This window comes from Bradyrhizobium sp. USDA 4503 (genome assembly GCF_054055815.1).
This window is the reverse complement of the sequence record NZ_JBSRXS010000001.1, coordinates 6,393,588-6,450,502: the sequence shown is the minus strand read 5'-3', so window position 1 is coordinate 6,450,502 and position 56,915 is coordinate 6,393,588. Positions and strand designations below refer to the sequence as shown.

Here is a 56,915-nt window from a genome sequence, read left to right as displayed (position 1 = left end):
CGGCCGCCGACGTCGCGAACACCACATCGTCGGAGGTGTACTTGTAGGGCGCGCCCGCGATCATCCGGTATTGCAGCACGGCAACCGTCGGCTGGCCGCCGCGCAACTGCGGCTCCTCGCCGCGCTGCGCCGGGCAGTCCTCCGCGACGCGGATCAGGGTGTTGAAGCAGTTGGTGCTGTGCAGGACTTTCGCCATCGGCCCGATCCGTATCACACCCCGGCGGCCGCGGCATGCTGCGCCGCCATCTCGTCGTCGGCCTTCGATATCCGCTGGAAGGCCGGGCGCGCGGCGATGCGCTCGGCATGGCGGACGAACACGTCCCTTTTCGGCACGATGCCGAACATCATGGTCCAAGAGAGCGCGATGCCCCAGAGGATGTCGGCCGCCGTGATCTCTTCGCCGAGCAGATAGGGCCCCTTTGCCAGCTGCGATTCCAACGCGCCCAGCATGGTGTCGTAATCGGCATAGGGCGACTGCGTGATCGGCGCGGGCTCGCGCTTCATGAAATGGTCGATCACGGCCGGCTCGAACGATGCGCCGTAATAGGCGATCCAGCGCAGATACGGGCCGCGGCGCGGATCGTTCAGCGCCGGCGTCAGGCCGGCCTGCGGAAACAGATCGGCGAGATAGATGAAGATCGCGACCTGCTCGGTGACCAGCGCGTCACCATGGCGGATCGCCGGCACCTTGCCGAGCGGATTGATGGCGAGATAGGCGTCCTTGCGCTGCTCGCCGGCCTTCATGTTCAGGACGTGCAGGTTATACGGCGCGCCGAGTTCCTCCAGCAGCACGCGGGTGCCGGTGGCGCGGCTTTGCGGCGAATAATACAGCGTGACGCGGTCGGTGGTGGTGGTCATGGCGGGTCTCCTTGCGCCGTCGGGGGCATGGCCTCCTTATGTCCGCCTATACCTGACATCTTGTGTCAGGTATGATCCAGCCATGCGCGCGAGCCGGCTGTTTTCCATCCTCACCACCCTGCAGGCGCGGGGGCAGGTCACCGCGCCCGAGCTTGCGGAGGCCTGCGAGGTTTCGGTGCGCACGATCTACCGCGACATCGACGCGCTCGCCGCCGCCGGCGTTCCCGTCTATGCCGACCGCGGTGCCGAGGGCGGCTATCGCCTGCTCGACGGCTATCGCGTCCGGCTCAACGGCCTGTCGCAGGGCGAGGCCGAGGCGCTGTTCATGGCCGGTCTCCCGGGGCCCGCCGCCGCGCTCGGCCTCGATGCCGCGATGGTGGCGGCGCAGACCAAGCTGATGGCGGCGCTGCCGGAGAACCTGCGGCCCAACGCGCGAGGGATGCAGCAGCGCTTCCATCTCGACGCGCCCGGCTGGTTCGGCGAGACCGAGGAGCCGGAGCATCTGCGCGCCATCGCCGGCGCCGTGCTGCGCGAGACCATGCTCGAGATCCGCTACCAGAGCTGGAAAGCCGAGAAGCGGCGGCGCGTGGCGCCGCTCGGCCTCGTGCTAAAGGGCGGCAGCTGGTATCTCGCCGGCCTCGTCGACGGCAATGTGCGCACCTACCGCGTCGCGCGCGTGCTGGATTGCACCGTGCTGGAGACGCCGTTCGCGCGGCCGGCGGAGTTCGACCTCGCCGCCTATTGGGGCGCCTCGATCGAGCGGCTGGAGGCCGAGCTGCATCCGAACGAGGCCACGGTGCGGCTGTCGCCGCTCGGGCTGAAACTGTTCGATGCGCTTGCGCATCCTTACGTGAAGGCGCGGATGCGGCTCACTGATGGCACCGACGCCGACGGCTGGCGGCTCGCCACCATGCCGGTCGGCAAGACGGTGTGGCATGCGGCGACCGAATTGCTGCGGCTCGGCGCCGAGGCCGAAGTGGTCGCGCCGTTAGAGTTGCGCGAGAAGATGGCCGAGCTGACGAGCGCGATGGCCGCGCGCTATGCCGACGCGCCAGCCCGCCGCGCGGTGGCGGGACGCTGAAGCGTAATGAGATTGGGTTGAATGGAGCCGCAGGAGCAGTGCGCTCCCTCGCCCCGTTCTTACGGGGTGAGGGGGCTGTCTCCGCGCATACGGTGATAGCTGCGCTTGCTGAGACTCCCCTCACCCGGAACGCATCTAACGATGCGTTCCGACCTCTCCCCGCGCGCGCAGGGGTGTCCGGGGAAATTCAGGCATAGCGGAGCTCCATCTGGTCAGGTGAGATGGTTGATTTCCGACGGCTGGGGTTGATGGGCGGAGGTTTGTCGATGGCAGCGAGGGATCGACGCGTGAGCAGGAGCTGGCCGACGAGTTCGGCGAACCTGAGCGGGAGCATTTTGATGCAGTTGGTGTGAGCGGCGATGCGCAGCAGCAGGTAGGCAATCATCGCAGCGAGCACCTGAAGGCGGATCGCGTTGTCGTTGGCGCCGAGGAACTTGCGAATATCGAGATGCTGCTTGATCCAGCGGAACAGCAGCTCGATTTGCCATCGGCTCTTGTAGAGGGCGGCGATCTCGACGGCGCTACGGGCAAGGTCGTTGGTCAGGAGTGTGATCTTGCCGCCTTTCTCGCGTCTGATCTTGATGCGGCGGAGCGGGATTGGAAGGCGCGAATCGCCCTTGCTGGTGAGCTTCACCTCGTCATCGGCAAGGATTTCGAAGCCATCCCCGTTACGCTTGCGGATGGCGCGATGCCTGAGCGAGCGAAGACGGATGCTCGTCTTCGCCCGGGTAACGAAGAAAGCCTTGCTATCATTGATCTTCTGCCACCAGTCGAAACGGCAATAGCCCTTGTCAAACACATAGGTGGTGGCGGGCTGGATTGGGGTCTGTCGGCCGATCTCGATGTCATTGACGTTCGCGGCCGTCATCTCGACGCAGGTCGGGACATCGCTCCTTGGGTCGTAGACGACATGCAGCTTCATGCCGCGGATGCGGCCGTTCCACGTCGCCCAACTGCAGACCTTGCCGAGCGGGATCGGACTGGCGTCGATCAGACGCACCATCTCCATGCCTTCACTCCGCAGCTGGCGACGCGCCATCGCCGACAGCGCCGCAAAGGTTTGCGCGAAAATGCCGATCGGACGGCGGGCATTGGCATCGGACAACGTCGAGCGCGACAGCTTGCCGGTTCCCAAGTGATAGTGATGCTGCGAATTGGCGTTGAAGCCAGTCACCACCCCGCGCAGACTGCTGTGGCCGCTAAGCTGGGCATAGATCAGCGCCACCAGATGATCCCAGCTCCTGAACGACTTGTCGTAGGCATCCCCGTCCAGACGATCCACAACCGTCTGAAACTGCCGTCGATTGATCGGTTCAAGCAGCCTTCCAAAAATGCTACCGCGATATCGCATGCTCGGCCCTCTGTGTCTCGACAACCAGAAAAGACCGATTTGCCTCGGTCCTGCCGAGCATGCACCGCGACACAGTGAATCATTCCCCGGACACCCCTGCCGCGCGCGGGGCGAGGTGGAGCAGAGTCTGCGGTTCGCTGCTTGCTAGTAGCGGCTGTCGGAGCTGATCACGAAGCGGTCGAAAAAATTGACCGGCAGGATCTCGAACCGCTCCAGCGTCAGCGTAATCCCGGTCACGAAGTCGACGCCCTTGATCGTGCCCTCAAGATCGATCCGCCGGCCGCGACGCAGGCCGCGGGTTTCCGGATGTTGCTCGATGTCGATATAGGCATAGATCGGATTGTCGAGCCGCGAATGGCGATGCCAGCCGCGTTGCAGGAAGCTGAATTGCAGCACCGAGCCCGCGCCCCAGTCGATCGCGTCGAAGAAGCGGGTCTTCCAGGCAACGCCCTGTCCCAGGTAATGCGCGGCGATGAACGCGTCGCGCTCGAGTGCAGGCAGACGGTGCAGCTGCCAGCTGATCTCAGCCGGCGTCAGGGAGGCGTTATTCGCCATTTTTGTTCTTGTCGTTTCTTTGTAGCTTTTCTTGTCCTCGGCGGGGAGTGAACCGACCTTCCCGCCTTGAGGAAATTATACATCGACGAATGTGACAGTGTCTTCCACGGTCGCGCGCGACGTGCGGTAGCTATTCACCTTTTGCGCGTGATCCGCATAGCCGAACGAGATACCGCAGACAACCCGGCGATCGTCGGCCAGGTTGAAATGACGACGGATCAGCCCGGAATGGCGCGCGATCGCCGCCTGCGGGATGGTGCCGAGCCCGAGCGCCTGCGCCGCCAGCATGAAGTTCGAGACATAGCCGCCGCAGTCGATCGCACCATAGATGCCGAGCGGCTCATTGGTGTGGATCACGGCAATGTGCGGCGCGCCGAAGAAATTGTAGTTCTCCAGCGCCTGTTTTGCATAGGCCGCCTTGTCGCCGCGCGCGATGCCGAGCGTGTTGTAGAGCTGGAAACCGCTTTCGCGGCGGCGCTCCAGATAGACCCCGACATATTCGCGCGGCGGCGTGAAGTCGTAATCCTCGCCGAGGCCGCGCGACGCCTCGGCATAGATCGCCTTGCGAAACCGCTCCTTGGCCTCGCCGGAGACGATCAGCACCTGCCAAGGCTGGCTGTTGCACCAGGATGCGGTGCGCTGCGCGGTCGACACAATGTGCTCGATGACCTCGCGCGGCACCTCGCGCGGCTGGAACGCGCGCACCGAGTAGCGCTCGTTGAGCAATTCCTCGAGCGCGCCGATACGGTCCTCGGTCGCGTAGCGCGGGTTCGGTGTCTTCGCGTCCATGATATATCCTCTTTTTTCGTCATTCCGGGGCACGCGAAGCGTGAATCCGGAATCTCGAGATTCCGGGTTCGATGCTTCGCATCGCCCCGGAATGACGACTAACCACCCCGCCCCTTGGTCGGGATCTTGTTGTAGGGCACATCCTTGTCGACGCGAATGTCGCCGGGCAGGCCCAGCACGCGCTCGGCGATGATGTTGCGCAGGATCTCGTCGGTGCCGCCGGCGATGCGCATCGAGGGCGACGACAGCAGCATCTGCTGGAACTGGCCGTTGGCCTGCTCCTCATCGGTGCCGGTGAGGCTGCCCGCCGCGCCTTCAAGGTCCATCGCATAGGTCGCGATATCCTGCAGCATCAGGCCGGAGACGAGCTTGCCGATGGAGTTTTCCGGGCCCGGTCGCTCGCCCTTCGACAGCGCCGAGATGGCGCGGTAGCTGGTGTATTTCAGCCCGCTCGCCTTCACCGCCCAGCTCGCAAGTCGGGAGCGCACCGCCGGATCGTCGATCGCAAGACCGTCCTCCAGCATCAAATTGGAGCAGAACTCGAACATCTCGGGCACGCCGGTGGCGAGCCGCGCGCCGATCGACATGCGCTCGTTCATCAGCGTGGTCAGCGACACGCTCCAGCCCTCGCCGACCGCCCCTAACCGCTGGCTGTCCGGGATTACGACGTCGGTGAAATAGACCTCGTTGAACTCCTGCATGCCGTTGGCCTGCTTGATCGGCCGCACCTCGACGCCGGGGCTCTTCATGTCGAGGAAGAACATCGTGAGGCCCTTGTGCTTCGGGACATTCGGATCGGTGCGCGCGATCAGGAGGCCGTAGTCGGAGTAATGCGCGCCTGACGTCCAGATCTTCTGGCCGTTGACGACCCAATTGTCGCCTTTCTTCTCGGCGCGGGTGCGCAGCCCCGCGACGTCGGAGCCGGCCGACGGCTCGGAGAACAGCTGGCACCAGATCTCCTCGCCGGAGGCGAGCTTCGGCAGATAGCGGCGCTTGGCATCCTCGCTGCCCCAGGCCATCACGGTCGGGCCGCACATGCCCTCGCCGATCTGGAACGGCTGGGTCAATTTGCCGTAGACGCCCTCTTCCTGCTGCCAGATCACGCGCTCGATCGGGGTGGCGCCGCGGCCGCCATATTCCTTCGGCCAGTGCAAGCAGGCCCAGCCGCCCTCGGCCTTCTTCTTCTGCCAAGCCTTGCCGACCTCGACCATGTCGTGCCTGGCGAGCCTGATACGGCCGAGCGACGACTTCGAGAGCTCCTCTTCGAACTCCTTCGGCGCATTGGCCGCGATCCAGTTGCGGGCGATGGCGCGGAACTCGGCTTCCTGCGGCGTGTCATCGAAATTCATGGCGGCTCCTTTTCTTTGTCATTCCGGGGCGCGCGCAGCGCGAACCTCAGATGCGCGGTTGCGCATCGGGGAATCTAGAAGTTATGTCGCTCGAGTTCCGGGTTCGCCGCTTCGCGCCGCCCCGGAACGACGGTTAAGCTCTTCCCTTGGTCGGGATCTTGTTGAAGGGGACGTCCTTGTCGACCCTGATGTCGCCGGGCAGGCCCAGCACGCGTTCGGCGATGATGTTGCGCATGATCTCGTCGGTGCCACCCTCGACGCGGGTGCCCGGCGCGCGCAGCAGCATCGCCTGGAATTTGCCGGCGACCTCGGCATCCTCAATCCCGTTCAGCGCGCCGGCCGCGCCCTGCAGATCGAGCGCATAGGTCGCGACGTCCTGGATCATCGAGCCGGCGACCAGCTTGCCGATCGAATTCTCCGGTCCCGGACGCTCGCCCTTCGACAGCGCCGAGATCGCGCGCATGCTGGTGTATTTCAGCCCGCTCGCCTTCACGGCCCAGTTGGCGAGCTTGGAGCGCACCGCGCGGTTCTCGATCGCGGGGCCGTCCTCCAGCATCAGGCTGTTGCAGAAGTCGAACAGCTCGGGAAAGCCGGTGGCGACACCGGCGCCGATCGACATCCGCTCGTTCATCAGCGTGGTCAGCGACACGTTCCAGCCGTCATTGACATTGCCGAGCCGCTGCGAGTCCGGAATGCGCACGTCGGTGAAATAGACCTCGTTGAAGTCGGAGGCGCCGCTCGCCTGCTTGATCGGCCTGACCTCGACGCCCGGGCTCTTCATGTCCAGGAAGAACATGGTGAGGCCCTTGTGCTTGGGCACGGTCGGGTCGGTGCGGGTGAGCAAGATGCCGTAGTCGGAATAATGCGCGCCCGAGGTCCAGATCTTCTGGCCGTTGATCACCCACTCGTCGCCATGCTTCTCGGCGCGGGTGCGCAGGCCGGCGACGTCGGAGCCGCCGGCCGGCTCGGAGAACAGCTGGCACCAGATCTTCTCGCCGGAGGCAAGCGGCGGCAGATGTTTGCGCTTCTGCTCCTCGCCGGCGAACGCCATCATGGTCGGGCCGCACATGCCGTGGCCGATGATGAACATCGAGCTAAGGCGGCCGAACGGGCCCTCCTCCTGCTGCCAGATCACGCGCTCGATCGGCGACGAGCCGCGGCCGCCATACTCCTTCGGCCAGTGCAGGCAGGCCCAGCCGGCATCGGCCTTCTTCTTCTGCCAGGCCTTCGCGACCTCGAGAATGTTGGCGCCCTTGAGCGCAACACGGCCGAGCGAGGCCTTGCGCAGCTCGTCCTCATGTTGCTTCGGTGCATTGGCCGCGATCCAGGCTTTCGCCTCGGCGCGGAATGCGGCCTCCTGTGGGGTATCATCGAAATTCATGGTGGCTTTCTTTCCGTCATTCCGGGGCGATGCGCAGCATCGAACCCGGAATCTCGATTCCCAACCTCCGGATTCCGGGTTCGCGCAACGCGCGCCCCGGAATGACGAATCGTATCGTTACGCCGCGTTCTTCTTGCGCATGCGGTCGATCAGCGCGTCTTCCCAATAGGACAGGCTGCCGAGACCGAGCGCCACCGCGTTGGCGCGGCGGTAGTACATGTGGCAGTCGAACTCCCAGGTGAAGCCCATGCCGCCATGCACCTGGATGTTGTTCTTGGCGCAATGCTGGAATGCCTGCGTCGCGCTGATGCGCGCAGCGGCGGCGGCTTCCGGCAATTCGCCGGCATTGGTCGAGAGCGCCCAGGCGCCGTAGTAGCAATTTGAGCGCGCCAGCGTCGCCGACACATACATGTCGGCCAGCATGTGCTTGACCGCCTGGAACGAGCCGATCGGCCGGCCAAAGGCAATACGATCAAGCGCATAGTCGCGGCCCATCTCCAGCGCGCGGTCGGCGCCGCCGACCTGCTCGAATGCCGTCAACACGGCCGCGCGATCCAGCACCTGGGAGATGACGCTCCAGCCCTCGCCGGTAGCGCCGAGCGGCTCGGCCTTCGCATCCTTGAAGGTGAATTCGGCCTGGCCGCGGGTCAGGTCGATGTTGGTGAGCGACTTGACCTCGACGCCGCCGGCCTTGAGATCGACGATGAACAGGGAAATATCGGACTCGCGTCCGCTCGAGCCGGTGCGCGCGGCGACAACGGCGAAATCGGCGATCGCGCCATCCGGCACCGGCTTCTTGACGCCGTTGAGCACGCCGCCATTGGCCGTGAGCTTGATCGCTTTCGGCGACGGGTTGCCCTTGCCTTCGAACAGCGCCAGCGTGCCGATGGCTTCGCCCGCGGCGATCTTCGGCAGCCACTTCTGCTTCTGCGCGTCGCTGCCTGCGATCAGGATCGCTTCGGCGGCGAGATAGACGGTGGAGGAAAACGGCACCGGCGCCAGCGCGCGGCCCATTTCCTCCGCGATCACGCAGAGCTCGAGATGGCCGGCGCCCGCACCGCCGAACTGTTCCGGGATCGCAACGCCAAGGAAGCCCATCTCGGCGAGGCCCTTCCACAGCGCCTTGTCGTAAGGCGCCTTGCCGTCGAGCACCTCGCGCACGGCTTTCGGCGGGCACTGTTCGCTGAGGAATTTCCGCGCCTCGTCGCGCATCTGCTTCTGTTCGTCGGAGAAATCGAAATTCATGGCGCTTACCTTTTCTTGCTGTCATTCCGGGGCGATGCGCAGCATCGAACCCGGAATCTCGACGTAAGGAACCTCTGGATTCCGGGTTCACGCTTCGCGCGCCCCGAAATGACGCGTTTGCTTTCGTAGGATCAGTTCAAGATGATCACGTCGTCGCCGGGCTTGCCGGCATACAGCTTCTCGACCAGTGCGGCGCGGCGTTCGAGGCCGGCGCGCTGGTTGATGTAGCCCTTGTCGGTGAGCTCGTTGCCGTCGATCGACGGCGGCTCGACCATCAGCATCGCACGCGCGATACGCATGCTGCTGCCGGTGGTGGACGCATTGTGCGCCTGCAAACCCTTCTTCAGGCAGGCAAGCACTTCGGGATGCCGGATCACGTCCTCGTAGCTGGCATCGGCATTGCCGACGAGCTGGCGGCAGGCGTGCAGGTTCGGCCAGCACAGCAGGCCGATGAACTCACGGTCCTGCCCCGCAACCAGCGCGTCATGCACGACCGGCGTCGCGGCTGATATCGCATCGGTGCGCAACGAGCCGACATGCACGAACGTGCCGGTGGTCAGCTTGAAATCCTCGACCACCCGGCCGGCAAAGATGATGCCTTGCAGCGGATCTTCGGGATCGACGAACACGCCGGCATCGCCGATGCAGTAGAAGCCTTCCTCGTCGAACATCTTGGCCGTGAGGTCCGCCTGGCCGAAATAGCCTGGCGTGACGTTGACGCCGCGCAGCCGCAATTCATATTTCGAGCCGCACGGCACCATCTTCAGCTCGACGCCAGGGAACGGCAGGCCGATCAGGCCGACGCGCTCGGTGTCCCAATAGGTGCCGGTCGAGGTCGGCGCGGTCTCGGTCGAGCCCCAACCGGTGTAGAACACGATGCGCTCGCCCGTGGTCTTCACCGCCAGCGCCTGCATGCGGTCATAGAGATCGTCGGGCAGCCGGGCGCCGCCATAGGCCATGATCGAGAGGTTCTTGAAGAAGCTCGCGCACAGCGCCTCGTCCTTCTCCATCGCGGCGGCGAGCGCCGCATAGCCGGCCGGCACGTTGGCGTAATAGGTCGGCGACACCTCGCGCAGGTTCCTGATGGTCTCCTCGAGCTGGCCCGGCATCGGCCGGCCGTCGTCGATATAGAGCGTGCCGCCATCGACCAGCACCGGATTGAACGCGGCGTTGCCGCCCATGGTGTGATTCCACGGCATCCAGTCGAGCACCGTCGCGATCGGTCCCTCCGTTTCACGCGGGCGCACCTGCATCATCATCGCCGCGTTGGCACACATCATCTCCTGGGTGTTGATGACGGCCTTGGGCATGCCGGTCGAGCCCGAGGTGAACAGCAGCTTGCCGACGGTCCTGGGCGCGATCTTCGCGATGGACTCACCGACCGCAGCCGTCACCGGCGTTGCCGCAAGGTCGGCAAAGGCCGCGCTCTTGATCCCCTCGCAGGGACGCAAGACGTGGACTACCGTGATGCCGGTGAGATCGATCGCCTTCAGCGCCTTCTCGAAGGTCGGGCCGTCCTGCACCATCACGACGGCCGGCTTGATCAGGTTGAACAGGTATTTAAGCTTGAGATGATCCTGGCTCATCAGCGAATAGGCCGGCGACACCGGCGCGGCCGGCAGCCGCGCCTGCATCGCGGCCTGCGTCATCAGCGCGTGCTCGATCGAATTGCCTGACAGGATCGCGACGGGCCGGCCGTCGCCGACGCCGAGATCGAGCAGGCCTTGCGTCAGCGCATCGACGGTGCGCTTGGCTTCGCCATAGGAGACCTTGCGCCATTGCCGGTCGGGACCACCGCGTTGCGCGAGCCAGATCCGCTCCGGCGCCTGCGCCGCCCATTTGGCGAGATAGGCCGGAATATGCGTCTCGTAGGCCTGGAGCGGAATCCGCGACTTCAGGACGACGGTGCCGTCACCGCGCCGCTCGACCGCGATGTCACGTGCGAGCCAATCTACCTTGCGAAAGGCAGGTTTCGTCAGCATCGCCGCGTCTCCATCCATTTTGCGTCTCCCGGAATTCTTGTCCTTTTGAGGATCTGTTCTCAGCGCCTGATATAGACAGGCTTTCGTTTCTCGAGAAAGGCCCTGATGCCTTCCTGGAAATCTTCCGAGCGGCTGCACAGCACCTGATTGCGATCTTCCATCGCGATCACGGCCTCGATCGAGCCGGCATCGACGCTCATGTTGATGCATTCCTTCGAGAGGCGGAGACCGACCGGCGAGGCCGTCATCATTGCCTCGACATAAGGATTGGCCGCCGCATCAAGATCGGTGGCCTCGACCACCTCGGACACCAGGCCGACCGCAAGCGCGCGGTCGGCATGGATGAAGCGCCCGGTGAGGATCAATTCGGACGCAACCGACACACCGACGAGGCGCGGCAGGAAATAGCTGGTGCCGATATCGCAGCCGCCGAGACCGAGCTTGATGAAGGCGCAATTCATCCGCGCGTTCTTCGCCGCGATGCGGATGTCGGCGGCAAGCGCCAGCGCGAAGCCGCCGCCGGCGGCCGCGCCCTGCACCAGCGCGATGATCGGCTGCGGAGCGCGCCGCATCAGCATCACGATGTCGGCGATGCGCCGCTGCGAGTCCAGCGACTCCGTGATGCCGGGCGGCTCGGTCTGTCCACCACGGCGCGCCATCGCGTGCTTGAGATCGAGCCCGGCGCAGAAATTCGCACCGGCGCCCTTCAGCACCACGACGCGGGTGTCGCGATTGCGCTGCAGGCCCTGGAAATAGACGTTGAGCGCGTCGATCAGCGAAGGGTCGAGTGCGTTGAGGCTCTCGGGGCGATTGAGCGTGACCCAATCGACCCCGTCGTGATGTTCGATCAGCAGCGGCTGAGACACGCGCATGGTCCTCCCGACCGTCGTCCCGGCCAAGCGAAGCGCGAGCCGGGACCCATAACCACAGGCTTTTGTTGTTTTGCGCGGTGTCTGCCAGCTTGCCTGTTACAGACGCCGCGGAGTATGGGTCCCGGCTCCAGCGCGCAATTGCGCGCAAGGCCGGGACGACAGCGGAATTCGCCGTTAGCGCGGCGCCATGCGGATGGCGCCGTCGAGGCGGATGGTTTCGCCGTTGAGCATCGGGTTCTCGACGATGTGGACCGCGAGATTGCCGTATTCCGAGGCATCGCCGAGGCGGGCCGGATGCGGCACCTGGGCGCCGAGGCTCTTACGCGCTTCCTCGTTCAGACCCATCAACAGCGGCGTCAGGAACAGGCCCGGCGCGATGGTGTTGACGCGGATCTTCAGGCTGGCGAGGTCGCGCGCGGCCGGCAGCGTGAGGCCGACGACGCCGCCCTTCGAGGCGGAATAGGCGATCTGGCCGATCTGGCCTTCATAGGCCGCGACCGATGCGGTGTTGATCGCGACGCCGCGCTCCTCGCCGATCGGGGCTTCGGTCGCCAGCCGCTCGGCGAACAGGCGCAGCACGTTGAAGGTGCCGATCAAATTGACGTTGATGATGCGGACGAACTTCGCCAGCGGATAGACGCCGTCCTTGCCGACGATGCGCTGCGAGCCGCCGATGCCGGCGCAGTTCATCAGCACGCGCGCGATGCCGTGCGCGGCCTCGGCCTTGGCGATCGCAGCCTTGATCGCGTCCTCGTCGGTGACGTCGGCATGCAGCGCGACGCCCTTCACCTCGGCGGCGACTTTCTCAGCGTTTTCCTTGTTCTGGTCGATCACGCCGATCTTGGCGCCCTTGGCGGCCATGGCGCGCGCGGTTGCGGCACCAAGGCCGGAGCCACCGCCGGTGATGAGAACGGCAACGTCTTTCAACTGCATGGATACAACCTTTCCTTGGGCGTTTCTTCTCTAGACTCGAACCTTGTTATCCGGCGGCGACTGCTGCCGTTTCCTTATCGGGATTGAGCACGCCGCCGAAGATCAAGGCTTCCATGTGCTTGATGTAATCGCGGCAGACCTCGTCGGTGACCGGACCGACGCCGACCGCGCGCGACATCGCGTGGCGGCCGAAGAACAGATGATCGCAGGCGCCGATCAGGCTGGTGTAGAACAGCACCGGATCGATCTTGCGGAATTCACCGGCCTTGATGCCTTCTGCGAGCAGCCGGCGGTGAAAATCCAAAAGCGGCGCGACGAAGAATTTCGACACCTCGTTCGCAGCGGCAGGCGAGCTCTCGTGCAGGAGATAATGGATCAGCCGGTTCATATAGGGGAACTGGTGATAGGCGCGGATGATGCCGCCGATATGCAGCCGCAATTTTGCGGACGGCGTGATCGGTTGGCTGATGAGATATTCGAGTTGCGATATCTCGGTGGCGGCGTCGCGCGCCAGCAGCGCCAACAACAACCCGTCCTTGTTGCCGAAATGATATTTCACCAGCGCGGCGTTGACGCCCGACTTCTGCGCGATGTCGGACAACGAGACCTCGATCGAGGCGCGCTCGATCATCAGCTCACTGGCCGCAACCAAAAGCTTGTCGGCGGTGGCATTTTTGCCGGCCGGAAGTTTCGTCGGTACGCTGGTATTCAACTGCGCTCTGGTCCCGCTCTGTGTCAGGGGTCGACGGTAAATCGAGGCCGCACATAAGCCCATGGCGGGGCCGCACTCAAGAGTTAATTGATTGATTGACTAAATGCTGAGCCACCCCTTAAATCCGGCCCAACTTTCAGACCGCCCAATCCGGAAACATCAGGGAGATCAGACATGGCCGAGGCATATATCGTCGCCGCCGCTCGCACCGCGGGCGGCCGCAAGGGAGGACGCCTCGCCGGCTGGCATCCGGCCGATCTGGCCGCGACCGTGCTCGATGCGCTGGTCGAGCGCACCGGCGCCGACCCGGCGCAGGTCGAGGACGTGATCATGGGCTGCGTGATGCAGACCGGCGAACAGTCCACCAACATCGCGCGCAACGCGGTGATGGCCTCGAAGCTGCCGGAGAGCGTGCCAGCCACCTCGATCGACCGCCAGTGCGGTTCCTCGCAGCAGGCGCTGCACTTCGCGGCGCAGGCGGTGATGTCTGGCACGATGGACTGCGTGATCGCCGCCGGCGTGGAATCGATGACCCGCGTGCCGATGGGCCTCGCCTCCTCGCTGCCCGCCAAGAACGGCTTCGGCCACTACAAGAGCCCGGGCATCGAGGCGAAGTATCCCAACATCGTGTTCAGCCAGTTCACCGGCGCGGAGATGATGGCCGAGAAGTACGGCCTGTCGAAGGACGAGCTCGACGAATACTCCTATAACAGCCATCAGCGCGCGATCGCGGCCACGCAAGCCGGCCACTTCAAGGACGAGATCGTGCCGGTCATGATCACCCGCGCCGACGGCTCGACCGATACCCATCACATCGACGAAGGCATCCGCTTCGACGCCAGCCTCGACGGCATCAAGGGCGTCAAGCTGATCGCCGAGAACGGCAAGCTCACCGCGGCGAGCGCCAGCCAGATCTGCGACGGCGCCTCCGGCGTCATGGTCGTCAACGAGAAGGGCCTGAAGGCGCTCGGCGTCAAGCCGATGGCGCGCATCCATCACCTCACCATGATGGGCGGCGACCCCGTGATCATGCTGGAAGCGCCGCTGCCGGCAACCCAGCGCGCGCTGCAGAAGGCCGGCATGAAGATTGACGACATTGATCTCTTCGAGGTCAACGAGGCCTTCGCCTCGGTGCCGACCGCTTGGCTGAAGACCACCGGCGCCGATCCGGCCCGGCTCAACGTCAACGGCGGCGCGATCGCGCTCGGCCATCCGCTCGGCGGCAGCGGCACCAAGCTGATGACGACGCTGCTGCATGCCCTCAAGCAGCGCAACAAGCGCTACGGCCTGCAGACCATGTGCGAAGGCGGCGGCATGGCCAATGTGACGATTGTCGAGCGGCTGTAAGGAAAGTCCGCATCAGCGGCCACAACAATGATGTCGTCCCGGCGTAGGCCGGGACCCATAACCACAGCCGTTTGTGGTTAGGCGCGGCTGGGGCCACAACTCAGTCCAACAAGAAAAATTGGTGGTTATGGGTCCCCGCGTTCGCGGGGACGACCACTATTGATGCTCCGAGGAAACACAATGACCCATCCGTCGGTCCACGCGCGCACCCATCCGAACAAGATCGCCTATCAGATGGCGGCGTCCGGCAAGGCCATCACCTATCGCGAGCTCGACGAGCTTTCGAACCAGGGCGCGCATCTGTTCCGCTCGCTCGGCCTGAAGGCCGGTGACCACATCGCGCTGCTGATGGAAAACCGGCTCGCATTCATGGAGATCTGCTGGGCAGCGCAGCGCTCGGGTCTCTATTACACGGCGATCAGCCGCTATCTGACGGAAGAAGAGATCGCCTACATCATCAAGGACTGCGGCGCGAAGGTGTTCATCACCACCCCGCAGTGCGCCGACAAGGCGAAGGGCCTGATCAAGGGCGAAGCGGGCGAGCCGCTGTTCTACATGATGGACGAGCCCTCACCGGGCTTCCGCTCCTACGACAAGGAAGCCGGCGCGCAGCCGACCACGCCGGTTGCCGACGAGGTCGCCGGCTACGACATGATGTATTCCTCCGGCACCACCGGCCGACCCAAGGGCATCAAGAAGCAGTTCGAGGGCAACCGGATCGACGTGCCGAACCCGTTCCTGCGCATTCTCACCGCCGACATGTGCGGCATGAATGCCGACAGCATCTATCTGTCGCCGGCGCCGCTCTATCACGCGGCCCCGCTGCGCTTCAACATGATGGCCACCGTGCTCGGAGGCACCTCCGTCATCATGGAGCATTTCGACGCCGAGGAATTTCTGAAGCAGGTCGAGAAGCACAAGGTGACGCAGTCGCAGCTGGTGCCGACCATGTTCGTGCGCATGCTGAAGCTGCCCGACGAAGTGCGCGCACGCTACAAGGTCTCGTCGCTGAAAGGCGCGATCCACGCCGCGGCGCCCTGCCCGGTCGACGTCAAGGCCAAGATGATCGAATGGTGGGGACCGATCCTGATCGAGTATTACGCCGGCTCCGAAGGCAATGGCGTCACGGTCTCGACCTCGCAGCAATGGCTGACCCACCGCGGCACGGTCGGCCGCGCGGTGGTCGGCAAGGTCAAGATCCTCGACGAGAACGACGAGGAAGCGCCGACCGGCCAGATCGGTCAGGTCTTTTTCGCCGACGCGCCGGCGTTCTCCTATCACAACGATCCGGAGAAGACGAAGAAGGCCTACAACACCAAGGGCTGGTCGACGCTCGGCGATGTCGGCTACCTCGACGAAGAGGGCTTCCTCTATCTGACCGACCGCAAGAGCTACATGATCATCTCCGGCGGCGTGAACATCTATCCGCAGGAGACCGAGGACGTCCTGATCACGCATCCGGCGGTGTCCGACGTCGCGGTGTTCGGCGTGCCGAACGAGGAGATGGGCGAAGAGGTCAAGGCCGTGGTGCAGCCGCACGACATCACCAGGGCCGGCAAGGAGCTCGAGGCCGAGCTGATCGCGTTCTGCCGGCAGCATCTGTCGCCGATCAAATGCCCCAAGAGCATCGACTTCGAGCAAGAGCTGCCGCGCACGCCGACCGGCAAACTGGTGAAGCGCCATCTGCGCGACCGCTATTGGCCGAAGGTGCCTGCCAGGCCGTGACCGCGGTTCGCCGCTCCCCGGAGGGGCCGTCGTCGCGCCGCGGCCAAAATATCGAAAACAACCCCATGCAAAGGAGCTGGCGGCTGCCCGCGTTCGACAAGGCAGCTTGACACGTCGGGCAACTCAGAGATAGATTTCCAATATTCCGAAATAGTGCAAACGGTCCGGGGAGGATGAAGAGCGCACGCGGGACGCCGCTTGCGCGCACCCCGCCGACCTACAACTCCGCCGCCGGTTCGCACGCGGCAGACGCCGCGGCGCGCAGATGCAGTTGGCCGTGCTTGCCATTTGCCGTGGTGGTCCACTGCGCATCGATCTGCTGAAAATCCTCCGACAGCTTGCCGCGGTGGCTGCCCTCGGTCTCGAACGATCCACTGTCGTCGGGCGACCGCTCAAACAGCTCGACCTCGAGATCGGACAGCCGGATGAACATCTGCACGCCGATCTTGGTTACGTGACCGCCGACCTCGTATGACCCGCAGCCGCGCGCTTCCGCGTTCTGCTCGTTCAGCGCTTGCACCTTGTCGAAGGTGATGACGAGGTGCTGCACCGTCGTGTCACCGTCCCACAGGAATTCGCCGATATAGGCGTGCGGCAGTCTTTCGGTCAGTTGCTTGATGTCGGCGGCACGCACGGCCGATGCCAGCATCAAGCTTGCGGCCACGACCGTCAGACCGAGGCGCGACATCGAGCCGGTCAGCTCTGCAATCCTGGCGTGGCGCATGCGGTATGCATCCCCTGGGCAAAGTTGCTATCGTGAAACAATGGCCGCCAGCATACAGCGAAATGCGCTGGTTGTGCGGCGATGCCAAACAGGTGATCTCCGATGCCAGCCCTCCCCGACATCCCGCTGCCCTCCACCATCCGCTCGCGTTATGTCGACGGGATCAACGGCCTGCGCATGCATGTGCTGGAAGCGGGCTTCGAAACATCCGGCCGGCCCTGCCTGTTGCTGCTGCACGGCTTTCCGGAGCTGGCGTTCTCCTGGCGCAAGGTGATGCCGAAGCTCGCCGCCGCCGGCTATCATGTGATCGCGCCGGACCAGCGCGGCTATGGCCGCACATCAGGCTGGAGTGCGGAGTATGACGGCGATCTTGCGTCATTCCGCCTGCCCAATCTGGTGCGCGATGCGCTCGGGCTGGTCGCTGCGTTCGGCTACAAGCACGTCGATGCGGTGATCGGGCACGATTTCGGCTCGTCGGTTGCGGCGTGGTGCGCACTGATCCGGCCCGACGTGTTCCGCGCGGTGGTGATGATGAGCGCGCCGTTTTCGGGGCCGCCGTCGCTGCCGTTCAACACCGCGAGCGCGCCGACAAAGCCAGCGACCGACGACCCCATGCATCGCGAGCTCGCCGCGCTGCCGCGGCCGCGCAAGCACTACCAATGGTACTATTCGACGCGCCCGGCCAGTGACGACATGCATCGCGCGCCGCAGGGCGTGCACGACTTCCTGCGTGCCTATTACCACCACAAAAGCGCGGACTGGAAAGACAACAAGCCGTATCCGCTGCAATCCTGGTCGGCAGGCGAACTGGCAAAACTGCCGACCTATTACGTGATGGATATCGCCAAGGACATGGCCGCGACCGTCGCCGAGGAGATGCCGTCACGCGAGGCGATCGCCGCCAACACGTGGCTGCCGGATAGCGAGCTCGCATATTACAGCGCCGAATATCAGCGGACCGGATTCCAGGGCGGGCTGCAATGGTATCGCTGCGGCACCTCGGGGGCGTTCGTCCCGGAGCTACAGACCTGGAGCGGCCGCACGATCGACCAGCCGTCGGCCTTCATTTCGGGCAAACAGGATTGGGGCACCTATCAGCGGCCTGGCGTGTTCGAGGCGATGCAGACGAAAGCCTGCACCAACATGATCGGCTGTCATCTGGTCGACGGTGCCGGCCACTGGGTGCAGCAGGAGCAGCCCGATGAGGTGAGCCGGCTGCTGCTCACATTCCTGCGAGACGCCGGCGCACAGCGCTAGATTCCCGTTCGGCCGTCGCGTCGCATCCCGTTGATCTCAGGCGTTTTCTTCGCTCAACCCGCGCGGCTTGCCGGTGCTGCAACAGCGAATCCGGGCCGATCCGGATTTGACCCGGCGCCGGTGCAACCCTATAGTTTAGAACTATTCTAATTTTAAACTCTGTGAACAAGGCGTTGCCGTGAAGAACTTTGCCGATCTGACCGAGCGCGAGGTGCTGGCGGTCGCGATCGCCTCCGAGGAGGAGGACAGCCGCATCTACATGACGTTCGCGGAGGATCTCGCCGGGCGCTATCCCGATACCGCCAAGATTTTCGAGGAGATGGCCGAGGAGGAGCGCGGCCATCGCCACCGACTGCTGGAAACCTACGAGCAGCGCTTCGGGGCGCATCTGCCGCCGATCCGGCGCGAGGACGTCAAAGGCTTCCTGCGCCGCCGCCCGATCTGGCTCACCAAGAACCTGCCGCTCGACACCATCCGCAAGGAAGTCGAGACCATGGAGTTGGAAGCCGAGCGCTTCTATGCCAAAGCCGCCGAGAAGGCCGAGGATGTCGGCGTGCGGCGGCTGCTCGGCGATCTCGCCGAGGAGGAGAAGGGCCACGAGAAGCTCGCGGTGAAGCTGACCGGCGAGATCCTCAAGCCGGACGTGCGCGCCGAGGAAGACCGCACGCGGCGGCGGATGTTCGTGCTGCAATATGTGCAGCCGGGTCTCGCCGGATTGATGGACGGCTCGGTCTCGACCCTGGCGCCGCTGTTCGCCGCCGCCTTCGCAACGCATCACAACTGGCAAACCTTCCTGGTCGGGCTTGCCGCCTCGATCGGCGCCGGCATCAGCATGGGCTTTGCCGAGGCGCTGTCCGACGACGGCTCGCTGACCGGCCGCGGCTCGCCCTGGCTGCGCGGCCTGACCTGCGGCTTGATGACGACGCTCGGCGGGCTCGGCCACACCATTCCCTATCTGGTGCCCGATGCCTGGCCGAACGCATTCTGGATCGCGACCGCGATCGCCGGGATCGTGGTGTTCTTCGAATTGTGGGCGATCGCCTTCATCCGCGCGCGCTACATGGACACGCCGTTCCTGCAGGCGGTATTCCAGATCGTGCTCGGCGGCGCGATCGTGCTCGCGGTCGGCATCCTGATCGGCGCGGCGTAGCAACGGTTCAATTCTCCCTCTCCCCGTTCTTACGGGGAGGGTTGGGGTGAGGGGCCATATCCACACGTGACGCAAGTCGACGTACCTGTACCCCCTCACCCGCCGCGCAAGCGCGCGGCGACCTCTCCCCGCAAGCGGGGCGAGGTAGAGCAGAGCAATTCCGATCAAACACGGCGACAACGTCACGGCTACAGCGCTTGCGGGCGGCAGCCAAACTGCCCATCATCGCGCCAACAACAAACCGGGAGCACGCCGTGGCCAAATCGCAATACAGCTTCAAGACCGCCGTCGAATTGTCGAAGGCGCTGCGCAACAAGCAGGTCTCGGCAGTTGAGCTCGCACAGGACGCGATCGGCCGCATCGAGCGCCACGACGGCAAGGTCAACGCGGTCTGCGTGCGCGACTTCGAGCGCGGCCTCGCCGCTGCGCGCGCTGCGGATGCCGCGATCGCGCGCGGCGAGCACAGGCCGCTGCTCGGCATCCCCATGACGGTGAAGGAATCCTTCAACGTCGCCGGCTTGCCGACGACCTGGGGCTTCCTGCCGCAAAAGGATTTTGTCCCGACCGAGGACGCGCTGTCGATTCAGCGCGTGAAGGACGCCGGCGGCGTCATCCTCGGCAAGACCAACGTGCCGGTCGGGCTCGCCGACTGGCAGAGCTACAACGAGATCTACGGCACCACCAACAATCCCTACGACCTCGGCCGCACGCCGGGCGGCTCCTCCGGCGGATCGTCGGCGGCGCTCGCCGCGGGCTATGGCGCGCTGTCGCTCGGCTCGGACATCGGCGGCTCGCTGCGCGTGCCGGCGTTTCATTGCGGCGTCTATGCGCACAAGCCGACCTTCGCGCTGCTGCCGTCGCGCGGCCACACCGCGCCGCCGGCACCGCCCATCATCTATGAGCGCGACCTTGCGGTAACCGGCCCGATGGCCCGCGGCGCGGCCGACCTGTCGCTGCTGCTCGACGTGATGGCCGCTCCCGATCCGCTCGATGCCGGCAAGGCCTATCGCCTCGACCTGCCGGCGGCGCGCCACGCCAGCCTGAAGGATTTCCGGATCCTCGTGATCGACACCGATTCGGTGTTGCCGACCGACAAGGCGGTTCGCGGCAGCATCGACAAGCTCGCGAGCCACCTCGACAAGGCCGGCGCCAAGATATCGCGGTCGAGCCCGCTGCTGCCGGATTTCGCGGCGTCCTCGCGGCTCTATATGCGGATGTTGCTGTCGTTCCTCGCCGCGACCTTCCCGCCGGAGGTCTATGCCGGCGCCTGCGCGGCAGCGGCCGCGCTGCCCGCCGGCGACAACAGCCTGCAGGCCGAACGGCTGCGCGGCATCGCGCTCAGCCACCGCGACTGGGTACAGGCGACAGTCGCCCGCTCGCGGCTGCGCGCGCAATGGCGCGAGCTGTTCAAATCGTTCGACGCGGTGATCTGCCCGATCATGCCGACGCCGGCCTATCCGCACGATCATGAGCCCGACCAGGAGCAGCGGCGGATATTGATCGACGGCGAGCCCTACATCTACACCGACCAGCTCGCCTGGCCCGGCATCGCGACCCTGCCCGGCCTGCCTTCGACCGCGATCCCGACCGGCTTTGCGCCCGACGGATTGCCGGTCGGCGCGCAGATCGTCGGCCCCTGGCTCGAGGACCGCACGCCGCTCAAGCTCGCCGAGCTGATCGAGCGCGAATTCGGCGGCTTCGTGCCGCCGAAGATGTTCGATGATTGATCAGCGGTCATTGCAGAGCGACGAAGGGCACCTAACTCTATCGCCGTCACCCTGAGGAGCGCGCCGTTGCGCGCGTCTCGAAGGGTCGACGGCCACCGGCCGGGCCGTGCATCCTTCGAGACGCCGCTTCGCGGCTCCTCAGGATGACGGTATCGAGGCCGCCGCCGCCGACACAGCAATGACGGACAGCAGAACCAGGGAGGAAACCAATGAGCAACGATCTCGAGGAGCTCACGAAGCTCAACAAGGACTACGTTGACTCCGTTCAGAACTGCGACGTCAAGCGCTTCGACGAAATTCTGGCGCAGGACTTCTACTGCACCAATCCCGACAAGAGCCTGGTAGACCGCGCTGCCTTCCTGAAGCAGACCGCGATCCCGGTGAAGATCAAGGGCCTGAAGGCCGAGGACGTCAAAATCCGCATCCTCGGCGATTTCGCCATCATCCACGCCCAGACCAGCTACACCAACGCGGACGGTGAGCCGGCGCACGGCCGCTATACCGATTGCTGGGCGCGGCAGAACGGAAAATGGCGCGCGGTATCCGCGCATGTCGCGCGGTGAGCGATTCAGGTGTCGTCCCGGCGCAGGCCGGGACCCATAACCACCGCAGCTTGTGGTGAGTAAAGAAAGTCGTCCACCCACGTGCCCAAAGCGAGGCCGCGGCGTATGGGTCCCGGCCTACGCCGGGACGACACACGCTCAGCTATCAAACATGATCACGCTGCGCAGCGTCTTGCCGGCTTTCATGTTGGCAAAGCCCTCGTTGATCTCGGAGAGCTTCAGCTTGGCCGAGATCCAGTCTTCCAGATGCAGCTTGCCGCGCATGTAGAAGTCGACGAGCCGCGGCATGTCGACGCGGAAGTGGTTGGAGCCCATCGACGAGCCCTGGATGCGGCGCTCGCGCAGGAAGTCGAAGCCGTGCAGCTCGATCTTCTGGCCGAACGGGATCATGCCGACGATGGTCGCGGTGCCGCCCGCCGCCAGCATGGCGAAGGCCTGCTCGGCGGTGTCCTTGCGGCCGAGCACCTCGAAGGAGTGCTGCACGCCGCCGCCGGTGAGCTCGCGCACCTGCTGGACCACGTCGCCGCGGGCCGGATCGACGATATCGGTGGCGCCGAGCTTGGTCGCAAGCTGCAACTTGGCCGGATTGGTATCGATCGCGATGATGCGGCCGGCGCCGGCGATCTGCGCACCGTTGATCGCGGCCATGCCGACGCCGCCGCAACCGATCACAGCCACCGTCTCGCCGGCGGTCACCTTCGCGGTGTTCACCACCGCGCCATAACCGGTGATGACGCCGCAGCCGATTAGCGCGGCGAGATCGAGCGGCATCTCCTTCTTGATCTTCACGATGGCGTTCTCGTGCACCAGCATCTGCTCGGCGAAGGACGACAGATTGAGGAACTGGTTGAGCTTCTCCTTCCTGCCCCATGACAGGCGGTTGGAGGCGCCGGGCAGCATCTTCACCGTGGTGTCGGTGCACAGCACGGTGCGGCCGGTGGTGCAGTTGTCGCAGGTGCCGCAGAACACCGACAGGCAGGTGACGACGTGATCGCCGGGCTTCACGTAATTGACGTCGGAGCCGACCTTCTCAACCACGCCGGCCGATTCATGGCCGAGCACCGCCGGCAGCGGATGCGGATAGAGGCCTTCCATGAAGTGCAGATCGGAATGGCAGAGGCCCGCGACCGCGGTGCGGATCAAGACCTCGCGCGGCCCCGGATTGGGCACGCTGACATCCTCGATCACCAGCGGTTGATTGACTTCATGCAGGACGGCGGCCTTCATCGGGGTCTCCCTTGACGTTTTTGATTGTTTGAAAAGTTCGCTCGCGCAGCAGCCTACGCTGCGTCAAGCAATTCGCCAACCTCGGCCATGCCGACCGCGCGATCGCCGAGCAGGTGCTCGGTCATCCTGCGCTGAACGGTATTTTCCGTTAGCCGGAACGGATCGCCCGGCAGCACGCGGTGGTCGATCACCATCCGCGACAGCAACAGCCGGCGCGCATCGCCGCGCATCTGGTGGATGCGCCCGCCCTCCCACGCCAGCGCGACCGCGCTTGCGACATGATAGAGCAGGCTGGTGGCGCGGCGCGCGTCGCCCTCATTGTCGATGCGGCTCGCCACCTCGCGCGCAAACGCGACCGCACGGTCGCTGAGATCGCGCAGCCGGTTGCGCCAGGCTTGCGGAACATTCGCGCTATCATCGAGCCGCGCATGCAGATCGGCGGCGAGAGCATTGTCGGCGCCATGGCGGCCGACCGCACGCTTCAGCGCATCGATCGCGACGATATTGCCGGTGCCCTCCCAGATCGAGCCGAGATGCGCGTCGCGCAGCAGCCGCGGCGTGACGAATTCCTCGATGTAGCCGATGCCGCCGCGCATCTCCATCGCATCGCCGCAGACCTTTCGGGCGTCGCGAGTGGCGCGGAATTTCAGCGTCGGCGTCAGGATGCGAAGCAGCGCCGCGGCGTCCTGACTGCCGGCCTCGGCGCGGTCGAGCGCGTCAGCGGTCAAAAAGCTCATCGACAGCGCCTGTTCGGTCGGCAGCATGATCTTCGTCAGCTGCCGCCGCGCCAGCGGCAGGTCGATGATGCGCTGGCCGAACACCACGCGGCCACGCGCCACTGTCATCGCGTCGTGCCAGGCGCGGCGCATCAGCGCAGTCGATTTCACGCCGTTGGAGAGCCGCGACGAGTTCACCATCTCGGCCATCTGCACGAAGCCGCGGTCGAGCTTGCCGACGGCGTAGGCGATCGCGCCGTCGAACTTGATCTCGCCCGAGGCCATCGAGCGGGTGCCGAGCTTGTCCTTCAACCGCACGATCCGGTAATGGTTCTGCGAACCGTCGTCGAGGAAACGCGGCATCAGGAACAGGCCGACGCCGCGGGTGCCCGGCCCGGCGCCTTCCGGCCGCGCCAGCAGCATCACCACCTTGGCATCGGCGTTGGAGCAGAACCACTTCTCGCCATAGAGCCGCCAGTGGTCGCCCTCCTGCACGGCGCGCGTGGTCAGCGTGCCGACATCGGAGCCGCCCTCCTTCTCGGTCATGAACTGGCCGCCCTGCGTCAACTTGCTCATGTCGGTCTGGGTCAGGCCGTCGAGATATTTCGCCTTCAATGCCTCGCTGCCGAAATTTGCCAGCAGCTTGGCGCACCCGTCGGTGACGTTGATCGGGCAGCCCATGCCGAATTCGGTCTGGTTGAACAGGAAGGTGAAGGCGTGCTTGGCGACGACAGGATACTTGTCGGGCCAGCCCATGATGCCCTTGCGGAGCGACAGCGCGTGAATGCCGAACTCGCCGAACGCGGCCTTCTCGATCTCGCGATAGGCCGGATGATATTCGATGTGCTGCACGTCGCGGCCGAACTTGTCGCGCTGGTGCAACACCGGCGTATGCCGGTCGGCAAGCCGCGCGCATTCGTCGAGATAGCCTCCGGCCAATCCACCGAGGCGGTCGAGATGCGGCTCGATATGGCGGAACAATGCATCGGGCAAATGCAGCTTCAGAAGATCGGTCAGCGCCGGATCGGCCCGGTAGAAATTCATTCCCGTCGTGTCGGGCGCCAGCAGGCCCGGCTGGCTGGCGGCTGACGTTTTCGGATCCTGCTTGTGCGGCTGCATTGAATTCCCGGCTTCGGTGCTCATTTGTTTGGGCACGACTATCCTCCTCCGGCCGAGCAAAGGAAAGCCCAATGGATATTCCAAAATACAAGATCGCCCTGATCGTCGGCGCCGGCGAGGGTCTCAGCGCCTCGTTGACGCGGCTATTTTCGCGGGAGGGAATTCGCGTGGCACTCGGCGCCCGCAGCATCGAGAAGCTCGGCGCGCTCTGCACCGAAACCGGCGCGCGGGCCTATGCTTGCGACGCCACCAAGGCCGAGGATGTCGAACGTCTTTTTGGTCTGGTCGAGCGCGAGATTGGAATGCCTGATCTCGTGGTCTACAACGCCAGTGGCCGCTCGCGCGGCCCCTTCGTCGAACTCGTCCCCACAGAGGTCAAGCAGGCGATCGCGGTCTCGGCGTTCGGCGGATTCCTGGTGGCGCAGGAGGCGGCGAAGCGCATGCTGCCCAACAAGAAGGGCGCAATCCTGTTCACCGGCGCCTCCGCCAGCGTGAAGGGCTATGCGCAATCGGCGCCGTTCGCGATGGGCAAGTTCGCCTTGCGCGGCCTCGCGCAGAGCATGGCGCGCGAACTGTCGCCGCAGGGCATTCACGTCGCGCATTTCGTGATCGACGGCGGCATCCGCAGCGCTGCCCGCGCCGAGCCCGCCGAGCGGCCGGACTCGATGCTCGATCCCGACGCGATTGCACTGAGCTACTGGAGCGTGCTGCAGCAGCCGCGCAGTGCCTGGACCTGGGAGCTGGAATTGCGGCCCTGGGTTGAGAAGTTTTGAGATGACGGAGATCATGCAAGCGGCGTAGGCTGGACGAAACGCCAACGTGATCAAGATCGCGAGCAAGCTGTGAGGCGGTGCGCACGAGGCTTGGCGCCTTTTGCTCACCGCGTGAAGTAACTTTCACCGTCATTCCGGGATGGTGCGCTAGCACCAGACCCGGAATCTCGAGATTCCGGACTCGATGCTTCGCATCGCCCCGGAATGACGAAACAAACAGACATGGGGAGCGACGACATGACCGCTGAAATCAAGATCGAGACCGGCACCGACGAACTGCTCTGCGTGATCCGCGATCGCGTCGCCGTCATCACGCTGAATCGCCCGGACGCCCGCAACTCGCTGTCGGACACACTGACGCCGGCGCTGCGCACGATGATCAAGACCTGCGGCGAGAACCCCGAGGTCGGCGTGCTGCTCGTCACCGGCGCCGGCAAGGCGTTCTGCGCCGGCGGCAACGTCAAGGGCATGGGCGCGCATCGCGACAAAAAGAAGCTCGAAATGTCCTATGAGGACAAGGTCGCGGATTTGCAGGAGCGCCAGCGCCTGCTCACCGGCTCGCTGGCCTCGGTGCGCAAGCCGACCATTGCTGCCCTTCCCGGTCCCGCGGTCGGCGCCGGCCTTGCGATCGCGATGGCCTGCGACATCCGGATCGCGGCGCAATCCGCCTTCATCTCGACCGGTTACTTGCGCGTGGCGCTGAGCGGCGATTACGGCATGGCATGGCTGTTGACGCGGCTGGTCGGCACCTCGCGCGCCCGCGAGCTGATGTTCACCTCGGAGAAGGTCGACGCCACGAGATGCGAGCAGATCGGTCTCGTCAATCGCGTGGTGCCGGACGAAACGCTGCAGGACGACGCCTTTGCGCTGGCGAAGTCCATCGCCGAAGGCCCGACGCTGGCGCTGCGCTACATGAAGGACAATCTCGACGAGGCGCTGCAGTTCGACTTCGCCACCGCACGCGACCACGAGGCCGAGCGGCTGATCCGGCTCACCACGACGGCCGATCACAAGGAGGCGGTGCAGGCCTTCATCGAGAAGCGCAAGCCGGTGTTTCGGGGGAGTTGATCCTAGTTCGATGTCCGTCATTGCCGGGCCTGACCCGGCAATCCATCGAAAGAAACGCTTTCGCTCGATGGATGCGCGGGTCAAGCCCGCGCATGACGAGTAGCAGTCGCAGCACCGGTTGGGAAAAGAAAAGGGCCCGGTTCTGGAGGGGCCAGAACCGGGCCTAGTCAGTCAAACCGCAAGCGAGGACATCGCGGCCAAGCGGGAAGTGGCGGCAAGCCGCCAGCTGGCACAGGGAATGTCTTGCGGTTCGACGTGGATCTCTTTCACGAAGCGCACCAGCTTCCAGTCGCCGGGGCTCTGGGTGAAGGCGTAGCCCGACTTGCGGGCGAGGCCGATCATCGTCGCATTGGAACGCAGCGTGTCGCCGAAGATGCGTTCGGCTCCGAAGGACGCCGCACGGCATTCGAGATTCCTGAGCAACGCCTTGCCAATGCCGTGGCCCTGCCACCGGTCATCGATCGACAGGCCGAACTCGACGCTCGACGTATCGGCATGGAAGGCGTAGCGGGCTTCGCCGACGATGGTCTCAAAGCCATCGACCAGCATCGTCGCGACCACCGTGAACCGGTCAGCCTCGCCGACATGGATGAAACGTTCGAGCTCCGTCTTCGGCAGCTCGCTCAACGCGCCCAGGAAGCGGTTGTAACGGGACCCCGCGGAGAGCGAGCGGATGTAGCTCTGCAGCTCTTCGCGGTCGCGCGGCTCGACGAAGCGCACCTTGACCTCGCTGCCGTTCTTGGCGCGCAGCACGTCAGAGTATTGCTTGAGATCGTCGAGATGCAGCGCAACCATGACACGCTCCTCGGGTGAAGAAATTAGCCGGCGTCCCTCGATCGAGGCGACGCCAGCGGTGGCGTCCTTCTCAGGCCCGCCAGAACGGCTTCTCGGTCTCGAACACGATGTCGCTGCGGGACATGCCGATGTCGTGCAGGTCGCGCTCGGTCCACTGCGACAGCTCGCGGCGGCGCTCGTAGCGCTCCCACCAGACATGCAGCGTCTCGCCGACCTGGTTCAGCAGGCCCGATGCGTGATGATTTGGCGTATGATGATTTGTCATCGGTTCATGGGTGAAAATGGACATCTGCGGCTCCTGTCGGTAACCTGTTGGCGGTAATATCGGGGCTATTCGGCCCGCTCACAAACGACACTTTGTACCGTTTCGCATGAATTAAAGTCATGTATTTGGAGACGCCCCAGAGATGACCAGCCGCCTGCCTTCGCTGAATGGCCTGAGGGCGTTCGAGGCCGCCGCGCGGCATATGAGCTTCACGCTGGCGGCGTCCGAACTGAACGTGACGCAGACCGCGATCAGCCATCAGATCCGGCGGCTTGAGGAGGAGCTCGGCGTCCGCCTGTTCGTCCGCCAAAACCGCTCGCTGAGCCTGACGCCGGAGGCTGCCGAATACCTTCCCGGCGTCCGGGCCGCCTTCAACGATCTCAGGCTCGCCACCGACCGCCTGTTGCGCCGGGACGACGATCACGTGCTGACGGTCTCGACGCTGGCATCGCTTGCCGCCAAATGGCTACTGCCGCGGCTGTCGGCCTTCCAGGAGGCGCATTCCGGCATCGACGTTCGCATCACCACCTCGACCAGCCTGGTCGACTTCCAGCGCGACAAGGTCGACGCGGCGATCCGCTATGGCCGCGGCCAATGGGCGGGCTTGCGTGCCGACTGGCTGATGGCGGATGAGCTGTTTCCGGTATGCAGCCCGTCGCTGCTGCAGGGCACCAGACCGCTGAAATGCCCTGAAGACCTCAGGGACCACACGCTCCTGCACACCAGCAACGCCAACAGCGACGACTGGCGGCTGTGGCTGACCGCGGCGGGGCTGCCGACCGATATTTCCAAGCAGCCCGGCGTCACCTTCGACCTGCTGTTCGTGACGATCCAGGCCGCGATCGACGGCATCGGCATCGCGATGGGCCGCACCTCCTATGTGCAGGACGACATCGCCAAGGGTCGCCTCGTGGTTCCCTTCAAGATCGCGCTACCGGCCGACGCCGGCTTCTACCTGGTTTCGCCGCAGGGACGCGCCGATACGCCAAAGCTCTCCGCGTTCCGGAGCTGGCTCGGCACAACGGCGCACGCCGCGCCTTGATGCGGCGCACGCGCCGGCCGGAGCTTCGGTTCTGATTGGACCTGGGCCAAAGCGCCAGATCGTTGTTTTGACGAGGTTTCTTCGCGCGAACCAATATCCCCTTCGCTCGAAAGGCTCCCTGCGATTTCCACCTACGGCTTTTTTCCCATAGCCCCCGGGTGATTCCGGGTTGGTCGCGCCGGACAGCCGTGCCAAATTGCCGCACATGGCAGTTAACTGCTTTGGCCGGCGAGACAATTTGCGCCGGCCGTTTTTGTCACGGGGAGGAAAGGCGTTATGTCGCAGTCGAGTTCATCGCAAGTCCCGCAGATCAAATCGCGTCTTGGCGCCATCCTGCGCGCGACCAGCGGCAATTTCCTCGAGCAGTTCGACTTCTTCCTGTTCGGCTTCTACGCCCAGGCGATTGCGAAGGCCTTCTTCCCCTCCGAGAACGAGACCGCGGCGCTGCTCAACGCGTTCGGCGTGTTCTGGCTCGGCGCCCTGATGCGCCCGGTCGGCGCCGTCGTGCTCGGCGCGTATATCGACCGCATCGGCCGCCGCAAGGGCCTGATCGTGACGCTGTCGATCATGGCTATCGGCACCGTGGTGATCGCGCTCTGCCCGAGCTATTCGACCATCGGCATTGCGGCGCCGATCATCGTGCTGATCGCGCGCCTGCTGCAGGGCTTCTCCGCCGGCGTCGAGCTCGGCGGCGTCTCGGTCTATCTCGCGGAGATCGCCACGCCCGGCAATCGCGGCTTCTACACCTCGTTCCAGTCGGCGAGCCAGCAGGTCGCGATCTTCGTCGCCTCGATCCTCGGCTTCGTCCTCAGCGAGAGCATGCCGGCCGCGACCGTGGCCTCCTGGGGCTGGCGCATCCCGTTCTTCGTCGGCTGCCTGATCATCCCGGTGATCTTCTTCCTGCGCCGGACGCTGGAGGAGACCCCGGCGTTCCTCGCGATGAAGAAGCATCCGACCGCAAGCGAGGTGTTCGCCTCGGCGATCGCGAACTGGCGCATCGTCGTGCTCGGCATGATGATCGCGGTGCTGACCACCACCACCTTCTACTTCGTCACCGTCTATACGCCGACCTTCGGCAAGACCGTGCTGAAGCTCTCGACCCAGGATGCGCTGCTGGTGACGCTGCTGGTTGCGGTGACCAATTTCATCTGGAATCCGGTCGGCGGCGCGGTGTCCGACCGGATCGGCCGCAAGCCGGTGCTGCTGGCGATCGCCGGCCTGTCCCTCATCACGGCCTATCCGGCGTTGCACTGGCTGGTGACCAATCCCTCGTTCGGCAAGATGCTGGCGGTCGAGATGATGTTCTCGTTCTATTTCGGTGTCTACAGCGGCACCATGCTGGGCTGCCTGGTCGAGATCGTGCCGGCGCATGTCCGCACCACCTGCTTCTCGCTGGCCTTTGCATTGGCGGCCGGGCTGTTCGGCACCTTCACGCCGTTCGCCTCGACCTGGCTGATCCAGCAAACTGGCGACAAGGCTTCGCCCGGCTACTGGCTGATGTGCGCCGCAGCTCTCGGCATCGTCGCCGCGCTGATCGTCTATCGTGGCGGCCAGACCATCGAGCAGCGCGAGACGGTTGCGGCCTGATATTCCACTTCGCGGCCGGGCGGGCTCGCTGGGCATGACTTCCCCGGAAAATCGCGACACGCTTTTCCGGATCATGCTCATGCGCCCGGCCGTGTTGCTTTCCATGCCAACAACGATAACAAGAGCGCATGGTTGATCTGACGCGCAGGTTCGACGTGCTGGTGATCGGCGGCGGCAACGCCGCGCTGTGCGCTGCGATCAGCGCACGGCGCGCCGGCGCCTCGGTGCTGGTGCTGGAAGGCGCCCCGAAATTCTATCGCGGCGGCAACACCCGCCACACCCGCAACATGCGCTGCGCCCATGACGCGGCGACCGAGATCCTCACCGGTCCCTACACCGAGGAGGAGTTCTGGAAGGATTTGCTGCTGGTGACCGGCGGCCAGACCGACGAGGAACTGGCCCGCTTCATGATCCACGAGTCCAAGGACATCCTGAACTGGATCGTCGAGCAGGGCGTGCGCTGGCAGCCGTCGCTCGGCGGCACGCTGAGCCTTGGCCGCACCAACTCGTTCTTCCTCGGCGGCGGGCGCGCGATGCTGAACGCGCTCTATCGCACCGCCGAGGAGCTCGGCGTCGACATCCTCTACGATGCCGAGGTCATCGATCTCATGGTCGAGGACGGCATGTTCCTTTCGGCGCAGCTGAAGCAGCCGGTCGGCGGCAAGACCGAAGTCCGCGCCTCGACCCTGGTTGCGGCCGCCGGCGGCTTCGAGGCCAACATCGAATGGCTGAAGGAATCCTGGGGCGATGCGGCCGACAATTTCCTGATCCGCGGCACACCCTATAATCGCGGCGCGATCCTCAAGATGCTGCTCGCCAAGGGCGTGCAGGAGATCGGCGATCCGACGCAATGCCATGCGGTGGCGATCGACGCCCGCGCGCCGAAATTCGACGGCGGCATCATCACGCGTCACGACTCGGTGGTGTTCGGCATCGTCGTCAACAAGCATGCCGAGCGCTTCTACGACGAGGGCGAGGACATCTGGCCGAAACGCTATGCGATCTGGGGCCGCCTGGTCGCCGCGCAGCCGGACCAGATCGCCTACATCATCTTCGACTCGACCGTGGTGACGAGCTTCATGCCGACGCTGTTTCCACCGATCGCGGGCGCGACGATTGCCGAACTCGCCGGCAAGCTCGAGCTCGACGCGGCCGCGCTGGAAAAGACCATCACCGAGTTCAACGCCGCGGTGCAGCCCGGCACCTTCGACCACACCATCCTCGACGACTGCGCTACCCAAGGCATCACGCCGCCGAAGACGCATTGGGCGCGCCGGATCGAGACGCCGCCCTATCTCGCCTATCCGGTGCGGCCCGGCATCACCTTCACCTATCTCGGCACCCGCGTGAACAGGGAGGCGCGGATACTGATGAAGGACGGCAAGCCGTCCGCCAACATGTTCGCCGCCGGCGAGATCATGGCCGGCAACGTGCTCGGCAAGGGCTATGCCGCCGGCATCGGCATGACCATCGGCAGCGTGTTCGGCCGCGTCGCCGGCCGGGAAGCAGCCAAGAATGCGCGGAACTGAAGGCGGGACAGACGCGATGCACGGGACGAGGATCTTGCAGGAAGCCGACCGTCTGATGACGGTGTGCAATTCCTGCCGCTATTGCGAGGGCCTGTGCGCGGTGTTTCCCGCGATGGAGATGCGCCGCGCCTTCTCCGACGGCGATCTCAACTACCTCGCCAACCTCTGCCATAGCTGCGGCGCCTGCTACACCGACTGCCAGTTCTCGCCGCCGCACGAATTCAACGTCAATGTACCGAAGACGCTCGCGGTCGCGCGCGCCGAATCCTATGCCGCCTATGCCTGGCCGCGCGCCTTTGCCGGCGCGTTCGCGCGCAACGGCCTCGTCATCAGCCTGATCGCAGCGCTCAGCGTCGCCGCCTTTATCTTCGGCTTCGCCGCGGTCAATGATCGCGGCGTGCTCACCGGCATCCACACCGGTCCCGGCGCGTTCTACAAACTGATGCCGCACAATGCGATGGCGCTGCTGTTCGGCTTAGCCCTGCTCTACGCGATCCTGGCGCTGGTAATGGGCGTGCGCGCCTTCTGGCGCGACATCGGCGAGCCGGTCGGCATGACGACGGATGCGAAGGCGCTGTTGCAGGCGGTCCGCGACGCCGGCGAGCTGCGCTACCTCGACGGCGGCGGTGTCGGCTGCTTCAACGAGGACGACCAGCCGACCGACCGCCGCAAGCTGTATCACCACTTCACCTTCTATGGCTTCGCGCTGTGCTTCGCCGCGACCTGCGTCGGCACGCTGTATCACTACCTCCTGGCGCGCGAGGCACCCTATGCGTGGTGGGACCTGCCCGTCGTGCTCGGCACGCTCGGCGGCATCGGGCTCGTGGTCGGTCCGCTCGGACTCCTGTCGGAGAAATGGAAGCGCGACCGCGTGCTGGTCGACGAACTGCGCATGGGCATGGACACCGCGTTCATCCTGATGCTGTTCCTGACCAGCATCACCGGCCTCGCCTTGCTGCTGTGGCGCGAGACCGCCGCGATGGGCCCGCTGCTGGCGCTGCATCTCGGCGTGGTGTTCGCGCTGTTCATCACCATGCCCTACGGCAAATTCGTGCACGGTATCTACCGCTTTGTCGCGCTGGTGCGCTATGCGCGCGAACGGCAGATGATGGCGGAATGAATGGTGGTGGGTTAGCGCAGCGTAGCCCGGCTTACGAACTCATCCTGCATCGGGCTTTGTCGCCAGGGCACAGAACCACTCATTTGTCTCGACCAGCTGAGCCTGCGTGAAGCCGGCCGCTGCCAGCTTTTCCGTCACCCCTTCCTTGGGCTGTCCGGAGTAGCGCGTAAAGCCGAGTGCGATCCTGCCGCTCGGCTTCATCACGCGACGGACCTCACGTGGCCGGCGACGGCATCCGGCCAGACCTGCATCGAGTTGATCGCCAGCGCCGCGTCGAAGCTATTCGCATCGAATGGCATGCGTTCCACGGAGCCAAGCCAAAGCTCAACACGACCATCCTCGATCGCGGCCGCATTCCGGGCTCGAGCTTGCCCGACCATCTCCTGCAACGGATCGATGCCCGCGACGCGTCCCGCCGGCACCAATGTCGACAGGCGTTGAAGGACGACGCCCGGACCAAACCCGACTTCGAGCACGCTGTCGTCAGGTCCGACCTCGAGGCGATCTGCGACCCACGCGCCGCAATCTGCATTGGTGCGCGCCATGATCCTGCCGCCGAGCCTCCCCAGCAGGCCCCGGGGACGGCCAAACGCACGCAAGACGATGCTTTGCACGACGCTCACCGATTGCCATCTCCGGTGAACAGGATTTCGGGACGGTCGCGGCTACAAATCCACCACCACGTAGTCACTCTCCACCGCGACCTTGATGGTCTCGGCGACATACGGTCCCTTCACCACATTGGTGCCCGGCTCGACGCTGACCGGATAGGCGCGCACGCGGAAGCGGCGCGGGTCGCAATAGGACTGGCCGGTGCGGATGTCGAACTCCCAGCCGTGCCAGGGGCAGCGCAGGATCTCGCCGAGCTTGGTGTATTCGATTTCGCCGGGGTCCGACGACGACGCGAGCCCGATCAGCGGCCCCTCACACAGCGCCGCGCCCTGATGCGGGCAGCGGTTCAGCAGGCCGAAGAACTCGCCCTTGACGTTGAAGACCGCGATCGGCCGTCCGTCGATCTCGAGGAATTTTCGCGAACCCGGCGGCAGCTCGTCCACCGGGGCTATCACATGCCGCGCCATCAATCGTTCTCACGCATGATCTGATTCGAAAAACCGGTTCCCACTTTTTCGGATCATGCGATACCGTACAGCTGCTTGGCGTTGTCGAGATAGAACGCCTGGCGATTGGCATCGCTGACGCCGGCCGGCAGCACGCGCGACGGCTCGTCGTAATCCCAATGCGGGTAATCGGTCGCGAACAGCAGCCTGTCCCAGCCGATCCACTCGATGGTCTGGAACAGATGGTCGCGGCTCTCCGGATCCTCCATCGGCTGCGTCGTCCACCAGATGTGGTCGCGGATATATTCCGACGGCTTGCGCTTCAGATGCGGCACCTCGGCATGCAGCCGCGAAAACACCTTGTCGAGCCGCCAGGCCAGCGACGGCGCCCAACCGAAGCCGGCCTCGACCATCACCATCTTCAGTTTCGGGAAGCGCTCGAACACGCCCTCGAGCACGAGGCTCGCCAGCGCGGTCTGCTGGCACTGCGAATGCCCGACCATCTCCTCGATATAGTAGCTCGGCCACCCCGACGCGGTAATCGGGTTGCCGCCGAAGCCGAAGGCGTGCACACCGATCGGAAGGCCGGCTTCCTGTGCCGCCTCATAGATCGGCCAGTAACGGCGCTGGCCGAGCGGCTCGACATTGCGGCTGAGCAGCAGCACCTGGACGAAATTTGTGTCGCCCGCGCGCTTGCGGATTTCGGCGGCGGCCGACATGCCATCCTCATTGGCGACGACGACCGAGCCTTTCAGGCGGGAATCCTTGCTGGTCCATTTCTCGATCTGCCAGTCGTTGATTGCCGAACAGATCGCGCCGGCGAGATCCTGGTTGCGGATGCCCTGTCCGGTGTTGAGCGGGTTGAGCACGCCGAGCGCGACATTGTTGGGATCGAGGTGCTGCTTCTGCATGAAGGACAGCGACGAGCCCTGCGGGCCGCCTTCCGGCGGATAGGCATCGCGGCGCGACGCATTCGGCTGCGCCTTCGGATAGGGCGGGCCTCCCATCATGCCCTGATAGGCATGGACGCCGAAGGTCTCGAGATGCGCATGCCAGCGCTTTTCGAGATAAGGATACAATTCATCCTTGGTGGCGCGGGCCGGATGGATGTCGCAGTCGGCGATCGCGGTCTTGATGCTGGTCGGCGATGCGGTTTCGGGACGCTCGCGGAGCTGGATGTTCATGGCGTCATCTCCTTCACCTTGAGCCGGCCATAGGTCGCATGCGGATTATCGATCATGATCTTGCGTACCAGATCCTGCGACAACCCGTGCGGCAGCACCTCGTCGCCGTCGAACTGCCAATGCGGATAATCTGACGAGAATAGGATCAATTCGTCCGACCGCATATGGTCGAACAGGCGGTTCAGCGTGTCTCCGTCCGGCGGCGCATCGACCGGCTGCAGCGAGAAGCGGATGTTGCTGCGCACAATCTCCAGCGGCGCGCGGTCGACCCACGGGGTCTCCATGCGCACGCCGCGCCAGAACTTGTGCAGCCGCCACAGGAATGGCGGCAGCCAGGTGAAGCCGGACTCCAGCATCACCATTTTCAGGTTCGGATGGCGCGCGAACACGCCCTCGACGATCAGGCTGGTGAGCTGGGTCTGGAACGCCTGCGCCTGCGCAACATAATCCTCGATGTGATAGGAGCCCCAGCCGACCGAGGTCGGCGGATTGTGATAGGCGCTGCCGGCATGGATGCCGACCGGCAGGCCGAGCCGTTCCGCCGCGGCGTAGATCGGCCAGTAGTGCCGCTTGCCAAGCGGCATGTCGCCCATCACCAGCATCAACACCTGCACGAAGCGCTTGTCCTGCGCACAGCGCTCGATCTCGGCGACCGCCTTTTCGATGCTCTGCACCGGGATCACGATCGAGCCGCGCAGGCGATCGTCCTTGTCGAGCCATTCCTTGACCAGCCAGTCGTTCAGCGCGCGGCAGAACGCATCGGCCATGTCCTCGGAGAACACCATCTGCACGCCGTAGAGCGGATTGCAGATGCCGTAGGCCGTGCCGAACTGGTCGAGCGCCTGGCGCTGCATGTCCGCAAGGCTCGAGCCCGGCTTGCCTTGCGCTGGACGCCAGTCCGGCCGCGACGAGATCGGCGAATTGGTCGGATAGGATTGCGAGATCAGGTCGGTCATGCCGCGCGTCGTCACCTGGTCGCGCCAGTAGTCGTTCATGTACGGCAGCAGGCTGGTGAGGTGAGGCACGGCGGGATGCAGATCGCAATCCACGCCGCCCGCGATCGGCGACGTCATGATGTTTCCTCCGCGCACGCTCTCACGACAAGCTTGTCGGGCGGCGCCTGGTTCTTGTCTTGCATTCAATCAGGCCATGCCGCGGCCTGCAACTCGGCAAAGGGCTGCGTGGTGTGCTAGGAGGGCAGGACGCCCCACGGGATTTTCATGGCAAGCAACGAGAAAGAAGGCCGATGAACGCGCTCACATCCATCGCCGAACAGGTCGCCGCAAAACTGATCGCGAACAAGCAGACGATTGCGGTCGCGGAATCCTCAACCGGCGGACTGATCTCCGCATCGCTGCTCGCGGTTCCCGGCGCGTCGGCCTATTTCCTCGGCGGCGGCGTGATCTACACCCGCGACGCGCGGCGCGCGCTGATGGACATTCCCGACGACGCCATGCGCGGCATCCGCTCGGCGTCGGAACCTTACGCGCAATTGCTGGCGCGGCAGATCCGCGAGCGCCTCGCGACCGACTGGGGATTGTCGGAGACCGGTGCCGCCGGCCCGACCGGCAACCGCTACGGCGATGCCGCCGGCCACAGCTGCATGGCTGTCGCAGGCCCCCACCAGCAGGTGATCGCGCTGGAGACCGCGAGCAGCGACCGGCAGGCGAACATGCAGGCATTTGCGAAGGCGGCGCTGGAGCTGTTGTTGAAGAATCTGGAACGGTAATTTTTCCCTGTCGTCCCGGGCAAGCGACTTGTCTCACCGAAGCTCGAAGAGCGGAGGCGGAAGCGCGACCCGGGACCCATAATCACCGATGGCAATTGACGATGGTCCGCTGGAGCCACAGCCTGCTTCAACAACTCGATCCTGTGGTTATGGGTCCCTGGTTTCGCAGGGACGACTTGGGGAAAGAGCCTGCAATCTAACGAGGACTGCGTAGCCCGGATGAAGCGAAGCGCAATCCGGGACGACTTCATCCGCTGAGCGACTGTTCCCGGATTTCGCTGCGCTTCATCCGGGCTACAAGAGCAGCGCGCGGCTCACTTCTCGCGGAACGAGCGCATGAACTGGTCGCTCATCGGCTTCATCAGATAGGACAGCATGGTGCGGTCGCCGGTCTGGACGAAGGCTTCCACCGGCATGCCCGGGATGATCTTCACCTCGCTGCCGAGGCGCGCCACTTCTTCCGGCGGCATCGAGACGCGGATGGTGTAATAGCTCTGCCCGGTGCGCTGGTCGGTGGTGACGTCGGCGGAGACGCGGGTGACGACGCCGTTCAGCTCCGGCGTGGTGCGCTGGTTGAAGGCGGAGAGCCGCAGCACTGTCTTCTGTCCGACCTGCAGCTTGTCGATGTCCTGCGGATTGACCTTGGCCTCGACCGACAGATCGTCGGCCTTCGGCACGATCATCATGATGGCATCGCCCGCGGTAATGACGCCGCCGACGGTGTGCACGGTCGACTGCAGCACGACGCCGTCCTGCGGCGCGCGGATGTCGATGCGGCGGAGCTGGTCCTCTGCGGTGACCTTGCGCTCGACGAACTCGCCGATCTTGTCGTTGGTCTCGCGCAGGTCCTTCGAGACCTCCGCCAGCATGTCCTTGTCGACCTGGATGATCTGCAGCTCGGTCTCGGTGATCTTGCCCTTGGCCTGCGCGCGCGAGGCGATGTACTGCGCGCGCTCGCCGGAGAGCCGCGCCGCGTCGCGCTCGAGCGTGGTCAGGCGGGTCAGCTGCACCAGATGCTGCTCATAGAGCTGGCGGACGCCGACCAGCTCCTGCTGCACCAGCGCGATCTCCTTGTCCTTGGCGCTCTCCTGCGCCTGCAGGCCGGAGATCTCCTCGTTGAGCTGGGTGACGCGCTCGCGCAGCTGCGCCTTCTGGCCGGTGCGGCCGTTGACGCGGACCTCGAACAGCTTGGTTTCGCTCGCCATGATGTCGCGAACGTCCGGCTCCTTGGCCTGCTCGAGCAGCTGCGGCGGGAAGGCGATCTTGTCGCGGCCCTGCTGCTCGGCCTCGAGCCGGGCCGCGCGCGCATAAAGACCGTTCAGCGTCTTGACCACGATCGCAAGGCTGGCCTTCACGACGGTCTCGTCGAGGCGCACGACGATGTCGCCCGCCTTGACCACGTCGCCGTCGCGCACCCGCACCTCGCCGACCACGCCGCCGGTCGGATGCTGCACCTTCTTGACGTTGGATTCGACCACCACCGAGCCCGGCGCGATCAGCGCACCCGAGATCGGCACCGTTGCGGCCCAGCCGCCGACGCCCCCGCCGAGAACCAGAACCACGGCGAGGCCGACGATCAGATGCTTGCGGATCGAGCGATGTGCGTTGCGCGGTTGATCGGTCATGACTTGGCGGCTCCCGCATCCGCGACGATCTTGATCGGCGTCGGCACCGGCGGCGCGGCACGCTGCAGCACCTGCGCGAGCACGGCCTCCTTCGGCCCGAAGGTCTGCATGCGGCCGTCCTTCAGCACCAGCAGATGGTCGACGCCCTCGATGCCGATCGGCCGGTGCGCAACCACGATGACGACCGCGCCGCGCTCGCGGGCGCCGCGCACCGCGCGGGTCAGCGCCTCGTCGCCTTCGCTGTCGAGATTGGAGTTCGGCTCATCCAGCACGATCAGGAACGGGTTGCCGTACAGCGCCCGCGCCAGCGCCACGCGCTGCGCCTGGCCCGCGGAGAGCGCGGTGCCCTGCTCGCCGACCTGGGTGTCGTAGCCCTCGCGCATCTTGATGATCATCTCATGCACGCCGGCCTCCTTGGCCGCCGCGATGATGCCGTCGGACTTGGCGTCGGGATCGAACCGGCAGATGTTCTGGGCGACCGTACCGGCAAACAGTTCGACGTCCTGCGGCAAATAGCCGACGTGGCGCCCCAGTTGGTCGGACGACCATTGGTCGAGCGCGGCGCCGTCGAGCCGTACCTTGCCCCGCGCCGGCATCCAGACGCCGACCAGCGCCCGGATCAGCGACGACTTGCCGGAGCCGCTCGGGCCGATCACGCCGACGCCGCTGCCGGCTTCGACGGCGAAGGTGATGTCCTGCACGATGGCGCGCTGGTCGCCCGGCGCGACCATGGTCACGGCCTCGACCGAAAGCTTCTTCTCCGGCGCCTGCAACAGCGTCTGCTCGGGCCGCGCCGGAATTTGCTGCAGCAGGCGGTTGAGCCGCTGCCAGCTCTGCCGCGCGGCGACGAAGCCCTTCCAATGCGCGATCGCGAGATCGACCGGCGCCAGTGCCCGCGCGCTCAGGATCGAGCCGGCGATGATGATGCCGCCGGTGGCCTCCTGATGGATCACGAGATAGGCGCCGACCGCGAGCACGGCGGACTGCAGCATCATGCGCAGCACCTTGGCGACCGCGCCGAGCCCGCCGGTGACGTCGCTCGCACGCTGGTTGCCGGACAGATATTCCTCGTTGGCCTCGTTCCAGCGCCTGTTCATGCGGCCGGCCATGCCCATCGCCACCAGCACCTCGGCGTTGCGGCGGCTGGAGGCGGCAAGATCGTTGCGCCGCGCCGCGAGCGTCATCGCTTCCTTGGCCGGCGTGCGCGACAAGTATTCGGTGATCAGCGTCAGCGTCACCAGGATGATCGCACCGACCAGCGCCGTGACGCCAAGCAGCCAATGGAAGGCAAAGCAGATGACCATGTAGAACGGCAGCCATGGCAGATCGAAGAACGCGCCGGGACCCATGCTGCCGAGGAAAGAGCGCACATTGTCGAGGTCGCGCAGCGGCTGCAGGCCTTCGCTGCGATTGCCGGCCATCAGCGGCAGCCGCACGACAGTGTCGAACACCCGCGCATTGAGCGCTTCGTCGAGCGAGGTGCCGACGCGGCCGAGGATCCGTCCGCGCAGCAGGTCGAGCACGCCCTGAGCCATGTAGAGGACCGCGGCGATGACCACGAGGCCGACCAGGGTCGGAACGCTGCGGCTCGGCAGCACCCGGTCGTAGACTTGCAGCATGAACATCGAACCTGTCAGGTAGAGCAGGTTGATCATGCAACTGATGAGGCCGACGCCGATAAAGGCGCTGCGGCAAGCGCGCAGCGCCTCAGCCAGTTCGGAACGCCGGACAGCGGGCGCGGCTGCCATAAAAACTGATCTCTGCAAAACAAAAGGGTTACGTGATCACCACGTTGTATAGACGTTTGCGACCACCGTCCATTTTAAGTCGCGTGAACCAAAGCATGGTTCGCGGCCTCATTTTGTGATCGCACCGACAGTTGACGGAATAAATCAGGGTTAACCGGCGGCGGAACCCTGGCCTCGCGCGGGCGCGCTTCCCGGAAGCGGCACGAGAATGACCGACATCGAGACCCGGCCGATCTCGCCATCCACATCGAGCAACACCCCGCTGCCGACACCGAGCCCCGCCTCCGGGCGCCAGCGCGCATCGGCGCGAACGCCGATCCAGGCGCCCCGCGGCGACCGGAATAGCTGCACCGCAAGGTTCGGATTGGGGTCTGCCACCACGTTCTGGACCGGCCGCGCGATGCCGTGGGTCCAGTCAGCCGGGCCGAGCACCCGCGCCAATGGGCCGGCGTCCGCAATGACGGCGTGATGCAAGCGAAACCAGGCGGTATCGCCGCCGGCACGGGCTTCCATCGCCTCCATGAACCAGCTGCGGCCATGGACGGCGTGTAGGTTGCGCAACGGAAATGCCGTGGGATCCACCGGATCGGCTGCGCTCCCGTAAAACCCCGGGACCTCGACGGCACGCTCGCGCGACAGCGTCACGCGCACCGTCGCGCAGGGTCGCTCCTCACCGGCCGGCCAGAGCGTGTTGTCGACGACGCTGACCCGGCCGCCTTCGGTCACCACGGTAACGTGCGTGCGCAGTTCCGCCATTGGCGTCGGCCGCAGGAACCAGGCCGTCGCCGAGATCGCGGTGCCCCAATTGCGCGCACCGGCCATGGCCTCGACCTCGCCGGTCAGCAGGCTTGCGACCGCCCCGCCCTGAAGGCCGGTGAACGGCCCGGCCGCCAGCGCCGCGGGCTTCCAGTGATGGGGCGTGGCGAGCGGTTCGAAGATGGCCAAGGCGAATGGTCCCTTGAGATGAACAGGATTGAGCGTTCAGCCAATCTCATCCAAGAATAGCGGCCATGACAAAAGGCCATTCATCACTTCAGGTGAGCAAGATTCACCCATTGGATGCCCCCGATCCGCGGGTGATCCCGCCGCTGCCGGCGCTGCTCGCCTTCGAGCGCGCGGCCACCCAACTCAGCTTCCGGCGCGCCGCGCGAGACCTGTCGCTGAGCCCGTCGGCGATCAGCCACCAGATCCGCGGGCTGGAAGAGCAGTTCGGCACCAAACTGTTCGTCCGCGGCGCGCGCCAGGTGCGGTTGACCGACGACGGCGAGCGCTACCTTGCAAAAGTGTCGGCCGCGCTGGCGACGCTGCAGGAGGCGAGCCGTGACATGCTGCGGCGACGCGGTGAGGCCGGCAGCGAGCTCTGGATCAGCTCATTGCCGTTCTTCACCAGTGCCGTGCTGCTGCCGGCGCTGCCGGATTTCAAGCGGCGCCATCCGCAACTGACGCTGCGGATCGAGGCCACCCACCAATATGCCGACTTCAACGGATCACGCGTCGATGTCGCGATCCGTTACGGGCGGGAACATGCCACCGGGCTGAAAGTCGAGCCGCTGGTACAGGTCAAAGGATTGCCGGTCTGTACGCCGGCGCTGGTCAAGGCAGGTCTTCGGACCCCAGCGGACCTGTCGCGCGAGGTGCTGATCCATGTCACGACGCAGCCGCGGGCGTGGCCGGCCTGGCTGAGGGAGGCCGGGCTGCCGAATCTCGCTCCGCGCGGACATCTGTGGCTCGACAGCGTGCCGGCGATGCTGGAGGCCGCCGAACACGGACTCGGCGTCGCGATTGCGATCGCGCCGCTGATCAAGGCGCGGCCGGGCTTCGGCAAGCGGCTCGTGGCGCCGTTTGCGTTCGAGGCGGCGCACAGCGAGACGATCTACCTGGTCTCCCGCACCGAGCAGGCGCGGGACCGCCGCATCGCGGCGGTGCGGCGCTGGATCACGGACGCCGTCGCGCGGGCGAGCTAGGCCGTGGCGGGCGCCGGCTCGGCCAGGATGCACCGTGCCAAACGGCCGGGAGCGACCTGCACGACCGGCGGCAAGCGCTCGCTGCAGCGCGGCTCGGCGAACTTGCAACGCGGTGCAAAGGAGCAACTGGCCGGCGCATGATCGAGCGAGGGCGGGGTGCCCGGAATGGTTTCCAGCCGCTGGCCGCGCATCGCGCCGTGAATGGTCGAGGCCAGCAGGCCCTTGGCATAGGGATGCACCGGTGAGCGCACGATATCGCGCAAGGCGCCCTGCTCCACGATCTGGCCGGCATACATCACCGCGACCCGATCGCAGATCTCGATCGCGACACCAATGTCGTGGGTGACGAAGATGACCGACATGCCGAACTCGCGCTGCAGCTCGCGCAGCAGCAGCAGGATCTGAATCTGGACGGTGGCATCGAGCGCCGTGGTCGGCTCGTCGGCGAGCAGGATCTTCGGCTTGCAAGCCAGCGCCAGCGCGATCATCGCACGCTGGCGCATGCCGCCCGACATTTCGTGCGGATAGGAGTCCAGCCGCCGCTTCGCGGAGGGGATCCGCACCACCTCGAGCATTTCAAGCGCACGCGCGGTAGCCTCGCGCTCGCTCTTGCCCTCGTGGCGCATCACCGTCTCCGCGATCTGGCGGCCGATGGTGTAGACCGGATCGAGTGCCAGCGCCGGCTCCTGGAAGATCATCGAGACGGTCTGGCCGCGGAACGCGGACAGCGCCTCATCGTCCATCGCCAGCACCTCTTGTCCCAGCACCTTGACGCTGCCGGAGATCTGCGTGCGTTTCTTCGGCAACAGCCGCATCAACGCGCGCAGCGTCACGCTCTTGCCCGAGCCGGACTCGCCGAGCAGCCCCAACACCTCGCCCTCGCCGAGCTGCAGGCTGAGATCGTTCACAGCATGGACCGTGCGATCGCCGGTGAAGCGGATATTGAGGTTGTTGATCTCGACGAGGTTGGTCATGCGAGCTTGGGCACCCTGGCGTGGAAATCAGTGGCACGCTGGAACGCGGCGCCGATCCGGAGCAGAACCGCTTCCTCGAAGGAGCGACCAATCAGCTGCATGCCGACCGGCAGACCCGTCTTGGTGAAGCCGGAGGGAATCGAGAGCGATGGCAGACCGAGATAGTTGACCGGGCGGGTGAAGCGCGTCAGGCGCTGCAGCACCGCGTCGGCGCCCGGACCATTGCCGACATCGCTCTCCGCGATCGTCGGCGCCGGCACCGGCGATGACGGCGCGATCACCGCATCGACCCCGTTGACCGCCGCGTTATGCGCGGCGAGCGCGGGGCCGCGCCAGCGCATCGCCTCGAGATAGGTGACCGCCGGAATGGCCAGGCCGTTCTGCAGCCGCATCAGGACCTGCGCGCCGTAATCCTGCGGCCGCTCGATCATCCAGCGCTTGTGGAAGGCGGCAGCCTCGACCGCGAGCACCAGCTGCGATGCCGAGGAGAGCTGGCGCTGATCGGGCAGCTCGACCTTGACGATCTCGGCGCCCTCTTTCTTCAAGGTGGCGATAGTCTCGTCGAGGATACGCGCCACCTCAGGGTCGAGGTCGTCGACATAGAACGCCGTCGGGACGCCGATCTTCAGACCCTCCAGCGACTGCTTGGTCGCGGCCATATAGTCCGGCACCGGCTGTGTCGACGCTGTCAGGTCCTCCGGGTCCGCCCCGGCCATCAGGCCGAGCAGCAGCGCGCAGTCCTCCGCGGTCTGCGCCAGCGGACCGACGGTATCGAGCGACTGCGACAGCGGCATCGCACCGGCGCGGCTGACGCGGCCGACCGTCGTCTTCAGGCCGGTGACGCCACAGAAATGCGCCGGCATGCGCACCGAGCCGCCGGTGTCGGAGCCGAGCGCCGCGAAGGTGAGCCGCGCGGCGACCGCCGAGCCCGAGCCCGACGACGAGCCGCCGGTGATGTGCTCGGTGTTCCAGGGATTGCGCACCGCGCCGTAATGCACGTTGTGGCCGGTCGGCCCATAGGCGAACTCGACCATTTGCAACGAGCCGAGGCGGACCTGTCCGGCATCCTTCAGCCGCTGCAGGGCGGTCGAGGTCGTCTTCGGCACGAAGTCGCGGCGAATCAGCGAGCCGCAGGTCACGACCTTACCAGCGTCATAATACATGTCCTTGTGCGCCAGCGGCACGCCGTGCAGCGCGCCGCGACTATTGCCCCTGGCGAGCGCGGCATCGGCCTCGGTGGCGGCGGCCAGCGCCTGCTCGGATTCGACCGCCATATAGGCGTTGAGGCGTGGCTGCCATTCCGCAACGCGATGCAGCACGGCGCGCGTCACCTCATGCGAGGAAACTTTCTTGTCGGCAATCGCCTTGGCGACCGCGGTCAGCGTCATCAGGGCCGGATCAGAGCTCATTTAGACACCTTCTCGATCTTCTGCGCGATCTGCGCCAGCAGGAAGCTCGCGGGTTCGAGATCGAAGGGCAGCGTACCGGAGATCGGTGCAAAGCCGTCGAATGCCGGCCCGATCGAATTGGCGATCCGGGTGGCGACTTCGTCGTCGGCGGGCACGTCAGCGACGTGCGCGATCACCTTGACATCCTTGGGTGTGGGTCTAGTCATGCCGCGTTTTCTCCTTTTGCTTTTGCCGGCGCGCGGCTGTGCCCCGAGCCAGGAATGGCCATGTAGCACGCCGCTTGATGGCCCATTGTATCGAGATCGCTGAGTTTTGGCGTGTCGTTTGCGCAGAGCGGCTCCGCAAACGGACAACGGGTGTGAAACCGGCAGCCCGATGGCGGATCGATCGGATTGGGCGGATCGCCCGAGATCGGCGGCACCTCGGTGCGCCTGTCGGGATCGGATGACGGCATCGCCGCCAGCAGTGCGCGGGTATAGGGATGCGCCGGCGCGTCCCAGACCGCATCGACCGGGCCGAGTTCGACGACCTCGCCGAGATACATCACCAGCACGCGGTCGGAGATGTAGCGGACGACGTTGAGATCGTGGCTGATGAACAGATAGGTCAGGCCGAATTCCCGCTTCAGGTCGGCGAGCAGATTGAGCACCTGCGCCTCGACCGATTTGTCGAGCGCGGACACCGCTTCATCGAGGATCACGAGCCGCGGCGACAGCGCGAGCGCACGCGCGATATTGACGCGTTGACGTTGGCCGCCGGACACTTCGTGCGGATAGCGGTTGGCGAAAATCTCCGGCCGCAAGCCGACCTTACCGAGCAATTCGCGCGCCAGCGTCCGCGCCGTGTCGTCGGCCATGCCGTGGACCTTTGGCCCGAAGGCGATCGATTCCTCGATGGTGAGGCGCGGATTGAGCGAGGCGTAGCTGTCCTGGAACACCATCTGCACGCCGCGCCGCAAATCGCGCAGCGAGAGCGACGGGCCGACCTGCCTTCCGTCATAGATGATATCGCCGGCATCGCGTGCCATCAGGTGCATCAACAGCCGCGCGGTGGTCGATTTGCCGCAGCCGGATTCGCCGACAATGCCGACGGTCTCGCCCTTCATGACCGCGAAGGTGACGTCGTCGACGGCGCGCACGGTCTTGCGCGGACTGAACAGGCCGCCGCGCACCGGGAAGTGCTTGGTCAGTCCCTTGACCTGCAGCAGCGGCTGCGCGGCGCCGCCGATGTCGGCGACCGGCTCCAGCATATCGACGGAGAGATTGGCGTCGCTCATGCTCTAATTCCTGATGTCCATGGCGCTGCGCATGCCGTCGCTGAGCAGATTGAAGCAGATCGAGACCGCGAAGATCATCGCGCCCGGCAGCGCGGCGACCCACGGATTGACGTAGATCGCGGTGCGCAGCGTATTCAGCATCAAGCCCCACTCCGGCTCCGGCGGCTTGGTGCCGAGCCCGAGGAACGACAGACCGGCGGCGAGGATCATCGACACCGAGATCAGGCCAGTGGCGTAGACGAAGATCGGGCCGAGCACATTGCCGAGCATGTGGACGCGCATGATGGTGAAGGGCCCGGCGCCGGACGCGCGCGCCGCCTCGACGAAATCCATGTTGCGCACGCCGGTGGTGACGCTTTCGGCGACGCGGGTGATCTGCGGCACGAACACGATAGTCAGCGACACGATCGAATTGGTGATGCCGGCGCCGAGCGCTCCCGAGATCGCGATCGCCAGCAGCACCGACGGGAAGGCGTAGAACACGTCGACCGTGCGCATGATCGCGGTGTTGAGCTTGCCGCCGACATAGCCGGCGACGAGGCCGAGCGAGGTGCCGATCACGAAGGCGAAGATCACCGGCAGAATGCCGATGACCAGCGACAGCCGTCCGCCATAGATCAGCCGCGCCAGCATGTCGCGGCCGAGCTCGTCGGTGCCGAGCGGATAGCCCGGCGTGCCGATATGGCGGAGACGGCGGATCATCGAGCCCTGATAGGGATCGGCAAGATGCAGCCATGGTGCCAGCAGCGCCGAGGCAAAGATCAGCACCAGGATGATGGCGCAAGCCATGCTGACCTTGTCGCGCCTGATGCGGCGGCCAACCGTCGCCCAATAGCCACGCGCCTTGGTCGCGGGGACGGCCTGCAATGCGGTATCCAACATCGCACTCATGGCTAGCTCCGCTTGATGCGCGGATCGATCGCGGCCTGCGCGATGTCGACCAGGAGGTTGAGCAGCACGAAGAACAGCGCCAGCACCAGGATCGTGCCCTGCAGCAGCGGCAGATCGCGCTGGAAGATCGCCGAGTTCAACAGCAGGCCCGAACCCGGCCAGGAGAACACGGTCTCGATCAGGATCGAGCCGCCCAGCATGTAGCCGAGCTGCAGGCCCATCACCGCGAGCGCGGTCGGCGCCGCATTCTTGATGACGTGGCGAAACACCTCGGTCTCGCGCAGGCCTTTTGCGCGCAGCGCCTCGACGAAATCCTGGCTCAGGATGTCGCCGGTCAGCGCGCGCACCGTACGGGTGACGATGCCCATCGGGATCACCGAGGTGGTGATCGCCGGCAGCACCAGATAGCGCAGATGCTCCCAGTCCCACGCCCAGGCGCCGGAGCCGCCGGGTCCTGCACCGACCGCGGGCAGCCAGTTGAGCTGCACCGAGAAGATGATGACCAGCACCATGCCGAGCCAGTAATGCGGCAGCGACACGCCGGCTATTGCCACCGAGGTCGCGACCTTGTCGACCCAGGTGTCGCGGAAATAGCCGGCGATCAGGCCGAACAGCAGGCCGAGCGTAAAGCCGATCATCGCGGCCGCGATCGCCAGCATCACGGTGTTGCCGACGGCACGCATCACCTCGGTCAGGACGGGCCGCCCGGTCGCGATCGAATTGCCGAGATCGCCATGGATCGCGCGCCACAGCCACAGGCCGAATTGCACCGGCAATGGGCGATCGAAGCCGTAGGCCGTGCGCAATTGCGCGGCGAGCTCCTGCGAGGCATCGGCGGGCAGCACCGCGACCAAGGGGTCGCCGGGCGTGATGTGCACCAAGAGGAAGCACACCAGCGCCACGCTGAGCACGATCGGAATGACGTAGACGATCCGTCTGGACGTATAGGCGAACACGTTGCGTTCTTTCTTCCTTCTCACTTTGTGGGAGAAGGTGGCGCGCCGAGCGCGCCGGATGAGGGGTTTCTATCCGCGGATACAGTCATTTCCGATCGAGAAAGGAGCGTCCGCGGAGACAACCCCTCACCCGGCTTCGCTTTGCGAAGCCACCCTCTCCCACAAGGGGAGAGGGTATACCTATTGCGCGGCTAGCGCCTCACGGCGCGACCGTGACCGGCGAGAAGTCGACGAACCAGCTCTTCGGCTGCACAAATCCCTTGATCTTCGGGCTCATCGCGCGCGGTGCGACGTCGTGGGCGACATAGAGGAAGGCCGCGTCGTCGACCGAGGCCGCATGCAGCTCGGCCAGCGCGGCGTCGCGCGCCGCCGGCTCGAAGGTCTGGCGGGCCTTCTTGACCAGCTCGTCGAACTTCGGGTTGTTGTTGAAGCCCCAATTGTTCGATACCGGCGGCGCCATGCCCGACTGCAGGAAGCGCACCAGCGCGAAGAACGGATCCATCGCCGCATAAGTGACGTTGATGGCGTTCGAGCCGTTGGCGGTCGGATCCTTGGTGCCGCGCCGCCAATTGGTGAACAGCGTGTTCCACTCGATGACGTCGAGCTGCACATCGAAGTAGCATTCGGCCAACGCCTGTTGCAGATACTCGTTCATCGGCAGCGGCAGCATCTGGCCCGAGCCCGATGCCGAGGTCTGGATCTTGACCGTCAGCTTCTTGTTCGGACCGAAGCCCGCCTCCTGCATCAGTTTCTGCGCGGCCGGCTTGTCGTACTTGATCTGGAAGGTCGGGTTGCCGCGCCAGGGATGGCCGGGCTCGAACGTGCCGGTCGCCGGCACCATCAGGCCGGCAAGCAGGCCGTCACGCAGCCCTTCGCGATCGATGCAGAGATTGGCCGCCTTGCGGACGCGGATGTCATTCCACGGCGAGCCCTCGACGCGCGAGAACTGCCACGGCCAGACATGTGGCTCCTCGTTGGAATAGAGGTTGAAACCACGCTGCTTGATCTCGGGCAGCGCGTCCGGCGCCGGCGCCTCGATCCAGTTGACCTGTCCCGACAGCAGCGCCGCCGTCCGGGCATTGGCCTCCGGCATCGGCAACAGCACCATCTTGTCAGCCTTCGGCACCCGTGCCTTGTCCCAGTAATTCTCGTTCTTCACCAACTCGAGCCGCTCGCGCGGGGTGAAGCTCGACATCTTCCAGGGGCCGGTGCCCGACGCGTCCTTGGCGAACGCGGCCCACGCGGCCTGCGACTTCGCCTTGGCGTCGGCGCCTTCGGCCTTGTCGTAGAATTTCTGCCACTTGGCCGGGCTCGCCATGAACAAATTGGTGAGGTTGATCGGCAGGAAGCTGTCCGGCTCCTTGGTGGTCAGCTCCACCGTCATGTCGTCGATCTTGCGCGCCGAGACCAGCGTCGGCATGCGCGAGGCGGTGACGCCGACCTGGCTCGCATCGTATTGCGGCGCGTCCTGCTTCAAGACCTTGTCGACGTTCCAGACCACGGCGTCGGCATTGAACGGCGAGCCGTCATGAAAGGTGACGCCGGGACGCAGCTTGAAAATCCACTTGGTCTTGTCGGCATCGTCGACCTTCCACTCGGTGGCGAGGCCCGGAATCATCGCACTCGCCTTGTCCGACGACGACAGGTCCCACATCGTCAGCGCGTCATACATCGTCAGACCCGTGAAGCGATTGCCCTCAAAACCCTGGTCGGGCTGGCCGAGCGTGCGCGGAATATCGGCAGCGGTCATGCCAATGCGCAGCACGGTCTCGGCACTGGCGATCGCCGGCACGCCTGTGGCTATCGCAAGCGCCAGCATGATCGCCGTCGCATTGGTTTTCCTGTTACGCATCTGAGCAGCCCCTTCGAGTCTGGTGACGTTTTGGTGATTATTTCTTGGGCAAGCGTATGCAATGCCTGTGCCAAGGGGAATAGTTCATCAGCAAATAACCGCCGGGCGCGTCATTTCTTCCCACCGCCCGCCCGAACGGAGCGAAGATGCCTATTCTGGCATCATGCTTGCAGGATTTGGCTCCAACGTCTTTCCAACGGAGCCTTCATATGCGTGCGCGCAATTCGATCCTGATGGCGGCAATGGCGCTTGCCTTGACCGCGGGCTGGCCGGCCATGTCGGCGCAAGCCGAGTCCATTGTGCGCTACGGCATTTCGATGGCCGACATTCCGCTGACCACCGGCCAGCCCGATCGCGGCGCGGGCGCCTATCAGTTCACCGCCTACACGATCTACGATCCGCTGGTTGCCTGGGAGATGGATGTTGCCGACCGGCCGGGCAAGCTGGTGCCCGGGCTTGCGACCGAATGGAAGGTCGACGACAACGACAAGACCAAATGGCGCTTCACGCTGCGCAAGGGCGTCAAATTCCACGACGGCAGCGACTTCAATGCCGACGCGGTGATCTGGAATCTCGACAAGGTGCTGAACGACAAGGCACCGCAATTCGACAAGCGGCAGAGCGCGCAGGTCAAGACCCGCCTGCCTTCGGTTGCGAGCTACGCCAAGGTCGACGATTTCACCATCGAGATCACCACCAAGACGGTCGACTCCTTCTTCCCCTATCAGATGCTCTGGTTCCTGGTCTCCAGCCCCGCACAATATGAAAAGCTCGGCAAGGACTGGGACAAGTTCGCCAGCCAGCCCTCCGGCACCGGTCCGTTCAAGCTGACCAAGCTGGTACCGCGCGAGCTCGCCGAGCTGACGAAGAACCCGGACTATTGGGACAAGAAGCGGCTTGCGAAGGTCGACAAGATGATCCTGATTCCGATGCCGGAGGCGCTGACCCGGACCAACGCGCTGCTGGCCGGCCAGGTCGACCTGATCGAAACGCCGGCGCCCGACGCCGTGCCGCAGCTCAAGGCCGCCGGCATGCGGATCGTCGACAACGTGACGCCGCATGTCTGGAACTATCACTTGAGCGTGCTGCCGGGCTCGCCATGGACCGACATCCGCCTGCGCAAGGCGCTCAACCTCGCGATCGACCGCGACGCGGTGGTTGGACTGATGAACGGCCTCGCCAAGCCCGCCAAGGGCCAGGTCGATCCGTCGAGCCCGTGGTTCGGCAAGCCGACGTTCGAACTGAAATACGACCTCGCGGCCGCCAGGAAGCTGGTGGAGGAAGCCGGCTATTCGAAGGACAAGCCGCTGAAGACGACGTTCATCATCGCCCAGGGCGGTACCGGGCAGATGCTGTCGCTGCCGATGAACGAGTTCCTGCAGCAGAGCTTCAAGGAGATCGGCATCGACATCGACTTCAAGGTGGTCGAGCTCGAGACATTATATACGCACTGGCGCAAGGGCGCGGCGGACGAGATGAATGCCGGCATCACCGCCAACAACATCGCCTATGTCACGTCGGATCCGCTCTACGCCATCGTGCGGTTCTTCCACTCCGGCCAAGTGGCGCCGGTCGGCGTCAACTGGGGCGGCTACAAGAACCCGAAGGTCGATGCGCTGATCGACGAGGCCAAGCAGACCTTCGATTCCGCGAAACAGGATGCGCTGCTGGCGCAGGCACACGCGCTGATCGTCGACGATGCCGCGCTGGTGTGGGTGGTACACGACACCAATCCGCACGCGCTGTCGCCGAAGGTGAAGACCTTCGTGCAGGCGCAGCACTGGTTCCAGGATCTGACCCAAATCGGGCTGGAATAGACATTCCATCGTCGTCCCGGCCTGGTGCGCAATTGCGCACCCATACGCCGCGGCCGCCGCAATGGGCACGCGGCGAGACGATCTTCCGTCAACGACCATTCGTGGTTGGGTCCCGGCCTTCGCCGGGACGACAGCGGGCTTGCGGCGTCTATTTCGTCGTCAACGCGAATGCGCCGTTCCAGTCGTCGGGCGGCGGCTCCTTCTGGAAGGCGTGGATGCGCGCCTCGTAGAGGCGGTAGAGATATTGCAGCGTCTGCGCCTCGTCGGTCTTGCGGCCGCGTTCGATCGCGGCGAGCGCGCCGTCCCAATCGCGGCTGCGGTAGCAGGCGAGCATCTCTATGGTCAGGTTGCGCAGCCGCTGGAAGCGGCCGGAGCTCGCGACATCCTCGCGGCCGGCAATCGCATAGATCACCTCGGGCTCCTTCTTGCCCTTGACCATGATGAAGTCGAGCTCGAGGATCGCAAACTTCTCCTTCACCGCGAGCGCGGTCTTCGATCCCACGATGATCGGGAAGCCGTACTCCTTGGACTGTCCCTCGAGCCGCGAGGCCAGATTGACGCTGTCGCCGAACACCGAATAGTCGAAGCGCACATCGGAGCCCATATTGCCGACCACGCAGGAGCCGGTGTTGAGACCGACACCGATGTTGAGCGGCACATAGACGTGGCCGCCGTCCTTCGCCTCCTGCTCGCGCTCACGGTTGAGGTCGTCGACGCGCTCCAGCATGTCGAGCGCCGCATCGCAGGCGTTGAGCTGGTGCTGCTTGTCATCGAGCGGCGCGTTCCAGAACGCCATGATGGCGTCGCCCATATATTTGTCGATGGTGCCCTTGCGGGCGAGGATCGCGTTGGAAAGCGGAGTAAGGAAGCGGTTCATCAGCGCCGTGAGGCCCTGCGGATTGCTCTTGTAGGTTTCCGAGATCGAGGTGAAGCCGCGCATGTCCGAGAACATGATGGTCATCTCGCGTTCCTCGCCGCCGAGCACCAGCCGCTCTGGCGACTGCGCCAGTTGCTCGACCAGCGCCGGCGACATGTACTGCACGAATTGCGACCTGATCTGTCGACGCTGCTGCTGCTCGCGCACGAAGGCGGAGAAGATCAGCGTGAGATAGATCGCCGTGGTCGACATCAGCGGATAGGTGAAGTCGATCAGCAGCCGGTGCTGGGAATAGAAATACCAGGAGGTGCCGATCAGCACCGAGGCAAACATTCCGCCGACGGCGACCAACGTGATCGGACCGAACTTCGGCGCGAAGGCGATGACAAGGAGCCCCATGATCAGCGCGGCGAAGAACTCGATGCCGATGCCGTAATTCGGCTGCGAAACGACATCGCCGGTCAGCGCGCTCTCCAGCACCTGGGCGTGAACCTCGACACCAGGCATCGCCGGCGTCACCGGCGTCGTCTTGATGTCGTTCAGCCCGGTTGCTGAGGTGCCGATCACGATCAGCTTGCCGGCAATTCGGTCCGGTGAGACGCGCCCGTCCAGCACATCGACCGCCGAGACATAGATCGAGGGATCGCGGCGGGCGTAGTGGATCCAGAGTTGGCCGTGGAGATCGGTCGGGATCGCAAAGCCCTTGAGACCCAGGCTCTTGATACCGGCCTTGTCGGCCTTGATCAGGATCGTGCCGGAGCCGCTCGCCACCCGCAGCATCTCGAAGCTCAGCGACGGCATGGTGATGCCCTGCGCCACCATGATCATCGGCACGCGCCTGACGATGCCGTCGCGCTCCGGCCTGATCGTGAACAGGCCGCGCCCGGCAGCCGCCTCCTCAAGCACCGGCACGTTGCGCAGCAACCCCGGGAACATGTACATGAAAGGCTGCGGCTCCTCACCGAGCATCGCAAGTCCGGTGACCGGAAGCTTTTCGTTGAGGTCGGCGCGCACGTTGGGCCCGCCGGATTCGCCGAGCACCACCCGCGAGTTCTTGATGGCTTCGGCCATGATGCTGTCGTTGCTCGGCAGCTGCCGCAGCCTCGCGCGCATCTCCTCATCGAGGCTGCTGAACGTATCGGCGGCGATATCGGGGTTGAGACGATCCGGCTCGGAGAACACCGCGTCGAACGCGATCACCACGGCGCCGAGCCGGGTGAGATTGGTGACGATGTCGGCGAGCCGGGTCCGCGGCCACGGCCACTGTCCGAGCCGGGGATCGGCGAGGCTCTTTTCGTCGATGTCGACAATGGTGACCGGCCGCGCCGTCTTCTGGCGCGGTTGCAGCGCCTGGAATGTGTCAAACGTCCTGACGCGAAGCTCCTGAACCGGAGCCGGATCCACGATCCGCAGCGCAGCAATGCCGATCAACAGCGCCACGCAGACCAGCCGCGCGTAGCCGAAGCGCCGTGCGAACCACCTGCGTATCGCCTTCAGCCGTTTCATGCCATCTGGATATCACGCGCGCAGAATTGTTCCAATCGAGCAAGCAAGCGCAGTGCACAATCAGCCGGACCGGCCCCCCGGCGGCACGGCCGGGCGTCCGTCACGTAAAATGAATAATGAAGTCGTTCTGGGACAGGCTCGCCTTCGCGACATTGTGCAATGTGATCGTATCTGCGCTGTCGATCGTGATCAGCGTGTCCGCTGAATTGGTCGGCGATGTCGCAACATGCTGATCGAACCAGGTGCTGAAGGTGCTTGCCGAGACGGCCGCGGACAGGTCGATCTGGTCCTCGCCTGGCGTGAAGTTCAGGATCGTGTCGTGGTTGAAGTTCGGCGCAAACACGAACTTGTCCTGATAACCCGACCCGAAGAACACGTCCTTGTCGCTGGTCCCGGTCAGCATCACGGGCTCGGGCCGATCCTGTTGGACGTTGAAGATCAGGTTGACCGTATCGGTTGCGCCATGGCCATCGGTCACGGAAAGCGCGATCGTGTCGGTCGCTGGAGCTGTCTGGCCGGGGTTGTAAACGAGGCCCGACGATCCAAGCGCGGTGTTGATGCTGGAGAGAAGCCCCTCCTGCGACGAAGGCGCAACGCTGCTGCCCGCACCGGGCGTCGTCGCCGCGGCCATGGTGAAGGTCTCGTCGGCCGTCGCATCGGCGTCCGTCACGGTCAGGCCGGAGATCGTCTCGGTCCCGTTGGGATGTTCGGTGATACTGACGTTGTCGGTGTGGATCACGGGCGCGTCGTTGGCGCCGATCACGTCGATCGTCAGCTTCGCGGTCCCGACGGCGCCATGCGCGTCGATCGTCTCCACATCGAACGTGTCGGCATAGGTGCCCTTGCCCAACGCGTTGATCGCGGCAGCATCGGGAACATAGCTGTAGGTGCCGTCCGGGTTGACGGTCAGCGAGCCGTAGAGGCCCGCGATCTGCGTGACCGCAGTGTGGTCCGAATTGAGCGCGGCATAAGTCAGCGTCGCGGTTTCGCCATGGTCGACGTCGTTGCCATGGAGCGTGCCGGTCAGCGTGCCGAAAGTGTCGTTATCGGCGGTATCGGTGAGCGTGCCGGCATTGACGTCGGCGAGTGTCGGCGCGTCGTTGGCGCCGTTGATCGTGATCGTCACAGGCTCGTTGATGACGCCGCCATGGTGGTCGTCGATCTGGATCGTGTAGGTCAGCGTCAGCGTCTCGCCGAGGGCGAGATAGTCGAAATTCTGGTCCGCGGCCGAGAACGTCCAGGTCGACGATCCGGTTGAACCGCCGGTCGCGTCCGTCAACGTCCCCAGCGACAGCCAGTTCAGGATCGTGGCCTCGTCGGGCAGGCCCGTGGTCGCCCCGGATTCGGCGACGCCGGTGATGGTCATGGTGTGGGTGTCGCTGAGATCCACATCGGTGAAGGTCACGGTGCCGGATGCGCTGTCCAGCGTCGATGAACCGGTCGTATCGGGTTGTTCGGGGATGATGGCCGCCTGAGGCGCCGACGTGACGATCGGCGCGTCATTGCTGCCGGTAATCGTGATCGTCACCGGTTGGCTGATCACGCCGCCATGATGGTCATTGACCTCGACCGTATAGGTCAGCGTCAGTGCCTCACCGTCGGCAAGAAAATCGAAATTGCGGTCGGCGGCCGAGAAGGTCCAGGCCTGGGATCCGGCAACCCCGCCGGTCGAATCGGTCAGCGTCCCCAGCGAGAGCCAGTTCAGAATCGTGGACTCGTCCTCAGGCAGGCCTGTGGTCGTTCCGGATTCCGCGACGCCGGTGATGGACACGATGTGGGTGTCGCCGAGATCGACGTCGGCAAATGTCACCGCGCCCTGGGCCACGTCGAGCTTGATCGATCCGGTCTCGCCGATCATCTCGGGGACCGTGGCGGTCGGCGGCTCCGACGTGAACGTCGGCACGTCGTTGGTGCCCGTGATGGTGATGGTGACGGGCTGGGTGACGACACCGCCGTGGTGGTCGTCGACCTGGATCAGGTAAGTCAGCGTCAACGTCTCGCCGACAGCGAGATAGTCGAAATTCCTGTCGGCGGCCGAGAAAGTCCAGGCGCGCGATCCGGTTACGCCGCCGGTCGAATCCGTCAGCGTGCCGAGCGACATCCAGCCCAGTATCGTCGCCTGATCGGGAAGCCCCGTGGTCACGCCCGTTTCGGTGACGCCGGCAACGGTGACGCTGTGGGTGTCGCTGAGATCGACATCGACGAAGGTCACGGTACCGGATGCGGTATCCGGCACGACCGAGCCGGTCGTCTCCTCGGCTTCAGTGATGGCGGCCGCCTGGGTCGGCGAGGTGATCACCGGCCTGTCGTCGGCGCCGACGATCGTGATGGTGACCGGCAGCGTGACGACGCCGCCCTGATGGTCGTCGATCTCGACCGTGTAGGTCAGCGTCAGCGTCTCGCCGGTGGCGAGATAGTCGAAGCTCCTGTCGGCGGCCGAGAACGTCCAGGAGCGCAATCCCGTCACGCCATCGGTCGAATCCGTCAGCGCGCCCAACGACAGCCAGCTCAGCACGGTGGCATGGCTGGCAAGTCCGGTGGTGACGCCGGCCTCGGTGACGCCGGTGATGGTGACCGTATGCGTGTCGGTCAGATCCGCATCGGTAAATGTCAGCGTGCCGTGCGCCGTATCAGGCTGGGCGGAATTCGTCGTTGCTGGGAGTTCGGTGATCGAACCGGCCTGCGCCGAGGACGTCACCACCGGGGAGTCGTTGGTGCCGGTGATCGTGATCGTGAAGGTCTTGAACGTGGTCTCGTTGTTCGGTGCGAAATTGTTATCGACGCGCGCGACATAGGCCAGCGTCAGCGTTTCTCCGGCAGCCAGGAAGTCGAACGCGCTGTCGGCAAGGTTGTAGGTCCAGGTCGCCGAACCGGCATTCTTGTTGTTCGGATCGGGCTCGAGCAGCAACGGGATCTCGACGGTCTTGATGGCCGCAAGCTGCGCTGCCGTCAGCGATGAGGTCACGTCGCTGCCGTTGGCGTCCCGGTAGCTGAACGCGGAATAGTCGACCTTCGCACTCGGTATGTCACCGACATTGAGGTCCAGCCATTTGATCTGGCCCGTCGCGGTGTCGAACAGCCCGCTTTGGGTCAGCCCCGGCCGCTCGGTAAACGCCGCGTCCTGAGTCACGACCTGCGGCGGCCCCGGGATGTGCTCGATCCTGCTGTTGGGAACGCCGCCGGCCTGAGGGCCGGTCGTGTTGACGA

Annotated in this window: 50 protein-coding genes (2 of these 50 cut by a window edge); 16 read left to right on the top strand and 34 right to left on the bottom strand. The window is 65.0% G+C overall.

Annotated elements, in window-relative coordinates; genetic code table 11:
• Both ACVMIH_RS30615 and ACVMIH_RS30610 read right to left on the bottom strand, forming a co-directional pair.
• Positions 1–196, bottom strand: the 5' portion of a protein-coding gene (locus tag ACVMIH_RS30615) for a DUF6157 family protein (RefSeq protein WP_057016273.1). It extends 239 nt beyond the left edge of the window; only the first 196 of its 435 coding nucleotides appear in the window; the start codon lies at positions 194–196; the stop codon falls past the left edge of the window.
• A gap of 14 nt (positions 197–210) precedes the next feature.
• Positions 211–858, bottom strand: coding sequence for a glutathione S-transferase family protein (locus ACVMIH_RS30610; RefSeq protein ID WP_168857591.1), 648 nt, complete (start codon positions 856–858; stop codon positions 211–213).
• Between the two features lie 82 nt (positions 859–940).
• Here ACVMIH_RS30610 and ACVMIH_RS30605 point away from each other — a divergent pair, with 82 nt between their 5' ends.
• Positions 941–1,939 (top strand): helix-turn-helix transcriptional regulator, encoded by a 999-nt coding sequence (locus tag ACVMIH_RS30605; RefSeq protein WP_456864468.1) that lies wholly within the window; start codon positions 941–943, stop codon positions 1,937–1,939.
• A gap of 187 nt (positions 1,940–2,126) precedes the next feature.
• Here ACVMIH_RS30605 and ACVMIH_RS30600 read toward each other — a convergent pair whose 3' ends face one another.
• The 10 genes from ACVMIH_RS30600 to ACVMIH_RS30555 form a co-directional block, all read right to left on the bottom strand.
• Positions 2,127–3,290, bottom strand: a complete 1,164-nt coding sequence (locus ACVMIH_RS30600; RefSeq protein ID WP_456864466.1) for an IS4 family transposase — start codon at positions 3,288–3,290, stop codon at positions 2,127–2,129.
• Positions 3,291–3,434: 144 nt separating this feature from the next.
• On the bottom strand, positions 3,435–3,845 hold the full coding sequence (locus ACVMIH_RS30595; protein ID WP_057016276.1) for a hypothetical protein: 411 nt from the start codon (positions 3,843–3,845) through the stop codon (positions 3,435–3,437).
• A 75-nt stretch (positions 3,846–3,920) separates the two neighbouring features.
• Positions 3,921–4,634, bottom strand: coding sequence for a nitroreductase (locus tag ACVMIH_RS30590; protein WP_168858638.1), 714 nt, complete (start codon positions 4,632–4,634; stop codon positions 3,921–3,923).
• A 98-nt stretch (positions 4,635–4,732) separates the two neighbouring features.
• The gene (locus ACVMIH_RS30585) at positions 4,733–5,983 is read right to left on the bottom strand and encodes an acyl-CoA dehydrogenase (protein WP_057016278.1); all 1,251 of its coding nucleotides are present in this window, start codon (positions 5,981–5,983) and stop codon (positions 4,733–4,735) included.
• A 133-nt stretch (positions 5,984–6,116) separates the two neighbouring features.
• Positions 6,117–7,364, bottom strand: a complete 1,248-nt coding sequence (locus tag ACVMIH_RS30580; protein WP_057016279.1) for an acyl-CoA dehydrogenase — start codon at positions 7,362–7,364, stop codon at positions 6,117–6,119.
• 117 nt (positions 7,365–7,481) lie between these two features.
• On the bottom strand, positions 7,482–8,609 hold the full coding sequence (locus ACVMIH_RS30575) for an acyl-CoA dehydrogenase family protein (protein WP_076832544.1): 1,128 nt from the start codon (positions 8,607–8,609) through the stop codon (positions 7,482–7,484).
• A 131-nt stretch (positions 8,610–8,740) separates the two neighbouring features.
• Positions 8,741–10,609 (bottom strand): AMP-binding protein, encoded by a 1,869-nt coding sequence (locus ACVMIH_RS30570; protein WP_456864464.1) that lies wholly within the window; start codon positions 10,607–10,609, stop codon positions 8,741–8,743.
• Between the two features lie 41 nt (positions 10,610–10,650).
• Positions 10,651–11,457, bottom strand: a complete 807-nt coding sequence (locus ACVMIH_RS30565; protein ID WP_456864462.1) for an enoyl-CoA hydratase/isomerase family protein — start codon at positions 11,455–11,457, stop codon at positions 10,651–10,653.
• Between the two features lie 180 nt (positions 11,458–11,637).
• Entirely contained in the window at positions 11,638–12,396 is a 759-nt protein-coding gene (locus tag ACVMIH_RS30560; protein WP_016847447.1) for an SDR family NAD(P)-dependent oxidoreductase, read from the bottom strand.
• Between the two features lie 46 nt (positions 12,397–12,442).
• Positions 12,443–13,171, bottom strand: coding sequence for a TetR family transcriptional regulator (locus ACVMIH_RS30555; protein WP_076832549.1), 729 nt, complete (start codon positions 13,169–13,171; stop codon positions 12,443–12,445).
• A gap of 111 nt (positions 13,172–13,282) precedes the next feature.
• Between ACVMIH_RS30555 and ACVMIH_RS30550 the strand changes: the two genes are divergently transcribed.
• Positions 13,283–14,455, top strand: coding sequence for an acetyl-CoA C-acetyltransferase (locus ACVMIH_RS30550; protein WP_456864460.1), 1,173 nt, complete (start codon positions 13,283–13,285; stop codon positions 14,453–14,455).
• A gap of 180 nt (positions 14,456–14,635) precedes the next feature.
• Positions 14,636–16,180, top strand: a complete 1,545-nt coding sequence (locus ACVMIH_RS30545) for an acyl-CoA synthetase (RefSeq protein WP_456864458.1) — start codon at positions 14,636–14,638, stop codon at positions 16,178–16,180.
• Between the two features lie 217 nt (positions 16,181–16,397).
• Here ACVMIH_RS30545 and ACVMIH_RS30540 read toward each other — a convergent pair whose 3' ends face one another.
• Complete coding sequence (locus ACVMIH_RS30540) at positions 16,398–16,904, bottom strand: hypothetical protein (RefSeq protein ID WP_229193324.1); 507 nt, start codon at positions 16,902–16,904, stop codon at positions 16,398–16,400.
• A 102-nt stretch (positions 16,905–17,006) separates the two neighbouring features.
• On the opposite strand from ACVMIH_RS30540, the gene ACVMIH_RS30535 reads away from it, so the two are divergent.
• The 4 genes from ACVMIH_RS30535 (at position 17,007) to ACVMIH_RS30520 (ending at position 21,601) form a co-directional block, all read left to right on the top strand.
• Positions 17,007–18,161, top strand: coding sequence for an alpha/beta fold hydrolase (locus tag ACVMIH_RS30535; RefSeq protein WP_456864456.1), 1,155 nt, complete (start codon positions 17,007–17,009; stop codon positions 18,159–18,161).
• Positions 18,162–18,339: 178 nt separating this feature from the next.
• A complete protein-coding gene (mbfA, locus tag ACVMIH_RS30530) occupies positions 18,340–19,311 on the top strand; it encodes an iron exporter MbfA (protein WP_057016287.1) in 972 nt (323 codons plus the stop codon).
• A 254-nt stretch (positions 19,312–19,565) separates the two neighbouring features.
• Positions 19,566–21,038: an amidase gene (locus tag ACVMIH_RS30525; protein ID WP_057020070.1), complete on the top strand. Its 1,473-nt coding sequence runs from the start codon at positions 19,566–19,568 to the stop codon at positions 21,036–21,038.
• Positions 21,039–21,247: 209 nt separating this feature from the next.
• Positions 21,248–21,601 carry a nuclear transport factor 2 family protein gene (locus ACVMIH_RS30520; RefSeq protein WP_057020071.1) on the top strand — a complete coding sequence of 118 codons (354 nt, stop codon included), beginning with the start codon at positions 21,248–21,250 and terminating at the stop codon, positions 21,599–21,601.
• A gap of 138 nt (positions 21,602–21,739) precedes the next feature.
• Here ACVMIH_RS30520 and ACVMIH_RS30515 read toward each other — a convergent pair whose 3' ends face one another.
• A complete protein-coding gene (locus ACVMIH_RS30515; RefSeq protein WP_018269116.1) occupies positions 21,740–22,828 on the bottom strand; it encodes a Zn-dependent alcohol dehydrogenase in 1,089 nt (362 codons plus the stop codon).
• 53 nt (positions 22,829–22,881) lie between these two features.
• Positions 22,882–24,663 (bottom strand): acyl-CoA dehydrogenase family protein, encoded by a 1,782-nt coding sequence (locus tag ACVMIH_RS30510; protein WP_456866586.1) that lies wholly within the window; start codon positions 24,661–24,663, stop codon positions 22,882–22,884.
• A gap of 71 nt (positions 24,664–24,734) precedes the next feature.
• On the opposite strand from ACVMIH_RS30510, the gene ACVMIH_RS30505 reads away from it, so the two are divergent.
• Complete coding sequence (locus tag ACVMIH_RS30505; RefSeq protein WP_456864454.1) at positions 24,735–25,436, top strand: SDR family NAD(P)-dependent oxidoreductase; 702 nt, start codon at positions 24,735–24,737, stop codon at positions 25,434–25,436.
• A 237-nt stretch (positions 25,437–25,673) separates the two neighbouring features.
• A complete protein-coding gene (locus ACVMIH_RS30500; protein WP_057020172.1) occupies positions 25,674–26,504 on the top strand; it encodes an enoyl-CoA hydratase in 831 nt (276 codons plus the stop codon).
• Positions 26,505–26,675: 171 nt separating this feature from the next.
• On the opposite strand, the gene ACVMIH_RS30495 is transcribed toward ACVMIH_RS30500, so the two are convergent.
• Both ACVMIH_RS30495 and ACVMIH_RS30490 read right to left on the bottom strand, forming a co-directional pair.
• Positions 26,676–27,299 carry a GNAT family N-acetyltransferase gene (locus tag ACVMIH_RS30495; RefSeq protein WP_076832564.1) on the bottom strand — a complete coding sequence of 208 codons (624 nt, stop codon included), beginning with the start codon at positions 27,297–27,299 and terminating at the stop codon, positions 26,676–26,678.
• A gap of 70 nt (positions 27,300–27,369) precedes the next feature.
• Positions 27,370–27,564, bottom strand: a complete 195-nt coding sequence (locus tag ACVMIH_RS30490; RefSeq protein WP_092085443.1) for a DUF1127 domain-containing protein — start codon at positions 27,562–27,564, stop codon at positions 27,370–27,372.
• Positions 27,565–27,706: 142 nt separating this feature from the next.
• Between ACVMIH_RS30490 and ACVMIH_RS30485 the strand changes: the two genes are divergently transcribed.
• The 4 genes from ACVMIH_RS30485 (at position 27,707) to tcuB (ending at position 32,842) form a co-directional block, all read left to right on the top strand.
• On the top strand, positions 27,707–28,606 hold the full coding sequence (locus ACVMIH_RS30485) for a transcriptional regulator GcvA (protein WP_028336584.1): 900 nt from the start codon (positions 27,707–27,709) through the stop codon (positions 28,604–28,606).
• Positions 28,607–28,882: 276 nt separating this feature from the next.
• Positions 28,883–30,193 (top strand): MFS transporter, encoded by a 1,311-nt coding sequence (tcuC, locus tag ACVMIH_RS30480; protein WP_076832572.1) that lies wholly within the window; start codon positions 28,883–28,885, stop codon positions 30,191–30,193.
• A 128-nt stretch (positions 30,194–30,321) separates the two neighbouring features.
• Positions 30,322–31,722, top strand: coding sequence for an FAD-dependent tricarballylate dehydrogenase TcuA (tcuA, locus tag ACVMIH_RS30475; RefSeq protein WP_199805346.1), 1,401 nt, complete (start codon positions 30,322–30,324; stop codon positions 31,720–31,722).
• A gap of 16 nt (positions 31,723–31,738) precedes the next feature.
• The gene (gene tcuB, locus ACVMIH_RS30470) at positions 31,739–32,842 is read left to right on the top strand and encodes a tricarballylate utilization 4Fe-4S protein TcuB (protein ID WP_456864452.1); all 1,104 of its coding nucleotides are present in this window, start codon (positions 31,739–31,741) and stop codon (positions 32,840–32,842) included.
• A gap of 39 nt (positions 32,843–32,881) precedes the next feature.
• Here the strand turns inward: tcuB and ACVMIH_RS30465 are convergent, their stop codons facing one another.
• From ACVMIH_RS30465 to ACVMIH_RS30445, 5 genes are read right to left on the bottom strand one after another with little or no spacing between them, the layout of a single operon-like run.
• A complete protein-coding gene (locus tag ACVMIH_RS30465) occupies positions 32,882–33,046 on the bottom strand; it encodes a hypothetical protein (RefSeq protein ID WP_456864450.1) in 165 nt (54 codons plus the stop codon).
• A complete protein-coding gene (locus ACVMIH_RS30460) occupies positions 33,043–33,465 on the bottom strand; it encodes a class I SAM-dependent methyltransferase (RefSeq protein ID WP_199805348.1) in 423 nt (140 codons plus the stop codon). The genes ACVMIH_RS30465 and ACVMIH_RS30460 overlap by 4 nt, the downstream gene beginning before the upstream one ends.
• A 42-nt stretch (positions 33,466–33,507) precedes the next feature.
• Complete coding sequence (locus tag ACVMIH_RS30455) at positions 33,508–33,921, bottom strand: Rieske (2Fe-2S) protein (RefSeq protein ID WP_016846808.1); 414 nt, start codon at positions 33,919–33,921, stop codon at positions 33,508–33,510.
• A 53-nt stretch (positions 33,922–33,974) separates the two neighbouring features.
• Positions 33,975–35,084: an amidohydrolase family protein gene (locus ACVMIH_RS30450; RefSeq protein WP_253625130.1), complete on the bottom strand. Its 1,110-nt coding sequence runs from the start codon at positions 35,082–35,084 to the stop codon at positions 33,975–33,977.
• A complete protein-coding gene (locus ACVMIH_RS30445) occupies positions 35,081–36,157 on the bottom strand; it encodes an amidohydrolase family protein (protein ID WP_456864448.1) in 1,077 nt (358 codons plus the stop codon). The genes ACVMIH_RS30450 and ACVMIH_RS30445 overlap by 4 nt, the downstream gene beginning before the upstream one ends.
• Positions 36,158–36,330: 173 nt before the next feature.
• Between ACVMIH_RS30445 and ACVMIH_RS30440 the strand changes: the two genes are divergently transcribed.
• Entirely contained in the window at positions 36,331–36,813 is a 483-nt protein-coding gene (locus ACVMIH_RS30440) for a CinA family protein (protein WP_456864446.1), read from the top strand.
• Between the two features lie 314 nt (positions 36,814–37,127).
• Here ACVMIH_RS30440 and ACVMIH_RS30435 read toward each other — a convergent pair whose 3' ends face one another.
• The 3 genes from ACVMIH_RS30435 to ACVMIH_RS30425 form a co-directional block, all read right to left on the bottom strand.
• Positions 37,128–38,438 carry an HlyD family type I secretion periplasmic adaptor subunit gene (locus ACVMIH_RS30435; RefSeq protein WP_057020081.1) on the bottom strand — a complete coding sequence of 437 codons (1,311 nt, stop codon included), beginning with the start codon at positions 38,436–38,438 and terminating at the stop codon, positions 37,128–37,130.
• On the bottom strand, positions 38,435–40,186 hold the full coding sequence (locus ACVMIH_RS30430) for a type I secretion system permease/ATPase (RefSeq protein WP_076832591.1): 1,752 nt from the start codon (positions 40,184–40,186) through the stop codon (positions 38,435–38,437). Before ACVMIH_RS30430 ends, ACVMIH_RS30435 begins: the two co-directional genes overlap by 4 nt.
• Before the next feature lie 150 nt (positions 40,187–40,336).
• Positions 40,337–41,131 (bottom strand): acyl-CoA thioesterase domain-containing protein, encoded by a 795-nt coding sequence (locus ACVMIH_RS30425; RefSeq protein WP_456864444.1) that lies wholly within the window; start codon positions 41,129–41,131, stop codon positions 40,337–40,339.
• A 110-nt stretch (positions 41,132–41,241) separates the two neighbouring features.
• Here ACVMIH_RS30425 and ACVMIH_RS30420 point away from each other — a divergent pair, with 110 nt between their 5' ends.
• Positions 41,242–42,150 carry a LysR substrate-binding domain-containing protein gene (locus ACVMIH_RS30420; protein WP_253625134.1) on the top strand — a complete coding sequence of 303 codons (909 nt, stop codon included), beginning with the start codon at positions 41,242–41,244 and terminating at the stop codon, positions 42,148–42,150.
• Here ACVMIH_RS30420 and ACVMIH_RS30415 read toward each other — a convergent pair.
• The 7 genes from ACVMIH_RS30415 to ACVMIH_RS30385 form a co-directional block, all read right to left on the bottom strand.
• Positions 42,147–43,124 carry an ABC transporter ATP-binding protein gene (locus ACVMIH_RS30415; RefSeq protein ID WP_229190236.1) on the bottom strand — a complete coding sequence of 326 codons (978 nt, stop codon included), beginning with the start codon at positions 43,122–43,124 and terminating at the stop codon, positions 42,147–42,149. The two genes, ACVMIH_RS30420 and ACVMIH_RS30415, sit on opposite strands and share 4 nt — an antisense overlap.
• Positions 43,121–44,533 carry an amidase gene (locus ACVMIH_RS30410; protein WP_456864442.1) on the bottom strand — a complete coding sequence of 471 codons (1,413 nt, stop codon included), beginning with the start codon at positions 44,531–44,533 and terminating at the stop codon, positions 43,121–43,123. Before ACVMIH_RS30410 ends, ACVMIH_RS30415 begins: the two co-directional genes overlap by 4 nt.
• Positions 44,530–44,739 carry a hypothetical protein gene (locus tag ACVMIH_RS30405; protein WP_076832604.1) on the bottom strand — a complete coding sequence of 70 codons (210 nt, stop codon included), beginning with the start codon at positions 44,737–44,739 and terminating at the stop codon, positions 44,530–44,532. The genes ACVMIH_RS30410 and ACVMIH_RS30405 overlap by 4 nt, the downstream gene beginning before the upstream one ends.
• Positions 44,736–45,809 (bottom strand): ABC transporter ATP-binding protein, encoded by a 1,074-nt coding sequence (locus ACVMIH_RS30400; protein WP_057020086.1) that lies wholly within the window; start codon positions 45,807–45,809, stop codon positions 44,736–44,738. The genes ACVMIH_RS30405 and ACVMIH_RS30400 overlap by 4 nt, the downstream gene beginning before the upstream one ends.
• A 3-nt stretch (positions 45,810–45,812) precedes the next feature.
• Positions 45,813–46,700: an ABC transporter permease gene (locus tag ACVMIH_RS30395; protein ID WP_156436506.1), complete on the bottom strand. Its 888-nt coding sequence runs from the start codon at positions 46,698–46,700 to the stop codon at positions 45,813–45,815.
• A 2-nt stretch (positions 46,701–46,702) separates the two neighbouring features.
• Positions 46,703–47,656 carry an ABC transporter permease gene (locus tag ACVMIH_RS30390; protein ID WP_050382524.1) on the bottom strand — a complete coding sequence of 318 codons (954 nt, stop codon included), beginning with the start codon at positions 47,654–47,656 and terminating at the stop codon, positions 46,703–46,705.
• Between the two features lie 199 nt (positions 47,657–47,855).
• Positions 47,856–49,508 carry an ABC transporter substrate-binding protein gene (locus ACVMIH_RS30385; RefSeq protein WP_456864440.1) on the bottom strand — a complete coding sequence of 551 codons (1,653 nt, stop codon included), beginning with the start codon at positions 49,506–49,508 and terminating at the stop codon, positions 47,856–47,858.
• A gap of 209 nt (positions 49,509–49,717) precedes the next feature.
• Between ACVMIH_RS30385 and ACVMIH_RS30380 the strand changes: the two genes are divergently transcribed.
• Complete coding sequence (locus ACVMIH_RS30380) at positions 49,718–51,325, top strand: ABC transporter substrate-binding protein (RefSeq protein WP_253594223.1); 1,608 nt, start codon at positions 49,718–49,720, stop codon at positions 51,323–51,325.
• A gap of 148 nt (positions 51,326–51,473) precedes the next feature.
• On the opposite strand, the gene ACVMIH_RS30375 is transcribed toward ACVMIH_RS30380, so the two are convergent.
• Complete coding sequence (locus ACVMIH_RS30375; RefSeq protein ID WP_456864438.1) at positions 51,474–53,708, bottom strand: CHASE2 domain-containing protein; 2,235 nt, start codon at positions 53,706–53,708, stop codon at positions 51,474–51,476.
• A gap of 100 nt (positions 53,709–53,808) precedes the next feature.
• Positions 53,809–56,915 carry the 3' portion of a VCBS domain-containing protein gene (locus tag ACVMIH_RS30370; RefSeq protein ID WP_456864436.1) on the bottom strand. It continues 1,060 nt past the right edge of the window, so 3,107 of the gene's 4,167 nt are visible here — the last part of the coding sequence; its start codon lies beyond the right edge, outside the window — the gene reads right to left on this strand; its stop codon occupies positions 53,809–53,811.

Bases quoted from the DNA above. Each gene is read 5' to 3' on its own strand.
- tcuA (WP_199805346.1), top strand. From the start codon at position 30,322: ATGGTTGATCTGACGCGCAGGTTCGACGTGCTGGTGATCGGCGGCGGC.
- ACVMIH_RS30490 (WP_092085443.1), bottom strand. From the start codon at position 27,564: ATGACAAATCATCATACGCCAAATCATCACGCATCGGGCCTGCTGAAC.
- ACVMIH_RS30395 (WP_156436506.1), bottom strand. From the start codon at position 46,700: ATGAGTGCGATGTTGGATACCGCATTGCAGGCCGTCCCCGCGACCAAG.
- ACVMIH_RS30540 (WP_229193324.1), bottom strand. From the start codon at position 16,904: ATGCGCCACGCCAGGATTGCAGAGCTGACCGGCTCGATGTCGCGCCTC.
- ACVMIH_RS30455 (WP_016846808.1), bottom strand. From the start codon at position 33,921: ATGGCGCGGCATGTGATAGCCCCGGTGGACGAGCTGCCGCCGGGTTCG.
- ACVMIH_RS30410 (WP_456864442.1), bottom strand. From the start codon at position 44,533: ATGAGCTCTGATCCGGCCCTGATGACGCTGACCGCGGTCGCCAAGGCG.
- ACVMIH_RS30560 (WP_016847447.1), bottom strand. From the start codon at position 12,396: ATGCAGTTGAAAGACGTTGCCGTTCTCATCACCGGCGGTGGCTCCGGC.
- ACVMIH_RS30435 (WP_057020081.1), bottom strand. From the start codon at position 38,438: ATGACCGATCAACCGCGCAACGCACATCGCTCGATCCGCAAGCATCTG.
- ACVMIH_RS30450 (WP_253625130.1), bottom strand. From the start codon at position 35,084: ATGAACATCCAGCTCCGCGAGCGTCCCGAAACCGCATCGCCGACCAGC.
- ACVMIH_RS30505 (WP_456864454.1), top strand. From the start codon at position 24,735: ATGGATATTCCAAAATACAAGATCGCCCTGATCGTCGGCGCCGGCGAG.
- ACVMIH_RS30385 (WP_456864440.1), bottom strand. From the start codon at position 49,508: ATGCGTAACAGGAAAACCAATGCGACGGCGATCATGCTGGCGCTTGCG.
- ACVMIH_RS30500 (WP_057020172.1), top strand. From the start codon at position 25,674: ATGACCGCTGAAATCAAGATCGAGACCGGCACCGACGAACTGCTCTGC.
- ACVMIH_RS30495 (WP_076832564.1), bottom strand. From the start codon at position 27,299: ATGGTTGCGCTGCATCTCGACGATCTCAAGCAATACTCTGACGTGCTG.
- ACVMIH_RS30515 (WP_018269116.1), bottom strand. From the start codon at position 22,828: ATGAAGGCCGCCGTCCTGCATGAAGTCAATCAACCGCTGGTGATCGAG.
- ACVMIH_RS30585 (WP_057016278.1), bottom strand. From the start codon at position 5,983: ATGAATTTCGATGACACGCCGCAGGAAGCCGAGTTCCGCGCCATCGCC.
- ACVMIH_RS30375 (WP_456864438.1), bottom strand. From the start codon at position 53,708: ATGAAACGGCTGAAGGCGATACGCAGGTGGTTCGCACGGCGCTTCGGC.
- ACVMIH_RS30535 (WP_456864456.1), top strand. From the start codon at position 17,007: ATGCCAGCCCTCCCCGACATCCCGCTGCCCTCCACCATCCGCTCGCGT.
- ACVMIH_RS30520 (WP_057020071.1), top strand. From the start codon at position 21,248: ATGAGCAACGATCTCGAGGAGCTCACGAAGCTCAACAAGGACTACGTT.
- ACVMIH_RS30550 (WP_456864460.1), top strand. From the start codon at position 13,283: ATGGCCGAGGCATATATCGTCGCCGCCGCTCGCACCGCGGGCGGCCGC.
- ACVMIH_RS30580 (WP_057016279.1), bottom strand. From the start codon at position 7,364: ATGAATTTCGATGATACCCCACAGGAGGCCGCATTCCGCGCCGAGGCG.
- ACVMIH_RS30545 (WP_456864458.1), top strand. From the start codon at position 14,636: ATGACCCATCCGTCGGTCCACGCGCGCACCCATCCGAACAAGATCGCC.
- ACVMIH_RS30575 (WP_076832544.1), bottom strand. From the start codon at position 8,609: ATGAATTTCGATTTCTCCGACGAACAGAAGCAGATGCGCGACGAGGCG.
- ACVMIH_RS30595 (WP_057016276.1), bottom strand. From the start codon at position 3,845: ATGGCGAATAACGCCTCCCTGACGCCGGCTGAGATCAGCTGGCAGCTG.
- ACVMIH_RS30415 (WP_229190236.1), bottom strand. From the start codon at position 43,124: ATGACCAACCTCGTCGAGATCAACAACCTCAATATCCGCTTCACCGGC.
- ACVMIH_RS30380 (WP_253594223.1), top strand. From the start codon at position 49,718: ATGCGTGCGCGCAATTCGATCCTGATGGCGGCAATGGCGCTTGCCTTG.
- tcuB (WP_456864452.1), top strand. From the start codon at position 31,739: ATGCACGGGACGAGGATCTTGCAGGAAGCCGACCGTCTGATGACGGTG.
- ACVMIH_RS30430 (WP_076832591.1), bottom strand. From the start codon at position 40,186: ATGGCAGCCGCGCCCGCTGTCCGGCGTTCCGAACTGGCTGAGGCGCTG.
- ACVMIH_RS30400 (WP_057020086.1), bottom strand. From the start codon at position 45,809: ATGAGCGACGCCAATCTCTCCGTCGATATGCTGGAGCCGGTCGCCGAC.
- ACVMIH_RS30610 (WP_168857591.1), bottom strand. From the start codon at position 858: ATGACCACCACCACCGACCGCGTCACGCTGTATTATTCGCCGCAAAGC.
- ACVMIH_RS30570 (WP_456864464.1), bottom strand. From the start codon at position 10,609: ATGGATGGAGACGCGGCGATGCTGACGAAACCTGCCTTTCGCAAGGTA.
- ACVMIH_RS30510 (WP_456866586.1), bottom strand. From the start codon at position 24,663: ATGCAGCCGCACAAGCAGGATCCGAAAACGTCAGCCGCCAGCCAGCCG.
- ACVMIH_RS30405 (WP_076832604.1), bottom strand. From the start codon at position 44,739: ATGACTAGACCCACACCCAAGGATGTCAAGGTGATCGCGCACGTCGCT.
- tcuC (WP_076832572.1), top strand. From the start codon at position 28,883: ATGTCGCAGTCGAGTTCATCGCAAGTCCCGCAGATCAAATCGCGTCTT.
- ACVMIH_RS30555 (WP_076832549.1), bottom strand. From the start codon at position 13,171: ATGGGCTTATGTGCGGCCTCGATTTACCGTCGACCCCTGACACAGAGC.
- ACVMIH_RS30440 (WP_456864446.1), top strand. From the start codon at position 36,331: ATGAACGCGCTCACATCCATCGCCGAACAGGTCGCCGCAAAACTGATC.
- ACVMIH_RS30445 (WP_456864448.1), bottom strand. From the start codon at position 36,157: ATGACGTCGCCGATCGCGGGCGGCGTGGATTGCGATCTGCATCCCGCC.
- ACVMIH_RS30605 (WP_456864468.1), top strand. From the start codon at position 941: ATGCGCGCGAGCCGGCTGTTTTCCATCCTCACCACCCTGCAGGCGCGG.
- ACVMIH_RS30485 (WP_028336584.1), top strand. From the start codon at position 27,707: ATGACCAGCCGCCTGCCTTCGCTGAATGGCCTGAGGGCGTTCGAGGCC.
- ACVMIH_RS30600 (WP_456864466.1), bottom strand. From the start codon at position 3,290: ATGCGATATCGCGGTAGCATTTTTGGAAGGCTGCTTGAACCGATCAAT.
- ACVMIH_RS30590 (WP_168858638.1), bottom strand. From the start codon at position 4,634: ATGGACGCGAAGACACCGAACCCGCGCTACGCGACCGAGGACCGTATC.